Origin of the sequence: Mesorhizobium sp. M0854 (assembly GCF_040319815.1) — a bacterium.
Classification (GTDB): Bacteria; Pseudomonadota; Alphaproteobacteria; order Rhizobiales; family Rhizobiaceae; genus Mesorhizobium.
Genome location: NZ_JAMYOL010000005.1, coordinates 221102 through 276659 on the forward strand (window position 1 = coordinate 221102; position 55558 = coordinate 276659).

A 55558-nucleotide genomic window follows, 5' to 3' on the forward strand; every position below is an offset into this window, starting at 1 on the left:
GTGCTGCTTGTCGGCGGATCGGCCTTTGCCGCGGACGAAAATCCGGTGCCGCCGCAGAATGCCAAGAAGCTGTCGGAAATCATCGCCAAGGTCGAGCAGCGCGACGACTTCCGCTACATCAAGGAAATCGATTGGGACAGCGATGGCTACACCGTCATTTATTACACGAGCGACAAGGCCAAAGTTGAAATCACCTATGATCCGGTGACAGCCGCGCCGAAATGAAGCTGGCCGCCAACGGTCCAGATTCTAAAAAATGGCGCGCCTCGAAGGCCCCCGGCCTTCGGCACACGCTTGCGTAGACATGACTTTGATGGCTGACTGGGTGCTATCATTGCGCGCGGGGGTGGGCATGGCGACGGTAAAGCACGTATTGAAACGCTTTCTGATGATGCTCGCGGGTTATTTCATAGCGGTACTGGTTGGGCTGATCGCGGTGGCGGCGATCTATGGCGGGCTGAGTTCGCTGCCAAATGCGCCGAATTATTTCGACGTCATGGGTGTCACCCCCATTGCGGTGCTGCTGTTGCCGCCGCTCGGCATGTTCATCTATTTTCTGACGATCGTGCTGACCGGCCTGCAGACGCTGATCTTCGCACTGATTGCCGAGTTTTTCTCGCTGCGCAGTTTTTGGCTGCACATGGTCTTCGGCGCGGCGGCCGCTGTTGGCGGCTTCGCCTTGATCTGGCCCAGTGTACCGGATGACACGAACCCGGAGCGCTGGGCCGATATCGGCATCATTGCCGCCGCAGGCATTGTCGCGGGCCTGGTCTATTGGCTCATCGCCGGACGCGATGCCGGTTTCCGGCGCCCACTGTTTCAGCGCTAGAACCGCATTCGTCAGCTTGCCGGCGAACGCACCGCTTCCGTGCTGTCGAGCGCCTGCTGCAGCCTTGTATCGCGGCCGTAGACGTCGTTGAAATATTCGACCTTGCCGGACAGGTCCGGCCACGCGGTGAAATAGGCGACATAGACCGGGATCTTGCGTGTCACGTCCTCGGTCGAATGTCCGTGTTTCAGTTTGTCCTCGATGTAGTCGATCGAGGTGCCGAGCACGGCAGCGGCCATGCCGCGCGGATCCTGCAAGCGAACGCAGCCATGGCTGAGCGCACGCATGTCGCGCTGGAAAAACGACTTCTGCGGCGTATCGTGCATGTAGATTGCATGCTTGTTGGGGAACAGTATCTTCAGCTCGCCCAGCGCATTGGCCTCGCTTGGCAGCTGGCGCACGCCGTAGGGTATCTTTGCGCCGTAGGCGCCCCAATTGACCGAGGACGAGGGAATGCGCTTGCCGCGGGCATCGACCACCTCGTAGCCGGCGCGGTCGAGATAGCCAGGATCCCGGCGCAGCCGCGGCAGCATCTCGTTGACCAGGATCGACTGCGGCACGCCCCAATAGGGATGGAAGTCGACCTGCTCTATCTGGTCATAGAAGAAAGCAGTCTGGTTGGTGGGCCTGCCAACCACGGCGCGGGTCTTCAGCTTCTCCTCGCCATCATCGATATAGCTCGCGGTGAAAGCCGGCTGGTTGATGAAGACGCGCGGGCTGCCAAGGTCGGAAGGCAACCATCGCAACTCTTCGAGCGCAACCCGAACCTTCTGAACTTTGTCGGCCTTGGACGTTCCGGCCAACGATGCAACGGTACGCGGGCCGATGACGCCGTCGCCTTTCATGCCGGCCCGTTTCTGCACCGCCTTGATCACCGGCACCAGCTCCGGATCGTAGACCTCGCTGGTAGCGAGCCTCGCCAGGACCTCGCCATAGGCGCCGCCCATCTCGTCATCGAGATTGCGCGCGATCTTTGTCAAAAGCTTCGGCAGCTCGGGGCTGGTCTGCCCCGGCTTCAACAGCAGATCGGGATCGATGGTGATTTCGTCTTCGGCGCTGGCCTGGAGCGCTTCCAGTTCGACGCGCAGCGCCTGATACTCGGAATTCTGTGGATGCCGTGACTCGAGATAAGTGCGCACTTGCTGGGTATGGGCCAGCGTCTTCAGCACCCCTTCCATGTCGAGCGGCTTCGGCGGAAAATCGTAGTAGCCGGTCATGCGGTTGGGATCGACGCGGCCGCTTTGTGCGTCACGAGCGTAGCGCAGGACACGCGCCGACAGCGCCATCTCGAAGCGGACCAGCTCTTTCAGGCGTTCATCGACATTGCCCGCCGATGTGCCTGCTGCCGGAACTTCGACGGTGTAGTCGGCGGGCGTCAGGCCGTAGCTCGCGGCCTCGCCCAGCACCCGCACGGCATCCTGGGCACGGCTGCTGGGACTGGTTCCCGCCACCCAGATGAAATCCGGATTGGCCGAGTAATAGGCGATCAGCGCCTTGGCGATGTCCTTCTCGGCGTAGAGGTCATAGCCGTCGAGGCCGGCAATGGCTTCGCGGAATGCAGCCCCGGTGGCCGCCGGCTCGAAAGCAGCGTCCTGAGGCGTTGCTGGTTCAGGCGCTGCCGACAGTGCCGAAAAATCGACGCGCACCAGCGGATCGCTCTTGTAGGTATAATAGGACGGGCTGCTGATTTGCGCACCACCACCGGAAGCGGCCGGCGCCTTGGGCTTCGGCTTGTATTTTGACGGTGGCGGCGGAAAGTCACTTTTCGGCGGTGCGTGTTTGACGCCGCCGCCGAAAAGCATGTCGAAGAACCCTTGCGCTTCAGCCTTCGGCGCCCCGAAGGCCAGCATTGCCGCGGCCACCGCAAACGGCAGCACGGTTGCTTTGTTTCCAAGGACTTTCATGGATCACCCGCTCCGGTTGAACCGGATCCCGTTCCGCACCGCTTTCACGGTCTCGCCCACCCCATGGCGGATGTAAGGCGTGACTACACTGATTCATACTGATTTCGTTAAGCTTTCATAAATTTCGGAACGTCTGTTGCAGAACGGTTTCACAACGTCGTGACGGGGGGAGCGAATCCGCCGTCGCTCCCGACCAATGGTAGTGCCCGTGAGCCAAACCTCAAGCGTTGGCGCCGCCGTCGATGGTCAATGCAGCGCCTGTCACGAAGCGCCCTTCGGGGCCGGCAAGCCAGGCGACCATGCCGGCGATCTCGTCGGCCGTGCCGAAGCGAGGCATCGCCATCTTCTGACGCTGATGCTCGGCGTGCGGGCCGGCTGCCGGATTCATGTCGGTATCCGTCGACCCCGGATGGACGACATTGGCGGTGATGCCGCGCGGACCGAGATCGCGTGCAAAGGCCTTGGTCAGGCCAACCAAGGCAGCCTTGCTGGCCGAATAGGCGCTCAGGCCGGCGTCCGTGGCACGCTCGGCCAGATTGCTGCCGATCGAGATGATCCGGCCACCCTCGCCCATATGCGCTGCTGCCGCCTTGGCGGCGACGAACGGGGCTCTGAGGTTGACCTCCATCGTCTCGTCGAAATCGGCAAGCGACAGGGCATCGATCGGCGCAGCGCGCCAGATGCCGGCGCTGTTGACCAGGATGTCGAGCCGTCCGAAGGCTGTTGCTGCCTCATCGACTGCCGCCTCGATCGCCCCAGCATCGCGATTGTCGGCCTTGATGGCAAAGGCCCGGCCGCCGGCCGCCTCGATTTCCCTGACCACCGCACACGCCCCTTCCTCGCCATTCACATAGGTGATCGCCACGCCTGCCCCGTCGGCCGCGAGCCTTCTTGCGATCGCCGCACCAATGCCGCGGCTGCCGCCGGTGACGAGGGCGGCCTTGCCGTTCAAGCTTCTGGATGACATCTGCTTCTCCATTTTGTAGTGATTGATACATAAATATCTGCCAGCCTTGCTGAACCACGTCAACGGAATTATGTATCGATCAATACAGAAAGAATGCCATGCCGGAACGAGGCCGCCCCCGCACCTTCGATCGAGCCGCCGCCTTGCGGCGCGCAATGGAAGTGTTTTGGGCCAAGGGTTATGAGGCTGCGTCGATAAGTGACCTGACCGCTGCAATGGGCATCAACTCACCCAGCCTCTATGCCGCCTTCGCCAGCAAGGAAGCGCTGTTTCTCGAGGCAACCGAGCTTTACACGCGGGTCGAGGGAACCGAGATCTGGTCCGCGCTGGAAAAGGCGCCGACCGCGCGCGAGGCCGTCGAGCGGTTCCTGCGGCAGACTGCCAGGGCCTATTCACAGACCGGTCGTCCGCAAGGCTGCCTTATCACGCTCGGCGCATTGCACCAGGATTCAAGCCGCGGCGCCATCTGCGATGATCTGCGCCGTCGCCGCGCCGAAAACCGCGAAGCCTTGCTGAGACGCCTCGAGCGTGGCGTCGCCGAGGGAGAGTTGCCGGCCGATTTCGACTGCGGTACGGCCGCGACCTTCTACGCGACCGTGCAGCACGGCATGTCGATCCAGGCGCGCGACGGCGCGTCGCGCTCGGCTCTTCTGGCGACGGTGGCCGGGGCAATGGCGGCTTGGATAGCGATGGCCAGCACCGGGGCAGCGTGACGTCGAACCCGGCTGACAAGAACGATATTCAGGTCACTGCAGAGACGGCTCGAGCCTGCCGGCAACGAAGCCAACGGCACGCTCCGCCACACCCCTGTCGGCGAGAATGCGGCGGTGGCCGAGCCCGTCGGCCCAGTAGAGCCGCACATGGTCGCCGGCGCGCGTGTAGAGCCTTGCATGCTCGGCGGACACTTCGCGGTCGTCCGGCGCGTGGATCACCAGCGTCGGCAGCGGCGTGCTTGCGAGCTGGCGGTCACCGGTGAACTCGTGCAACGGCCGGCCGGCGATGCGCTCGACCCGGTCGGCCATGGCGGCCTGCGAGCGCGAGCCGACATTCAGCATGCGGCTGAAATCAGCGAAGATCGCCGGCAGCGAGCTCGGCGCGGCGATAAGCACCAGCCGCCCGGCCGCCAATCGCGGGATGTTCCTGATCGAACCGGCGACGGCGTTGGCGGCAACGGCACCACCGAAGGAATGGCCGACAATGGCGGCAAACGGCCCGAACCATTCGCCGGCAACCCGTGCCGCATCGACCGCGCTGACCAGGGTAAGCCGGCGGCCCTGCGACTGGCCGTGGCCCGGCAGGTCGAGCGAGACCACCTTGTAGCCGGCATCGCGATAGGCTTCGATCAGCGTGCGCATGTATTCGGTGCGCGAACGCCAACCATGGATGACGAGCACGGTGCCGGCAGCCGCCCTGCCCGGCTCGGGCCGGAACTCATGCACCATGACGCAGCCGGTTCTGGTCTTTAGCCGATGATGGCGTGCCTGGGTCATGAAATCGGCGGCGCGGTCGATTGCGCGGCGCTCGCCTTCGCTCAGGCTTTTCTCGTGCGGCGTGCGGCAGAACAGCTCGAATGCAGCACGCCCGGTGAGTCGCGGTGCCACATGCTCAGCCACGCCGAACGTGCCGCGGATGACCTTCAGTCCAAATGATGCCATAGTGGCGATCCATTCATTGGTTCAAGCATGAACATAATAGTTCAAACATGAACATTAAGCAAGACCTGCCCTGGGACAACCCGCGTTTTCGCAACTGGGTCGCGGTGGCGCGCGCCTGCCATGTGCTGGAACGCACCCTGGCGGTGAAGCTTGCACCGCTCGACCTGAAGCCGGCGCAGCTCGACGTGCTGATGAACCTCTACCGTCATCCCGGCATGTCGCAGCACGACCTCGCTCGCCGGCTGCTGGTCGGCCGCTCCAACATCACCATGCTTTTGCCGCAGCTGGAGACGCGCGGCCTGCTGCGCCGCGAGGGCGATGAGAAGGACAAGCGCGTGCTGCGGCTGACGTTGACCGAGGCCGGCGAGGCACTGCTGATGCAGGCACTGAAGGTCCATATGGCGCTTATCGAGAAGGCGATGAGCCAGTCGACACCGGAACAATGCGACATGATCGGCGAACAGATGCGTAGGGTTGCCGAGGTTTTGAAGACCGCCTGACAGCCCAGTGCTCCACCACCAAATGCTTCACCACATCGATTTTTTCGCGCGCTCGGGCCATTCCTTGTCGTAGACCTCGCCGTCAATGTTCTTGCGGCTGGTGATTTCCAGGATTTGGCCGGGAGTCGGCATCGTTCTCGGGTCGACATGCCTTGCCGGATTCCACAGTTCCGATCGGTGGATGGCGCGGGCGCACTGGAAATAAACCGCATCGATCTCGATGATCGTTACCGAGCGCGCCGGCTTGCCCTCGACCGCGAACGAGGCGCAGAGCGCGGTATCGGTGGTGATGTGGGCGCGGCCATTGACGCGCAGTGTCGTGCCGGAACCCGGCACGAGGAACAGAAGCGCGACGCGCGGATCGCGAAGGATGTTCCTTAGCGAATCGGCCCGGTTGTTGCCGCGCCGGTCCGGCATCATCAGCGTTTTCGGATCGTGGATGCGGACGAAGCCGGCGAGATCGCCGCGCGGCGAGCAGTCCAGCCCTTCTGGCCCGCAGGTTGCGAGCGCGGCAAACGGCGAAGCCTCGATGATAGCTGCGTATTCGCGAATCAGCTGGTCGAGTTCCTTGACCACCGACGCCTCGCCGGGCAGGCCATAGAGCGCTTCAAGCTGTTCGATGCTGGTGATCATGGACATGTTTTCGTCTCCAAAGCTTTGCCGGCGCTACTCCAGATGGATGACGTTTTCACGACAAGTGCCCGTTTGCCGGTCATCAGGAAACGGGTGTCGAGGCAACGCAAACAAGGGCAAACCGCTTTACCTGCATGATCGTGCCAACGGATACGGAGGTCAAAAATGGATAAACCGCTCGACCGGCGACGCACCGCCATGGAACTTATTGAAAACATGTTCAATGTTGAAATGCGTTTCCTGCAATCAGGGTCGGAGAGCCTCGATGTGCTTGCCGGCGCATTTCATGCCGAGATTGTCGTGCATGAGCCGCGCTCCCTGCCCTATGCCGGTGACTGGAACGGCCTCGACGGCGTTGGCGCCCTTTTCCGCAAAATGCGGGAAATCTGGAGCGACATGGCGGTGGAGGACCTTCAGGTCGCCCAAAACGATGACACGGTGTTCATGAGCTGCTCGCTTTCGCTGACGTCGCGGGCCAATGGTGCAACCATCAAACAGCCGTTTGCCGAAGTCTTGCGCTTCAAGGATGACCGGCTGATCGAAGGCACGCCGTTTTATTACGACACCAGCGAGATACTGGCGATCTTGCGTTGACCTGACAGTCCTGCGGGATCCATTTCAGCGGTCGCGGCTCAGCCCCTTCTCTTCCAGCTCGGCGAGATAGGCGGCCCAGCGTGCATGCTTCTCATGACCCAGCGTATGCAGGTAATTCCAGGTGAAGATGCCGGTGTCGTGGAAATCGTCGAAGGTGATGCGCACGGCATAATTGCCGACTGGCTCGATCTTCAGGATCGCCACGTTGCGCTTGCCGGGAACGGTGACGCGCTGTTCGGGCGAATGGCCCTGCACCTCGGCCGATGGCGAGGCGACGCGCAGCAGCTCGGCCGGCAATTCGAACGGCTGATGTCCCGGAAAGGTGACGGAAAGCAGCTTGCGGTCCTTCGAGACCCTGAGTTCCTTTGGCGCTGTCATGGTGGTGGATCCTGCGGAGAACCGCCCTTCCCTACGCCGCTTCGCGTCGAGGGAAAAGGCCGCATGGAAAGTTCCGACATGATCTGTCGGCGTCGGAATGTTACCGATGATCGCGAGCTTCTATCTTGAATGGCAAGTTGGCTCGTATCACATAGCCATATATAACGAAGCCGTTCACGGCCACGGAAAGCGCATACGCATGGATATGATCGATCCTTTCGGTCGCACGATTACCTACCTGCGCGTGTCGGTTACCGACCGCTGCGATTTCCGCTGCACCTATTGCATGGCCGAGGACATGACGTTCCTGCCCAAGAAGGACCTGCTGTCGCTGGAAGAGCTCGACCGGCTCTGCACGGTCTTCATCGAAAAGGGTGTGCGCAAGCTCCGCCTCACCGGCGGTGAGCCGCTTGTGCGCAAGAACATCATGCACCTGGTGCGCCAGCTTTCGCGGCATCTCGAGAGTGGTGCACTGGAAGAGCTGACGCTGACCACCAACGGATCGCAGCTTTCCCGCTTTGCCGCCGAGCTCGCCGACTGCGGCGTCAAGCGCATTAACGTCTCGCTCGATACCCTCGATGCCGACAAATTCCGCCAGATCACCCGCTGGGGCAATCTGGACAAGGTCATGGACGGCATCGACGCCGCGCAGGCGGCCGGGCTAAAGGTAAAGCTCAATGCCGTGGCGTTGAAGGACTTCAATGACGCCGAATTGCCTGAAATGCTGCGCTGGGCGCATGGCCGCGGCATGGATCTGACGGTCATCGAAACCATGCCGATGGGCGAGATCGATGCCGACCGCACCGACCAGTATTTGCCGCTGTCGCTGCTGCGCGCGGCTCTCGAACGCCAGTTCACGCTAAGCGACATTCCCTACAAGACCGGTGGCCCGGCCCGCTATGTCCAAGTCGCCGAGACCGGCGGGCGGCTGGGCTTCATCACACCGATGACGCATAATTTCTGCGAAAGCTGCAACCGGGTCCGGCTGACCTGCACCGGCACCCTTTACATGTGCCTCGGCCAGGAAGATGCGGCCGACCTGCGCGCGCCGCTGCGTGCGTCGGAAGGCAACGAGCTGGTCGCCGGTGCCATCGACGAAGCAATCGGCCGCAAGCCCAAAGGCCACGACTTCATCATCGATCGCCGCACCAACCGTCCGTCGGTGTCGCGGCATATGAGCGTCACCGGCGGCTGATTTTTGGCCGATTTCGTGCAAGAATAATCGCCTTGGCACCGGCTTCGAGGCAAGGCGTGCAGCGGTTTTTTGCAATCCCGACGTTTTTCGGAGTGATGGCGGCCACCATGGCATTTGCCGCGCCATTTACCTACACGAACGAGCGCTTCGGCACCGTCTGCACCTTTCCGGATGAAATCTTCACTCTTCGCCAGCCTGAGCCGGACAATGGCGATGGACAACAATGGCTCACTGCCGATGGCGCCAGCCTGATCTGTTCGGGTATCCTCAACATCGATGACGACACACCGACAGCCTTCGTCTCCGCCGAGAGGGCCAGCAAGGAACCTGGCTACAGGATCACCTACAGCAAGACCGGCAAGGACTGGGCGGTGCTGTCGGGCATCAAAGGCGAGAACATCTTCTACGAACGCCGCCTGTTCGGAAAAGACGGTGTCATCCATACGGTCTGGATCGAATATCCGCCTACCCTGAAATCGAAATACGACCCGTTCGTCGGAGCCATCGCCGGCAGCCTCAAAGGACCATGAGCATTCGGTCACATCTGGAGCATTCGCAGCCTGATAATCAAGGCTGGCGCGTGTAGTCATACCGCACGGCAAGCCATTTCTTGCCGCTGCCATTGGCCTGCAGGAAATGCTGCTCGGCCACCTCGTGATTATCGCCATCCCTGGAAATGGTGAAATCGGAGGCCGTGAACCGCCCTTCGACCTCGGGCCCGAAGCCTACGAAACCAAGCGGCTCGAACAGGAGTGAAATCTTGCCGTCCTCCTCGCCACCAAAACTCCAGGCGGGCATGATCCCTGCCGGGAAACGGGTGTCCATGGAGACATACTTCCAGCGGCCCTCCACCCGGTCATAGCTCAAATAGGCTATCCGCTGGAAGTCCGGCATTTTCGACCCGGGCGCCGGGCGCATCACCTCCTGCATGAAGGGACCGATCATCGTGCGCTCGGCCACCAGCCCGGTCATGACGATCGGCTGCGCACCGGGCGTTGGCCAGATCGTGTTGACGACGGACCATTTCCCGACGCGGCGAGCGAGCTCATCCGCTTCGTGACCCGGCGTGGACATCCGTTCGACTGCCGACGCCGAAGCGCCGTTCTCGGCGAACGCAGGCGCTATCGCCATGAGGATGACCGCCAGGGCAGAAGAGAACCGGAAAGCCGACGAAACATGCCGCCTGCTGCCTGTGCCAAGCCAGTCCGCATTGCCTCGTGCATTCATCATGGACCATCTCCCAACACGATCAGAAGCTTACAATGACCAATTTGGTGAATCTTGCCGAGCAAATTTGATCTCGTCGAAAAATTTTCCTCGAGCCGCAGTGTGATAAATTTGCCCTCCGAACCCATCCTTTAGAACGGCACCTTTTTTGGGGTCACACCCAGAAAAGGTCTTGTCCGCAAACGGTCACCGGATTTACCGCAAGCCCATTCGGGCCTAGCCTCTGCTCTGGAGCGGTTCTTCGCCCAGTGGGGGAATACGATATGCGCAAACTCATTCTTTCTCTTGCATTGCTCAGCCTCGCGGCCCTGCCCGCGGCGGCTCAGTCGATCGGCGGCACCTATGCCGTGGCCGGCACCAATTTCGATGGGTCGTCCTATGGTGGCGACGCGACGATCACTCTGACCAGCGGGACGACCTGCACGATCCATTGGGAGACAGGCGGCTCGTCCTCGGACGGTATCTGCATGCGCAATGATGATGCCTTCTCCGCCGGTTATGTCATGGGCAAGGCGGTCGGTCTTGTCGTCTACAAGGTGCAGGACGACGGCTCGCTGCGTGGCCTGTGGACGATTGCCGCCAAGGAAGGCAACGGCACCGAGGTACTGACGCCCAAATAAGCCCTGCCGCTCTTGCGCGACAGACGTTACGGGCCATAGAAAGGCTGTGGCCCAGCCCTTTGACGTTGCTGTTTTGCGGGTGCCTGCTAGACGCTTGCTGCAGGACTCACCCGGTAATCGCCTTGCCTCTTTCGCCAAACCTGCGCGGCGCGTTGTTCATGATGGTGGCCATGGCTGGTTTCACCCTCAACGACGCTATCACCAAATTCTCGTCGGAATCGATGAACATGGCGCAGGTCATGCTGATCCGCGGCGCCTTTGCTTCGCTTTTCGTTGGCCTGCTTGCGTGGCAACGCGGCGCGCTTGCCCGGCCAGGTTCGATGCTGCAGCCGACCGTTGCGCTGCGCGTCGCCGGCGAGGCCGGCGCCACGGTGTCCTTCCTGGTTGCTCTGGCGCATCTTCCGATCGCCAATGTCTCCGCCGTGCTGCAGGCGCTGCCGCTGGCGGTGACGATGGGCGCAGCGCTTGTGTTCAACGAGGGCGTCGGCTGGCGGCGCTGGCTGGCTATTGCCGTCGGTTTTGCCGGCGTGCTGATCATCGTACGGCCGGGCTTCGAAGGGTTCAGCGTCTTTTCTCTGCTGGCGCTGGCCAGCGTGGCATGCTGTGCAGTGCGCGATCTCGCCACGAAGCGGATACCGCAGGCAATTCCGACATTGCTGGTGTCGAGCGCCACCGCCCTTGCCATGACGTTTCTGGGCGCGGCATTGCTTTCACCGATGGGCGGTTGGACACCGATGACAGGACAAAGCACGGCGTTCCTGGCGCTGGCGGCGGTGCTCGTGCTCATCGGCTACCACTTCATCATCACGGCGATGCGGGTGGGCGATATCTCCTTCATCGCGCCGTTCCGCTACACCGCCCTGCTCTGGTCGATCCTGCTTGGCTTCACGATCTTCGGCGATGTCCCGGATCTGCCGATGATCCTCGGTGCCACGATCATCATCGGCTCAGGCCTCTATGCACTCTACCGCGAACGGATCGTCGGCCGGCGAAAAACAGCCGCCGAAAGCACTGGACCGGACATGGCGCCGGACGGCATATAGAGTGACTGTCGACGACTGTCTGATTTGAAAACTGGATTTTGGGTCTGGGCAGCAAACGATGGGCCGACATATCGCAGGGATCATTCTGGCCGGCGGCCGGTCGAGCCGGATGGGCGGCGGCGACAAGACGCTGCTTGCGCTTGGCGACGGTACCCTGCTCGACCGTGTCGTTTCGCGCCTTGGCCCGCAGGTCGGTCCGCTTGCGCTCAACGCCAATGGCGATCCGACACGGTTTGCCGCGACGGGGCTTCCGGTGCTTGCCGACACCGTCAAAGGTTATGCCGGGCCGCTTGCCGGGATACTGACCGGCCTCGAATGGGCTTCCGACACGACTTGTCAGGCGCTGGTCACGGCTGCCGGCGATACGCCTTTCCTGCCCAAGGATATGGTCGAGCGGCTGCTCGCGGCAGCCTATGCGCGCCCGGGCTCTATCGCGGTCTCCTGTTCCGGCGGCAAACGGCATCCGACCTTTGCACTCTGGCCGCCAGGGTTAGATCAGGCCTTGCGACAATTTCTCGTCGAGGAAGACAACCGGCGCGTTGCGGCGTTCATCGACCGGCACGGTTTTGTCGAGGTAGAATTTCCCATCCTGAAATCCGGCGGGGCCGAGATCGATCCGTTCTTCAACATCAACACCCCCGACGACCTTGCCCAGGCCGCGCATCTGTTGCGGAGCATCGAGCCATGAAAAGACGTGTCTTCGGCATCACCGGCTGGAAGAACTCCGGCAAGACGACATTGACCGAAAAGCTGGTGGCCGAGTTCGTCCGGCGCGGCTGGAAAGTGTCGACGGTAAAACACGCCCATCATGATTTCGACATCGACAAACCCGGAGCGGACAGCTTTCGCCACCGGCAGGCGGGAGCAGTGGAGGTCGCGGTCGTGTCGGGCAGGCGCTGGGCGCTGATGCACGAATTGCGCGGCGAGGACGAGCCGACGCTGGACGCGATCCTGTCACGGCTGGCACCCTCCGATATCGTGCTGGTCGAGGGTTACAAGCGCGAGGCGCACAAGAAAATCGAGACGCGACGGCTCGAGGCCAAGGACCGGACACCGCTCTCGGCAGGCGATCCACACATTGTCGCCATCGCGTCCGACTTCCACATTGTCGGCGAAGACCTGCCGGCCTTCGATCTCGACGACACGAATTCGATAGCTGACTTCATCGAGCGCGCCACCGGCCTGACGCGCTGAGATCGCGGCCGCAGGGGGCTTCCGGCCACTTTCTCTCCATTCAGGCGTTTGACCCAGCGTCACCGTTTTCTGAACATGACCTTCCCTCAAGCGACGGTTTTGCAGTTGCTTTTTCTTGGGAAAGAATGGGAGTATCGCGCCAGCGGGCGGTCAAAAGCACCGCCCACAGAGCCGTTCGGGAACGACGGCCGGGACCAACAGAGAGGACCATTATGCGTATTGCACTGCGTATCGCGCTCGCCGCTTCGGCTGCGCTGCTGACGCTTGGCGTTGCCCAGGCGCAGGAAAAAACCTTGAGGATCGGCACCGAGGGAGCGTATCCGCCATTCAACAACCTCACCGCCGACGGCCAACTCGTGGGCTTCGATATCGACATCGCCAAGGCGCTTTGCGACGAGATGAAGGTGAAGTGCACCTTCGTCGCGCAGGACTGGGACGGCATCATTCCAGCCCTTCAGGCAGGCAAGTTCGACGCCATCGTCGCGTCGATGTCGATCACGCCGGAACGCGCCGAGAAGGTCGACTTCACCCACAAATATTACAATACGCCGCCGGCGATCGCCGCGCCCAAGGACACCGACATCAAGGGTGTCACCAAGGAAGATTTGGCCGGCAAGACGATCGGCGTGCAGGCGTCCACCACGCATTTCAACTATTCGACCAAGACTTATACCGACAGCACCGTCAAGCCGTACCCGACCGCACAGGAATACCAGCTCGATCTGGCCAATGGCCGGCTCGATGCCGCCAACGACGACGTCGTCGTGCTGCAGCAATGGCTGGATTCGCCGGACGGCGCCTGCTGCAAGCTGGTCGGCACAATCAAGCCGGTTATCGAAATCCACGGTCCGGGCGCCGGCATTGCCGTGCGCAAGGGCGAGACCGATCTGGTCAACCAGTTCAATGCGGCGATCGACGCCATCCGCGCAAACGGAAAGTACAAGGAAATCAACGACAAATACTTCAAATATGACGTTTATGGCGGCGAGTCCTGATCGACCGACATAGGAGGACGTGAACGGCGGGAGATTCCCGCCGTTCTTATAAGGACGCCGCGCACGAGGAGTGATGCGGTACGGGTCTCGAAGAGCCTCAAGGAGAACAGGCAGGCGGATGCAGAGCGCACTGACGCTTCTCAGTTGGGGACCCGAAGGCTGGCTCGACGACATCGCCGCGGGTGTATTTGTCACGGTATGTCTTGCGCTGGCCACTCTGCCCTTCGGGCTGACGCTCGGCTTTTTCGTGGCGCTGGCCAAACAATCGGAAGAGCCGTCGCTGAGACTGGCCGGGAACATCTACACCACGATTTTTCGCGGAATACCCGAGCTGCTCACCCTATTTCTCATCTTCTTCGGCATCCCATTGATCCTGCAGTACATTGTCCGGCTGGTGAGCCCTGGCACCTCCGCCGACGTCAACAGCTTCGTCGCCGGCATGATCGCGCTGTGCTTCATTTTCTCCTCTTATTCCAGCGAGGTGTTTTTATCCGCGTTCCGCGCCATTCCAAAAGGGCAATATGAGGGAGGCTATTCGGTTGGCCTGTCCAGCGGCCAGACGATGCGGCTGATCGTGTTGCCGCAGTTGATCCGCATCGCGTTGCCCGGACTTGCCAATCTCTGGCTTATCCTGCTCAAGGACACCGCGCTCGTCTCGGCCGTCGGGCTCAACGAGATCCTCCGGCAGAGCGGGGTTGCCGCTCGCGTCACCAAGCATGCCTTCCTGTTTTATGGCTTTGCCGGCCTGATCTATCTCCTGCTGGCGATCGTCTCCTCCTTCGGCATCAATGCGATCGAACGAGCGGTCGGCGGCAGCGAGGTCAAGAGATGAGCCTGGCCACCGACACGCTGAAGGTCGACCGGCCGCCGCCGCCCGCACGCGGCTGGTCGCGCCAACGCATCCTCGGCCATGTCCTGGTCGGCCTGTGGATCGCTCTCGGCATCGGCATGGTCGTCTACCTGGTCGCTGCGTGGAACCCGGAGTTCTTCCAGAAATATGCACCCGGCTACATATCCGGCCTCGGCATCACCCTGTTGCTGGTTGCCATCTCGATTGTGCTTGGCGCGATCCTGTCGGTGCCGATCGCCTATGCACGTATGTCGAAGAACCCGATCCTCTCGGGGTTTGCCTATGCCTATGTCTATTTTTTTCGCGGCACGCCGCTCTTGGCGCAGACCTTCCTGGTCTACTACGGATTGGGCTCCTTCCGGCCGGAACTCGAGATGGTCGGCCTGTGGGGTTTCTTCCGCGAGGCGTTCAACTGCGCGATCTTCGCCTTTTCGCTGAATACGGCCGCGTACCAGGCCGAGATTTTGCGTGGCGCGATCGAGAGCGTGCCGAGAGGCCAGTGGGAAGGTGCCGCCTCGCTCGGCCTGCATAAACTACAGACGATGTGGAAAATCATCCTGCCGCAGGCGCTGATTGTGGCGCTACGCCCCTATGGCAACGAGATCATCCTGATGATCAAGGGCTCGGCAATCGTCGCCATTATCACGGTCTACGATTTGATGGGCATCACCCGGCTCACCTATGCGCGCACCTTCGACTTTCAGTCGTATATCTGGGCGGCGATCATCTATCTGATCATCGTGGAAACATTGCGCCACGGCGTCGAGTGGATCGAACGGCGCATCACCATCCACCTGCACCGCTGACTCCCATCACCTTGCCTGATCCGGTAAGAAGACCGCAAAGCAGGCTTCTAAGGGATTCGAAAACATGGCTTCGGTGGCATTTCTTGGTCTTGGCGTCATGGGTTATCCGATGGCCGGACATCTCAAGAACAAGGGCGGTTACGATGTCACCGTCTACAATCGTACCAGCGCCAAGGCCGAGCAGTGGGTTGCCCAGCACGGCGGCAGCTTCGCTGCGACGCCAGCGGAGGCGGCGGAGGGCAAGGACTTCGTCTTTTCCTGCGTCGGCAATGACGACGATCTGCGCTCGGTGACGACCGGCGCCGGAGGCGCCTTCAATTCCATGAAGAAAGGCGCCATCTTCATCGACAATACCACCGCATCGGCGGAGGTCGCGCGCGAACTGGCGCAGCAGTCGCAAGCGCTCGGGTTTGCGTTCCTCGACGCCCCGGTCTCCGGCGGCCAGGCAGGCGCCGAGAACGGCATGCTGACCGTGATGGTCGGCGGCGAGCCCGACGCCTTCGACAGGGCCAAGCCAGTCATAGATGCTTATGCCCGCATGGTCGGATTGATGGGACCGGCCGGGGCTGGCCAGCTCACCAAGATGATCAACCAGATCTGCATCGCCGGCCTCGTTCAGGGCTTGGCCGAGGGCATCCATTTCGGCAAGACGGCAGGGCTCGACATCGAAAAGGTCATCGAGGTGATTTCCAAGGGTGCGGCCGGTTCCTGGCAGATGGAGAACCGGCACAAGACGATGAATGCCGGCAAATATGATTTCGGCTTCGCCGTCGACTGGATGCGCAAGGATCTTGGCATCTGCCTCGCCGAGGCCGACCGCAACGGCGCCAAACTGCCGGTGACGGCACTTGTCGACCAGTTCTACAAGGACGTGCAGGCGATGGGCGGCAAGCGCTGGGACACGTCCTCGCTGCTGGCGCGGCTGGAGAAATAGGACTTCACCGTGGCCGAGCTTTCGCCTCAATCCAGCGCCGATGAAATCGTTGCTCATCTGCGCTCGATCGCCTCGGAGGAAAATCGGCTTGGCATGCTGCGCTACGGCATCAAGATCGAACGTGCGCTCGGTATCTCGCATGGCGTGCAGCGGCATATTGCCAAGAAAATCAAGCGCAACCATGAGCGTGCCTTCGAGCTTTGGCAGACAGGCATCATGGAGGCGCAGTTCATCGCTTCCGTGACAGCCGATCCGGAGCGGTTCTCCGCCGCGGATGCAAGACGATGGGCGGCGACTTTCGATTCCTGGGATATTGTCGACGGGGTCTCCGATCTCTTTGTCGATACGGATTGCTGGAGGGAATTGATCGCCGAATTCGCGGTCGACGAACGGGAATTCGTTCGACGCACGGCTTTTGCGATGATGGCCTGGTCGGTGGTCCACCGAAAGAAGGAACCCGAGACGACCTTCCTCGAATTTCTGCCGATCATCGAAGCGCATGCGACCGACGCCCGCAATTTTGTGAAGAAGGCCGTGAACTGGGCGCTTCGTTCGATCGGCAAGCGATCGATGAATTTGCACGGCCCTGCCCTTGCCGTGGCGCTAAAACTGGCGGCCTCGACAGACAGGACCGCACGCTGGATCGGCAAGGACGCCGTGAAGGAACTTTCCGATGCCAAGACGCTCGAGCGGCTCGCCGCCAGAAAAGCTTGACCTGAGCGAAGTGCGCTTCACGGAGGTGAAGCAATCGACGCGCGCCGATTTCGAAAACCTGTTCGAGCAACCCGGCGGGCCGAAATACTGCTGGTGTATGGCTTGGCGCAATCTCGACCGCCGCGAGCTTGTCGAGAACGACGAGAAGAAACGCGCGATGATGACGCTGATCGATGCCGGCACGCCGGTCGGCATTGTCGCCCAGATCGATGGCCGGACCGTCGGCTGGTGCTCGATTGCGCCGCGCGAGACCTACCGCAAGCTGTCACGGCAGCAGGACGATAGCGAGATGGGCATCTGGTCGATCGTCTGCTTCTTTGTGCCGAGAGCGTTGCGCGGCGGCGGGCTGGCAAGCGCATTGCTCGACGCGGTCATCGATCACGCCTTTGCCAAAGGCGCCAGGACGATCGAAGCCTATCCCGTCGACCAGGCTTCGCCGAGCTACAGCTTCATGGGTTTTCGCGACGTGTTCGTCGCCCGCGGCTTTCGCGAGATCGGCATGACCGGCTCACGCCGGCATGTGATGCGGCTTGAGCGTTGACCTGTGAGGCAGCGGCAGCTTTACTCGATGTCCGCAGATCAAGGCTCAACGGCGGAGCAGCGATGAGCAACCGTTTTAAATCAGGCACGATCATGGCAACTGCCTTGTTGGCGTCCGCGATCGCGGCAAGCGCTTCCACTGGGACCACGCACATTTTCTGGAAGGATCTGCGCCCGGCTACCCAGGCAGCCGCCGAAAGCGTCGGACTGCCGATGATCGCGGCCAAAATGCCGGATCGTGGCGAGACGCTCTCACTCGACTTGCAGGACAAGACCGTGCAACTCGCAGGCTATGCGCTGCCGGTCGACCGCGATGGTGATCTCGTCTACCAATTCCTGCTGGTGCCGTGGACGGGAGCCTGCAGCCACATGCCGACGCCGCCGCCCAACCAGATCGTCCTCGTCACGCCTGCACAGCCTTACAGGATGTCCGAGGCCTACCAGCCGGTTTCGGTGACCGGCGCATTACGGCCGGGCATGGAGAAGAGCCAGCTTTTCATCCTCGACGGCGTCAGTGTCATCCAGTCGGGCTACACCGTGCGCAAGGCCGAGGTGGTTAACGTCGACGCCGTGCCGGACACGATCACGCTGCCGGTCAACTCGCCCTGGAGTTTCCTCAACAAAAAGAAGAACTAAACAGAAAAATCTCAGGCGGCGTTGGCGCCGGACTCCTTGTCGAGCATCATGTAATCCAGCGGCATCTCGGTCGTGTATTTGATCTGCTCCATGGCGAAGGAAGACGACACGTCGCGGATCTCGATCTTGGCGATCAGCCGCTTGTAGAAGGCGTCGTAGGCGGCGATATCGGGCACCACGACGCGCAAGAGATAGTCGACGTCGCCGCTCATGCGATAGAATTCGACCACTTCCGGGAATTCCTGGATGACCTCCGAAAAGCGCCGCAGCCATTCATGGCTGTGCGAATTGGTGCGGATCGAGACGAACACCGTTACCCGCACGTTGACCTTTTCATGATCGAGGATGGCGACGCGCCGCTTGATGACGCCCTCTTCCTCGAGCTTCTGGATGCGCCGCCAGCACGGCGTCGTCGACAGGCCGACCTTCTTGGCGACGTCGGCGACTGCAAGCGTCGCATCCTCCTGCAGGAGGCGGAGAATTTTTCTATCAAGGCGGTCCATTGGGTGCTCCCCTGATGCAAGTCGTCCAAGTGCGCAGCGGCCTTGGCACAACGACATGCATAAAAACAAGAATTTAACGCGCGTCCCCTCATGCGCGACGCGCTTCGAGGAATGGATTACCATAATCCCTCTTGCTCGAGCCTATTACAAGAAAGAAATTCTGCCGCATAGTGCGAAAGCGAGTGATTTCTTGCTGAATGCCTAGCCGAGGCGATAGCGGATTTCCGATCTCAGAAAGGGCAGCAAATCCATTTCAAACCATGGATTGCGCTTCAGCCAGCCGGTGTTGCGCCAGGACGGGTGCGGCAGCGGCAGGACTTTCGGGTCGGTTGCCGCCGCCCAGATGGCACGCCAATCCATGACCGTTTCCGTCAGCGAGGGACGGCGCGCCGCGCCCATATGCCAGCTTTGCGCGTAGATGCCGATCGTCAGCACCATATCGACTTGCGGCATCAGCGCCATCAGCGATGTGCGCCAGGCCGGCGCACATTCGCGGCGCGGCGGCAGGTCGGCGCCCCTGGCGTCCTGACCGGGAAAGCAAAAGCCCATCGGCACGATGGCGAATTTGTCCGTGTCGTAAAATTCCTCGCTGCCGACGCCCAGCCAGCTTCGCAGCCGGTCGCCGGAGGCGTCGGTGAACGGCATCCCTGTAATGTGAACCTTGGTACCCGGCGCCTGGCTGGCGATCAGGATACGCGCACTCGACGATGGCCTGAGCACCGGACGCGGCTGGTGCGGCAACGGCCTGCCGGCCGGGTTATCGACGCAGATGCGGCAGGCGCGTACCCTCGCCGCCAAGGCTTCCAGCTCTTCGCTCATTCGGAACTCGTTGTCAGGCGGCGGCACTCGGCCGGCTGGAGATGTCCCGATGCCAGCGCAGCACGTTCGTGCACTCTTCGGGTACCTTGATGCGAGCCGGCTTCATGAAGTCGATGGCGACCAGCCCGGTGATGTCGGCGATCGAATAGGCATCGCCGGCGACGAATTCCCTGCCGGCGAGCTCAGTGTCCAGAAATCTCAGGAATTCGATCGCCTTCGGCTTGTTGGCCTCGCCCCATTCGGGGATTTGCGGGATCTCCCATTCCCTCATTGCGGGGTGGATGTGCCGGAACGCCGCAGCGACGCAGCCGAACAGATTGAACTCCACACGTCTTTGCCACATCTCGACGATCGCCTTGCCGAGCGCGCCACGCCCGAACAAAGCCGGCTCGGGGTGCAGTTCCTCGAAGTAACGACAGATTGCGACGGATTCGGTGATGACTGTGCCGTCGTCGAGCTCGAGCACCGGCAGACGCTTCAGCGGATTGCGCGAGCTGACCGGCTGCTCTTTGTGCTCCAGCGCGCCCATGTCGACGGGCACCAGCGGAACCTGAAGTCCCTTTTCGGCCAGAAAAATCCGAACCCGGCGTGGATTGGGCGCGCGCCCGCCGTCGAACAGCTTCATCTCTATCCTCCTCGTCCGTCTCGACGAACTATAGGCACAGCTCACCAGAAGCGAAAAATTTCGCGCAAGGCGTCGCCGATCGACGCCAAGGTACCGTGCTTTCTTTCAACCAGCTCATGGCCGTGGCTCTCGCGCCAGTTCTTCGGCTCGTCGAAAGTTCCGGCCCAGATGCCGGCTTTGCCCGCGCGCGCAGCAGCTTCCTCGGTCTCGAAATCGCCAAAGGCGACCGCCCAGCCGGCCTCGACCTGCGCGCGGTTGAGATCCTTGCCGCCGGCCTTGCAGTCGCCGAGCAGCCTGCCGTAGCGGTCGCGCTGCCAGCCGCTGCAGGAGACGGCTTTGCCGGCGATCAACCGCACCAGGGACTGCCGCGCGAGCTTGCCGCAAGGATAGTCGGCACCGTCCTTGCGGCAGATTTGCGAATATTCCGGCGCGTCGATGCCACGCATGCGGATACGCTCGCCGCCGAGCGTGATGCTATCGCCGTCATTGACAGTGGCCGCGCCCTCCGTCTTGCGCGTCTCGATCCGGTCGAGTCGCGCCGCCAGGAGGATCGCCAGGCCGAGCACGATGAGTGTCAGCCCATAGTCCATCAGTCGGCGCCACAGGCTTCGCGGACGCGGCGCATAGTATCGCTGGCGCGGCCATCGCGACCACGAACGGCTCATATGGCAAACCGTTGGTTAATCATTCGAACGTAGCTTAACGATTTGAAATTGCTGCCCGCGTAAATTGAAGACTTCATGCCCCTGCAACGCTCGACCATGGCAGACAAGTTTATTGTGGACCGCAGAAAACGCCATCGCAACAGCGATGTCGCGCGCGCGGTGCGCAAGACGCGCGACCGTCTTTCGCAGCAAGCCGGAAATCCCGACTTCGATCGCGAGCTGTTGAAGCTCCACGCGCTTTCGATGACCGGCGGCGTGATCGTCATTCCGCTGCTCATCCTGGCAACGGCCGCGGCAGGCTTGTTCGCGGGCGTCGGCAAGGAGATCGGCGTCTGGGCGCTGTTCACATTCATCTGCTATACCATCGTTGCATTCATGGCCAGACGCGTCACTCAAGCGTCCGAGCTCAACCCGCTGGAAACGCATAGGGATTTCCTGATCGGCCATTTTCTGTGCGGGCTTGGCTGGGCCTGGTTCGCATGGCTCGGCTGCGAAGCTTGCCAAATGGATCAGTTCCAGGTCGCCAAGGCGGTGGTGCTGCTGCTCGCCATGTCGGCAACTGCGATCCTGGCCTCGTCCCTGCGCGGTGCGCTGTTGGCGACCTTCGCCCTCCCGGTCGCCATCTATGCTTATGCCAGTGCGAAATTATGGATGCCGGTCGAGGCGATCATGGCAGGCTTGCTGATCGCCTCGTTGCCTTTCTTCGCCTATGTAGCGCGCCAGCTCAACCGTTCCTCGCTGATGCTGCTGTCGTTCCGCTCCGAAAAGGATGCGCTGATTGCCGAACTGGAGACGGCGAAATCGATGTCGGACGAGGCACGGCGGCGGGCGGAAGACGCCAATCTGGCGAAATCGCGTTTCCTGGCCTCGATGAGCCACGAACTGCGCACACCGCTCAACGCCATTCTCGGCTTTTCTGAAGTGATGGCCAACGAGGTGCTCGGCCCGATGAGCAACCCGACCTATCGCGACTATGCCCGTGACGTGCACGACTCCGGACAGCATCTGCTCGACCTGATCAACGAAATCCTCGATTTGTCGCGCATCGAAGCGGGCCGCTACCAGCTCAACGAGGAGCCGATGATGCTGCTCTCAGTCGTCGAGGATTGCTGCCACATGATGGAGCTGAAGGCGCGCAACAAGGACATCCGCATCGTCCAGGATTTCGAAAACGCCTTGCCGCGCTTGTTCGCCGACGAACGCGCGGTGCGGCAGATTGCGCTCAACCTGTTGTCCAATGCCATAAAGTTCACCGCCACCGGCGGCGAAATCCGTGTGCGCGTCGGCTGGACGGCGGGCGGCGGGCAATATCTCTCCGTCAAGGACAATGGGCCGGGCATACCAGAAGACGAGATTCCGATCGTGCTTTCGGCCTTCGGCCAGGGCTCGATCGCCATCAAGAGCGCCGAACAGGGCACCGGGCTTGGCCTGCCGATCGTGCAAGGCTTGCTGGCCATGCATGGCGGCGAATTCCAGCTCCATTCCAGGCTGCGCGAAGGCACCGAGGCGATCGCCATCTTCCCGCTGAGCCGGGTGATGGAGGAACTGCCGGCGCTGCCGACCAAGGCGGTTGCCTCGCGCCGGCGCTGAATGCTTAACCGCGGACCGCCGCTGCCATGCCGGAGCTGGTCAGCGCGGCCGCCTTGACCAGGCCGGCGGCAAGAGCCGCCCCTACCGCCTCGCCTTGACTGACGCCCAGATCGAGCAGCGGGCGAAGGCCGAGGCGCTCGGCGGCCTTGGCGTGACCAGGCTCCGGCGACAGGCTTGCGAGGAGACAATGATCGAGCGCGGCGGGGTTGGCGGCATGTAGGACACCAGCGGCGGCAGTCACCGCAAACCCATCGAGCAGCACCGGAATCTTCTGCATCCGCGCCGCCAGAATGGCGCCGCAGATCGCGGCGAATTCCCGCCCGCCGACCCGGCGCAGCGCTTCCAGCGGGTCCTTGAGGCTCGCGCCGTGAAACGCGACCGCGGCATCGACCACCTCCGCCTTGCGCCTCTGCATCGCCGCGTCTGCCCCTGATCCAGGGCCGATCCAGTCGGCGCCGGTGCCGCCGAACAGTGCCGTGCAAAGGGCCGCGGCGACAGTCGAATTGCCGACGCCGAGGTCGCCAAGGCAAAGCAGGTCGGTGCCGCCGGCAATCGCTTCCATGCCGAAGGCCATGGTAGCGGCACAACCGCGCTCGTCCAGTGCCGCATCCTCGGTAATGTCGGTTGTCGGGATGTGCAGAGCCAGATCGAACACCTTCAAGCCGAGATCGTTGGCGATGCAGATCTGGTTGATTGCTGCACCGCCGGCGGCGCAGAGCTCGACTGCATTTGCCGTGGCGGCGGCGGGGCGCGGCGAAATGCCGTGGCGGGTGACGCCATGATTGCCGGCAAAGATCGCCACCAATGGCCGCGTCACCGCCGGCGGCGCGCGGCCGCTCCACCCGGCGAGCCAGGCGGCAATGTCCTCGATGCGGCCAAGCGAGCCTTCGGGCTTGTCTGCCTTGGCAAACAACTGGCGCACGCGGGCCTTGGCCGCCATATCTCCCGGCGGCAGGCTCACCAGGAGGTCGCGAAAATCGTCGGAAGGCAGCGTGCTGGTCATGTCGATGGCGATCGTCCGTGTGAATTGGTGAGCGGCATAGCCGCCTTGGCCAGCCGGCACAACCTCAAGCCGGCACAAGCTCCAGGCCTGGTACAACTTCGAGGTATTGACGCGAAAGCACCCGTTGGCGGCGCTTCCCGGAGGGCTTGTATTGACTTTGTCGTTGCACCATGTGGAGGCTAGCCAAGGAAATCCTTATGACGGCCATTGAATCCCCGTGCATCCTGGTCTGCTCGATCGATATGAAAACCGGCTTCTGTTTCGGTTGCGGGCGCACGCGCGCGGAAATCGCTGCCTGGATCGACATGACCCCGCAAACCCGCCGCAGCGTCATGGCCGAGCTGCCGGCAAGGCTGGAAACGGTCGAGCGACGCCCCCGCCGGGAAACCCGTCGCAGCCGCATGGCACGCGAACGCGACGCCCTCTCGTGAACCGGCCGCAGAGATGAACCGACTGCTGTGGATTCTGATCGTCGCGATCGGGGCAGGTGTACTCCTGCTCATGCTCAACGATTCCGCCGGCAGTACATTCGGCATTGAGAATTACGATTTCAGCCAGCTGATCTGGCTTAGCGCTTTAGCGGCGCTCGTCGGCGCCGGCCTGCTCAGATCGGGCAGGCCGTTAGGCACCATGGCCCGCAGCCTCGGCGCCTGGGGCGCAATCGTGCTGGCGCTGATCGCCGGCTATCAGTACCGCTATGAGTTGCAGGATTTCGCCAGCCGCGTCACCGCCGGCCTTGTTCCCGGCAGTCCGCTGGCGCTGGGCGTGGAAGAAGGCCATGCCACCGTCACCCTGGACAAGGCCGGCAGCGGCCATTTCGAAGCGCGCGTCACGATCAACGGCACGCCGATCCTGACGGTTGTCGATACCGGCGCGACCAGCACCGTTCTGACCGCCGAGGACGCGCTGGTGGTCGGGTTCAATTCGGCGGCTCTCCGCTTCACCATACCGATCTCTACCGCCAACGGCATGACACGCGCGGCGGCGGTGCGAACCGACGAACTGTCGATCGGCGGCATCGTGCGCAAGGACATGCCCATCATGATCGCCGCACCCGGCACGCTCGGCCAGAGCCTGCTCGGCATGAATTTCATCGGCTCGCTATCGGGCTTCGACGTACGTGGCGATCGCATGATTTTGCGGGATTGAGTTTTTCCTCAGGCCGCCTCTGCGGTCCGGCCGAAATCGACCTCTGCAAAAGCCGCCTTGAGCACCTGCGGTCCGGCACCCGGCCTTGTCGCATCGGTGGACAGGATCTGCCGATAGCGGCGTGCACCGGGCAGGCCGTGAAACAGCCCGACCATGTGCCGGGTGACATGCCCGAGGCGTCCGCCCTGCTCGATATGGCGTGACGCGTAATCCGCCATGGCATCGATCAGTGCGACAAAATCGAACGACTCAGCTGTGCTGCCGTAAAACGCGGCATCGATGCCGGTGAGTATCCCTGGCGTGTGATAGGCGGCGCGGCCGAGCATGGCGCCATCGACATGGTCGAGATGCGTCAGCGCCTCTGCGAGAGATTGAATACCGCCATTGATGCCGATGAATTTGTTTTGTTTTCTGGCTTTCAGCCGATAGACGCGGCCATAGTCGAGCGGCGGGATGTCGCGATTTTCCTTTGGGCTCAGTCCTTCCAGCCAGGCCTTGCGGGCGTGCACCCACAGCGCGTCGGCGCCGGCCGCGAAAACACCATCGGCCAACGCATCGAGTGCCGGTTCCGGATCCTGCTCATCGACGCCGATACGGCACTTGACGGTGACCGGTATTTTCACCGCCGCCTTCATTGCCGCGACGCAATCCGCGACGAGCACGGGCGTCTTCATCAGGCACGCGCCGAAGGTGCCCGACTGGACGCGGTCGGACGGGCAGCCGACATTGAGGTTGATTTCATCATAGCCGAAGGCTTCGCCGATGCGCGCCGCCTCGGCCAGCTTTCCCGGATCGGCGCCGCCGAGTTGCAGCGCCAACGGATGTTCGCTGTCGTCGAAGCCAAGCAGCCGCTCGCGTGCGCCGTGGATGACCGCATCGGCCACCACCATCTCGGTATAGAGCAGCGCCTCGCGCGTCAGCTGGCGATGGAAGAACCGGCAGTGCCGGTCCGTCCAATCCATCATCGGCGCCACCGCAACTTTGTGGCGTAACATGTTCATTTTACTACTTTTCTGTCTCAGTCCGTTCGAATGACAGAGCAATTTGGCAAAAGATGCACACCTAACTGACCCGATATACGATTTTGCCGCCGCAACTGAAAGCAAATTGGCATGTCACACATGTCACTGTACGCACCAGTTAGATGCCTGCCGTGGAACGATGGACCGCCGGCGGCATACCAGTCAGCCAAGGCGAAGCGTGTTGCGGGCGATCTGCCACGCGGATTCGACATGCCGCCGCGCCGCCTCCTCCGCCTCGTCCGGCTTGCGCGAGCGGATTGCATCCATGATTTCGGTCATTTCGGCGATCGCCGGCTCGCGGCGGTTCTCCGACGCGATCGTCATTGAGCGGAGCTGGTTGATGCGGACATTCAGCCCCGTCACGATTTCCCAGGCAATGCGCTTGTCCGCCGCCTCGAACAGCGTTTCGTAGAACTTGGTCGTTGCCCGCATCACCTCGACAGGCGCACCGGACGCCCACGCCTCAAGCAGGTTAGTCAAGGCGGCATCGAGCGAGGCGATCTGCGCGTCCGTGGCTGTCAGGGCGCAAGCCCGCGCCGCGATGCCCTCGAGCAGCGCCCGCAATTCATAGATTTCGTCGGTGCGGCCGAGATCCGGCTTGGCCACGGCGGGTCCGTGGCCCGGTATCATCTGCACCAGGCCTTCCGCCTCCAGCTGCCGCAGCACCTCGCGCACGACGGAACGGCTTACCCCGAGCTGATCGCATAGCGGCCGCTCGACTAGCCTTTCGCCAGGCTGGAAATGGAAGCCCATGATCGCCTCACGCATGCGCTCCAGCGCCAGCGTCCTCAGCGTCTTGGCAGAGCGGTCGATCCGCAGCGTATCGCCTGACATTTTCTCTCCCTACCCCGATCCGGCCACAAAACAGATTCCATAGCCGATTGACAAGGCTTCTGGTGCTCCATAGTATGGTATACCATAAGATAATGTAAAGGTTTCGGCGTTGCACAGCGCCGCGGCGACCGAGGACTTTCATGAAACCAGCCATTCGAAAGATCGTCACCTGCATCGAGAACACGCTAATCGAGGGCGGCAAGGAAGCCCCAAAACCGCTGCGTCTGATCGGTGTCGCCGCTGTGCTGACAAATCCTTGGGCCGGCCGCGGTTTCACCGACGACCTGTCGCCGGAGATCCGCGCCATTGCTCCCGTCCTCGGTGAACTGCTGACCCGCGAGATTATCGCCGTTGCCGGTTCCGGCGAGGCGATAGAGGGCTACGGCAAGGCCGCGGTCTGCGGCACGGCGGGCGAGATCGAGCATGCATCGGCGCTGATCCATACGCTGCATTTCGGCAACCATTACCGTCGCGCGGTCGGCGCCAAGACCTATCTCGCCTTCACCAATCTGCGCGGAGGGCCGAACACCCCGATCGTGATCCCGCTGATGGACAAGAACGACGAAGGCCGCCGCTCCCACTATCTGACCGTACATTTCCAGATCGGCGACGCGCCCGCGCCCGACGAGCTGGTGGTGGCGCTTGGCGCTTCGATTGGCGGCCGCCCGCACCATCGTATCGGCGACCGCTATCAGGACCTCAAGGAGGTCGGAGACCTGCATGGCTGACGTCGCTGCCACCGCATGGGTCCGGGACACGGCTCCGGACGGCACCGGCTTCATCCGCGCCGGCTCCGGCGCGCCGGTTCTGCTCATTCACGGTGTCGGCATGAACGCCGCGATCTGGCACGATCAGATCGCGGCGATGAAACATCATCATGACCTGATCGCCATCGACATGCTCGGCCACGGCGTTTCACCGCTGCCGCCGGAAGAAGCCAGCCTGTCGGATTTCGCCGATCAGGCGGTTCGCCTTCTCGACCATCTCGGCGTGGCGTCGGTATCGATCGTTGGCCATTCGATGGGCGCGCTGGTCGCTCTGGAGATCGCCCTTCGCACCCCATCGCGCGTTCGCTCGATCGTCTGTCTCAATGCGGTATTCCGCCGCCCCGCGGCCTTGGCGCAGGCCGTACGCGAGCGTGCGGCCGCGCTCGGCACCCATGGCAACCCTTCCGCCATTGCGGCTACGCTTGCCCGCTGGTTCGGCGACCCGCTGCCGGCGAATCTTATCGGGGCGGCCTCTACCGCGCGCGCCGCCCTTGAAAGGGTCGACCCCGAAGGCTACGCGCGCACCTATCGCCTCTTTGCCCATGCCGACGCCGAGCATGCCGATGCCCTCCCCGGTCTTGCCGCGGCGGCCCTGTTCATGACCGGGTCGCAGGACAGCAATTCGACCCCGGCCATGTCGGCGGCGATGGCGAGGCTTGCGCCGCACGGTCAATGCCTCGTGCTCAATGGAGAAAGGCACATGATGGCAATGGCTTCACCTGAAAAAGTGACCAAACACATCATGGAATTTCTCGACACGGCAGGAGACGCTGGCGTGAAGCCGGAGACGGATGCAGTCTTTGACAGCGGCGAATTCCGGCGCGCGCTCGGCTCGTTCCTGACCGGTGTCACCATCGTCACAACGATCGGAGCGGAAGGCGAACCGCGCGGCTTCACCGCCAACTCCTTCACCTCGGTCTCGCTTGAGCCGCCGCTGGTGCTTGTCTGCATCGCCAAGAGGGCCCTGGGGCACAGTGCTTTTTCGACATCGAGAGGTTTCGCCATCAACATCCTGTCGGAGGACCAGAAGGCCCATTCCGGCATCTTCGCTTCCAAAGCAGCGGACAAGTTCGCGGCCGTGGCCTGGCAGCCGGGCCGAACCGGCAATCCGCTGATCGACGGCTCCGTTGCGGTGTTCGATTGCGGCATGGAGCAGCTGGTCGATGCTGGCGATCACTCGATCCTCATCGGCCGCGTCCGCGACTTCAGCCACAACGGAGCCCAGCCCCTCGGTTATTGCAGAGGCACCTACGTCACGCCCGGCCTCAGCCAGGAGGCGCTGGCGGCGGCGCCCCCCGATACGGAGGTCGGCGCCATTCTCGAGAACGAGGGCCGTGTGCTGTTCTTCGCAACGGCCGACGGGTTTCACGAATTGCCTGCGGGGCGCGGACTGGGCACGCCCAACGATGCGCGCAGCCTCAAGGGGCGCCTTGCCGCCAGGGCCATAGACGCGCAGCTCGGCTTCCTGTTCGCGGTGTGGGACGATGCCGCCGAACCCTGGCGCACGCATGTTTATTATCGCGGAACGGCCGAGGGGTCCTATTCCGACGATCGCCAGATGCGGCTTGTCGACATCGAGCAGATCGCCGATCTGGAGATCGCCGATCCCGCGGTGCGTTCGATGCTTGCCCGCTATGCGCGCGAACGCACGGAAGATGCATTCGGCGTCTATGTCGGCAACGAGGTCGAAGGCGAAGTCCGGCCGCTCGCCAAGTCCTCGCCTTCTCAAATTTCTCTTTCCGGCCGCGGATGAAGCCGATGAAATTTTCGCTTTTCGTCCACATGGAGCGATCGGATCCGGCCAAGCCGCATTCCGAGCTTGTCGGCGAGCTGGAGGACCTGGTTGTCCAGGCCGAAGAGGCAGGGTTCGAGACTGCCTGGATCGGCGAGCATCACGGGATGGAATTCACCATCTCGCCGAACCCGTTCATCAACATCGCCTGGCTCGCCGCCAAAACCAGGCGCATCCGGCTCGGCACCGGAACCATCGTCGCGCCGTTCTGGCACCCGATCAAGCTTGCCGGCGAAGCAGCGATGGCCGACGTCGTCACCGGCGGCCGTCTCGACATCGGCATTGCGCGCGGCGCCTACGCTTACGAATACCAGCGACTTTTCCCAGGCCTCGAGGCCTGGGGTGCCGGCCAGCGTATGCGCGAGATGGTGCCGGCGCTCCGCGGCCTGTGGGATGGAGATTTCGAACTCGCCGGCGAGTTCTGGTCGTTTCCTTCAACCACCTCGTCGCCCAAGCCGCTGCAAAAGCCTTATCCGCCGATCTGGGTGGCCGCACGCGATCCGAACTCGCACGACTTTGCGGTTTCCAGCAAATGCAACGTCCAGGTGACGCCGCTTGCCTCCGGCGATGGCGAAGTGGCCAGCCTGATGGAGCGTTTCAACGCGGCGTGCAATGCCCACCCCGACGTACCAAGGCCGGAGATTATGCTGCTGATGCATACTTTCGTCGCCGAGGATGCAGCGGAGGCTGACCGGCTCGCGCAGGATCTGTCGCAGTTCTACTGCCAGTTCGGCGCCTGGTTCCAGAACAAGAAGCCGGTGCACCAGGGCATAATGGAAGCGCTGACCGAAGACGAGATCGCGGCCATGCCGCAATATGCGCCTGACAAGATCAGGCAGAACCTGGTCATTGGCGAAGCCGACGAGGTGATCGCCAGGCTGAAGGCCTACGAAGCGCTCGGCTACGATCAGTATTCGATCTGGATCGACAGCGGCCTTTCCCATCGGCGCAAGAAGAAATCGCTGCAGCTCTTCATCGACAGGGTGATGCCGGCCTTTTCCGAACCGAAAGCCGGATTGCGATGAGCACCACTCAATTCAGGAACTATATTGACGGCAGCTTCGTCGAAGTGGCGGCGACCTTCGACAGCATCGATCCCTCGACGGGCGCGCCATGGGCGAAGATGCCCGCTGCATCGTCTGATGACGTCGACCGCGCCGTCGAAGCTGCTCACCGGGCGCTTGGCTCCGGCACGTGGCCGGCAATGACGGCAACGGCACGCGGCAAGCTTCTGGTGCGGCTCGGCGATCTGGTGGTCGCCAATGCCGACCGGCTGGCGGAACTCGAGACGCGCGATACCGGCAAGATCATCCGCGAGACCCGCGCCCAGATCGCCTATGTCGGCGACTATTACCGCTATTATGGCGGGCTGGCCGACAAGAACGAGGGCTCGTTTGTTGCCATCGACAAGGCCGACATGGAAGTGACCATCCGGCCGGAGCCAATCGGCGTCGTAGCCGCCATTGTGCCGTGGAACTCGCAGCTCTTCCTGTCCGCCGTCAAGCTCGGGCCGGCGCTGGCGGCCGGCTGCACCATCGTTCTGAAAGCATCGGAAGACGGCCCTGCCCCGTTGCTGGCCTTCGCTGAACTCGTCCATGAGGCGGGATTTCCCGCCGGGACCGTGAACATCCTGACCGGCTTCGGCCACGATTGCGGTCACCGGCTGACCAGTCATCCGCTCGTCGCCCGCGTCGCCTTCACCGGCGGTCCCTCGACCGCTCGGCAGATCGTCAGGAATACGGCGGAAAACCTCGCCTTCACGACGCTCGAGCTCGGCGGCAAAAGCCCGGTCGTGGTGTTTGCCGATGCCGATCTGGACAGCGCCGCCAACGCGGTCGTTGCCGGCATCTTCGCTGCCACCGGCCAGAGCTGCGTCGCCGGCTCGCGGCTGCTGGTCCAGCGCTCCGTGAAGGACGAATTCCTCGACCGGCTCAAGCGCAAGGCCGAGGCGATCAGGATTGGCGATCCGCAGGATCCCGCGATCGAAATGGGACCGCTCGCCACCTCGCGCCAGCGCGAATGGATAGAGAAGATCATTGCTGAAAGCCTGGCCGCGGGCGGGCAACTGGTCACCGGCGGCATCCGCCCCGCGGGCATGGCGGACGGCTTCTATTACGCGCCGACGATTATCGACGCGCCTGATCAGACGCTTGCCTGCGTGCGCGAAGAGCTCTTCGGCCCGGTGCTCTGTGTGCTAGCCTTCGACAGCGAAGCTGAAGCGCTTTCGCTCGCCAACGACACGAAGTTCGGCCTGGCGTCCGGCGTGTTCACCACCAATCTGGCAAAAGCCCACCGCATGGCGCGCGGCATCCATGCCGGCGTTGTCTGGATCAACACCTATCGGGCGGTCTCGCCGCTGGTTCCGTTTGGCGGCTACGGCCAATCCGGGCTCGGCCGCGAGGGCGGCCTCGATGCGATCCGCGACTACACGCGTTCGAAATCGGTGTGGATACGCACCTCCGACGACCCGATTCCCGATCCTTTTGTCATGCGGTAGCCGCCGCTGGCCGGAGATGCGCGATCAAGGCGAAAACGACCGATCGCGAACAGACACCAACGAAAACAACAGAGGAGAACGACATGAAACTGATCATCACCGGCTTCCTTGCCGGATTTATTGCAACGACAGTTCTGGCAACGACAGCCGCAAAGGCCGAGGACATGGTCTTCACCAGCTGGGGCGGGACGACCCAGGAAGCGCAGACCAAATCCTGGGCCGAGCCGTTCACCGCTGCATCCGGCATCAAGGTCATGCAGGACGGCCCGACCGACTACGGCAAGCTGAAGGCGATGGTCGACAGCGGCAGTGTCAACTGGGACGTCGTCGACGTCGAGATGGATTTCGCCATCAAGGCGGCCAAGGACGGTCTGCTCGAGCCGATCGACTTCAAGGCCGTGCCGAAGGCCGACCTCGATCCGCGCTTCACCACCGATCATGCCGTCGGCAGTTTCTACTATTCCTTCGTGCTCGCCTGGAACAAGGGCGCCGTTTCGGGTGAACCGGCCGGCTGGGCCGACATGTTCGACCTGACGAAGTTCCCGGGCAAGCGGACCTTCTACAAATGGTCGGCGCCCGGTGTCATCGAGATCGCGCTGCTGGCCGATGGTGTTCCGGCGGACAAGCTCTATCCGCTGGATCTCGATCGCGCCTTCAAGAAACTCGACACCATCAAGTCGGACATCGTCTGGTGGGGCGGCGGGGCGGAGTCGCAGCAATTGATCGCATCCGGCGAAGCAACGTTCGGCCAGCTGTGGAACGGCCGCGTCTTCGCACTGGACAAGGAAGGCGCCGATGTCGGCGTCTCCTGGAACCAGAACCTGACCGCAGCCGACGTTCTGGTGGTACCGAAGGGTGCCAAGAACAAGGATACGGCGATGAAATTCCTCGCCGCGGCGAGCAGCCCCGCCGGCCAGGCCAAATTTGCCGAAGCCAGCGGCTATGCGCCGATCAACACCAAGGCCAAGGCAGAGATGCCGGCCGATGCCGTGAAATCGCTGCCGGACGCTCATGTCGACGGACAGATCAATCTCGACATGAACTACTGGGCCGCCAATCGCGACACCATCGCCGCGCGCTGGTATGCCTGGCAGGCGAAATAAGCCCGCCCCTGAACCGCAATGGACGAGACGGTTCGCGCCGTCTCGTCCCGTAGCCGGGTCGCTGTCATGTCGGTCGAAACACGCCGGAACTTTGGAACGGTGCGGGTGCCGGCAGGTCTCAATGGCCTGCTGCCGGCCCTGATTCTGATTATGCTGTTCTTCGTCGTCCCCGTGCTGGCGCTGCTTTTGCGCAGTGTCACGGAGCCCGAGCCAGGCTTGCAGAACTATGCTGCCCTGCTCGGTGACGGCACCTATGCGCGGGTGTTCTTCAACACATTCCTGGTCGCGGCGTTGGTCACCATCGTCACGGTCCTTGTCGCCTTTCCGGTCGCCTGGATGCTGGCGATCATGCCTTCGGGACCGGCCTCGATCATCTTCGGCATCATCATTCTGTCGATGTGGACGAACCTGCTCACCCGCACCTATGCCTGGATGGTGCTCCTGCAGCGTACCGGGGTCATCAACCGGACGCTGATGACCATCGGCGTCATCGACCAGCCGCTGCCGCTCATCAACAATCTCACCGGCGTCACCATCGGCATGGTCTATATCATGCTGCCCTTCATGATCCTGCCGCTGGTCGGCACGTTACGGGCGATCGATCCGATGACGCTGCGTGCGGCGTCGCTGTGCGGCGCAAGCCCTTTCCAGGCGTTCCGCCGCATCCTCGTGCCGCTGTCGTTGCCCGGCGTCGCCGCCGGTGGCCTGATGGTCTTCGTCATGTCGCTCGGCTACTTCGTAACGCCGGCACTGCTCGGCGGCACGTCGAACATGATGCTTGCCGAAATGATCGCGCAGATGGTCCAGTCGCTGCTCAACTGGGGGCTCGGCAGCGCCGCTGCCTTCATCCTGCTTGTCGTCACCATGGCTCTCTACGCGCTGCAACTGCGCCTTGCCGGTGCCAGGCGCATGAGCGGAGGCATCTGAGATGCTGCTCGACTATGACCGCATGGGTGGACTGCGGGTTGCCCTGCTCGGCTTCACCGCGCTGGTCGCCGGCTTTCTTCTGTTGCCGGTGGTCTTCATTGTCCTGCTCTCTTTCGGCTCGTCGCGCTGGCTGGCCTTTCCGCCGCCCGGCTGGACGCTCAAATGGTACCAGGAGCTTTTTGCCGATCCGGCCTGGCTCGGCGCCGCACTGACCAGCGCCCGGATCGCCACCATGACGGCGATCCTGGCAGTGGCGATCGGCCTGCTCGCCTCCTTTGCCCTGGTTCGCGGACGGTTTGCCGGACGTGAGATCGTGCGTGGCCTGCTGCTGACGCCGATGGTGCTGCCCGTCGTTGTCTTCGCCATCGCCATCTACGCGTTCTTCCTTCGCCTTGGCCTCGGCGGCACCACCATCGGCTTCGTCATCGCCCACACCGTGCTGGCGCTGCCCTTCGCCATCATTCCGATCGCCACCGCGCTCGAAGGGTTCGACAAGTCGATCGAGGACGCGGCAATCGTCTGCGGGGCAAGCCCGCTCGAGGCCAGGCTCAGGATCACCTTGCCGTCAATCCGGATCGGCATCTTCTCCGCCGCGATCTTTTCCTTCCTCGCGTCGTGGGACGAAGTCGTGGTGGCGATCTTCATGGCCAGCCCGAGCTTGCAAACCTTGCCCGTCAAGATCTGGGGCAGTCTGCGGTCGGACCTCAGTCCGGTGATCGCCGCTGCCTCCAGCCTGCTGGTCGGGCTGACGCTTGCCCTGATGGTGATGACGGCGCTGCTGCAGCGAAAGTTCCGGACATGACCCACCCTTTCCTCTCCATCCGCAATCTGCGCAAGGCGTTCGGGGCGATCGTCGCCGTGCACGACGTCACGCTGGACATTCCCAGGGGCGAGTTCCTGACCTTCCTCGGGCCCTCCGGTTCGGGAAAATCGACGACGCTCTACGCGATCGCCGGCTTTCAGGACCCGACTTCCGGCGATGTCTTGCTGGAAGGAAAGTCGCTGCTTGCGGTGCCCCCGCACAAGCGCAACATCGGCATGGTCTTCCAGCGCTACACGCTGTTTCCGCATCTGACGGTGGCCGAAAACGTCGCTTTTCCGCTGCGGGTTCGCCGCCGGCCGGACGCCGAGGTGAAGAAAAAGGTCGCCGACATGCTGGCCCTGGTGCGGCTCGAAAGCTTTGCCGGACGCTTACCCGGTGCGCTGTCGGGCGGCCAGCAACAGCGCGTCGCGCTGGCCCGGGCGCTGGCCTACGATCCTCCGATCCTTTTGATGGACGAGCCATTGTCGGCGCTCGACAAGAAGCTGCGCGAGGAAATCCAGGGCGAAATCCGCCGCATCCATCGCCAGACCGGCGTCACCATTCTCTACGTTACCCACGATCAGGAAGAGGCGCTGCATCTGTCGGACCGAATCGCCCTGTTCAAGGATGGCCGCATCGAGCAGACCGGCACCGGCGAGGATCTCTATCTCAGGCCGGCGACCGATTTCGTCGCCGGCTTCATCGGCAATTCGAATTTCCTCGCCGCCGAACATCTCGGCACCACCAACGGCACGACAACGATCCGCATGACAGACGGTTCGGTCATATCCGGAGTCAGGGCCAACGGCACGTTCGGCAAAGGCCAGAAGACCAGGCTGATGATCCGGCCCGAAGCCTTTAGCATGGAGCGGAGCCCGGCGAGCGCGGAACTGAATGTCGAGATCGTCGACATCGCATTTTACGGCGAGCGCCGGCGGATCGTCGCGCGCATCGCCGCTGGACAGGAGGTTGACATCAGGCCGACCTCCGCCGCCATGCAATCGCAGGATGTGTGGCCCTGCAGCCGGCAGGTCTTTTTCGATCCCGCTGCTGCATTCCTGTTTCCGGCCTGACCAAGCCGCGGTGGATCGCCGCCCTTCAACGCTTCGCAGCTGATTGGATGGCGGGCGCAACTCCTGTATCCATTGACAGTCGTCATGCTCGGTTGGAAGATGAAGAAGGTCAGCGGCGATAGCCATACGGGAAGGCAATGGTCCAACCGCCAGATACCGGACACCATCCTGGCAGCGTCGTCGCGGTCATCGTCATTTGTTTGATCATCGTTGCTTTGTTCTTCATAGGCTTCAGATACTCAAGGCCAGGCCAGGGTACCCTCGTTATTCCCGGCGGTACGCTGCAGCAACCGTGAATCCGACCCATTGGCGCTGACGCGAAGCCGTTCTCAGGCTGCCAAACGTGCCCGGCGGGACTGGGGGACGCCGCAGAATGGGCCGACGGTTCGCAGCCGGTCTTTTGCTTCCCGCCGCGGCATTCCTTTCCCGCCTAAACTAAACAACCAAGCCTGACCGGTGTGAGGTCGACCATACCAGGAGACGACGAGCGCTCAGCCACCAGGCACTAGACGGCCCTGATCAGCCGGAGCAGAGAAAGCGCTTCGAAAAAGGTCCCCTTGCGAAAGGCAAGATAGGTCGGCTCTTCGACACCATGGAACCGGCGCTTGAAGGCCGCCTGCCCCTGCAGATTGAAGCGGGTGCGATTGACCCAGGGGGAGTCATAGGCACGCTGGAAGGCGTGCCGCCAGAAATCGCTTTCGGCAAACCCGCTAGGTCCGATTTCGACAAGCGGCGACAGGCCTAGGGTGACGACGGAAACACCTTCATCGCGAAAGCGGTCGACCGCGAATTTGGTCAGGCCGATCTCGGCATGCGCCGAGGCATCGATGTGCTTGCGCTTGAACGAGGTGGTGTAGCCGATGACCTTGCCGTCGCTGAACAGCGGATCGAAATCCAGCAAGGCCACGAGTTCCCCATCCGGACCGTGCAGGACGAAACGGCGCATATCGACGCCAAGGTGATCGGCAAAGGGCCTGTTGAGAAATCTCATCTCCCAGCGCTTGACAATGCGGTCGGCCCGCCAATTCTGGGAGAGCCTGGCAATCTCGTCGAGGAAGACAGTCCCGTTGTCCTCTGCGAAGGAAAAACCCTTCTTCAAGAGCCAGCGTTCGGAATAGCGCACTGTCTCATTGCGCTTTCCGGAAAAGTCGTGTCCGGGCAGGACAAGCCTGGTATCGACGCCGAGGCGGTTGACCTGATAGCCAAGCCCGGCAAGCACGCGCGCCGTCTGGTCGCCGATCTGCACAAACCACGGGCTGCCGGCAACCTCGATGAAACGTCTGATATAGTCGCGCCGATCGGCCGGGGCAGCCACTGGATCACCGAGCGCGAAATGATGTCGCGTTTTGCTGCCGTAAGCGATGTAGCCCTGGGCATCGCCGAAGTAGTGAAGCCCCCTCTGCACGGCGGTCGAATAGGCAAGGGAAAAATCACCATGGCGACGGACCAGCGCCAGGCGCTCGACATGGTTCAGCTGCAGCCGCGGTATTTTAGGCCCGCGGTTCTCCAGGAAACGATCGAGGCGTCTTCGCAGTGACGGCATGGTCGACTTTCGCGTGCCGGCTAGGCCGATGAAAGAGCTGACGGACTCCAAACCGATCATATTGGCGCGAGCTGAACCTTATCTCAGCGCGGCATGGTTACCCGGCCGGAGCCGCCAGGTGCAATCTGCCCGGTCCCGCCCCCCGGCGGCAACACGTTGTCGACGCCCAGCGCCTGACGGCTGGTTGCTGCGCCCTTGGCGACATGAAAATCAATGCCACTTTCGGAAGCGCCCAGGTCACCTGCCAAACACGATGTTCTTATCGAACGGCGCTCTGAGAAGATTCCGCTTGATCGGAAGCCAGGAACTCGTCGCGTTCTGCTATCCACAAATCGGCGTAGTCGACATTCTGCCATTCGGCAAACCACGGGCCGCCGCTGGTATAGTGGACCGCCTTAGGTGTGCCGACCGCAGGCTTTTCATTCCAACCTTCGAGCCAATTCCACTCTACCGGCAATGAGCCCAAATCTTTGTCGGCAACCCACTGCATTCGGTGAAGATAGGCGCCACTTTCCTGATTCACGACCTCTGGCGTGAGCGATCTGACCGAAGGATGCGCGCAATTGAACAGCATCAGCGACGACCAGTTTTTCCGAGGATAGGACGTCTGGACCACACCATCCATCTTGGTTGTGGCCTTCGGCGTATAGTCATGCTGGACGCAATAAACCGCCTTGTCCGAGTCCGTATATTTCAGCAGGCCTGCGACGTCACCAAGCCACAGGAAATCGCAATCGCAAAACAGGGCCCAACCCGTGTAGTCGGCGAGAAAGGGCGTGAGGAAGCGCGTGTAGGTGAACTCCGTTGAGGCGAGCGGATCTTTTTCCCGCCAATATAGCCCGCGGGCACGCATCTCGTCCTGTTTGATCGGAATGACGGAGACAGGCGCCGACGCATGTTTGAGCAGCGAGTGTCGCGCGACGTCGTACGCGATCGGCTCACGGCTGTCCCATCCGATAAATACCCTAAACGCATCAGTCATATTCACTACCCTGGCTTTCGATTTTTACGGTCGTACACTAACTAGTTGGCGATGGCTCGGCAACAATTGCGGTCAACCAAGCCGGTTTCTCACAGATTTGTCCTGGCCTCAGCCTTGCGTTTTTGGGTGGACCGGGCCTCGCATTCCCAATGCGACACGGGCCCATTTCTGATAGGTGTAGCTGGCCGAATACGCGGCCACCATCGCACCAATGGAACCGTCCAGAAATCCCAGCCGGAAAATATAGCTGCGCACATAGGCCCAGACCGAGCGCAAAACCGCCTTGCCTATCGAGCTTTTTTTGCCCTCGGCAAGCAGTTGCACGGCGGACGCTTCTGCGTACCGGCCGATCTTGTCGTGGGCATCTGCCAAGTCGGTAATGGAATCGTGCTCGATCGGCTGGGACAATCGGCTGACCTTCCCGTTCACCAATACCTTCTCGTGCACGGTGTCGTCGCTGAACCGCCCGGAGCGGCGACGGAAGAGCCTGAGCACCAGATCGGGCGACCAGCCGCTATGGCGGACAATGTGCCCGCAAAAGCGCGATCTTCTTGGTATTTCGAAGCCGTCATTGGCTTTTGGGTCGGCGATTGCGGCCCTTATTTCCGCGCCGAGCGGCGCCTCCACCCACTCATCGGCATCCAGCGAGAGGATCCAATCCCCCGTTGCCGCGGCCAGCGCACGGTTTTTTTGCGCGCCGAAACCGGGCCAATCAACGGTCATCAGGACCTTGGCCCCCAGAGCACCGGCAATCTCCCTGGTCCTGTCGCTGCTGTTGTTGTCGAGAACGACGATCTCATCGGCAAAATGGACCGACCGAAGGCATTGCGCGATGGATGCCTCCTCGTTGCGGGTGATGATAATGACCGAGAGCGCCGGCACGGTCAGAATGCTCCGGCATCAAAGCTGCCACTGTCATTCGAATGCATCTGCAGCATCGGCTCCCGGCCCGTTAGCACACTGAGGGTACTAACCTAATTCAACAAAGTCGAAAATCATTTCAGATCAAGGCTTTCATAAAGCGCCATCATTCGCTTGATCATGACATTGAAATCATAGTGTTCGGCCGCCGCTCTCACCCGGGCCGCGGTGTCAGGTCGTGACGACAACCGCAGCGCGTGCGCGAGCGCTGCAGCGAGGTCGCTTTCGCTGGCCGCATCGCAAACGAGCGTCGGCTCGAACCGCTCGACAAGCTCGCGCGCTCCACAGCCGGTGCTTACCACGGCGGGCAAGCCGCTGGCCATCGCTTCGATGACCACTGTGCCGAAAGGATCATAGATGGAAGGCAGCACGGCAATATCGGCCGCGCCGTACCACGGCAGCATGTCTTTCTGCGGCCCTAGCATCTTGAGCCGTGCGCCGAGACCGAGCCTGTCACCGGCCTGCCTGAAAGCGTTGGCGCGCGAATCATGGCCGATGACCCACAATTCAGGCTCGCCATCGCGCCTGGCGGCCGCCTTCATCAGTGCAAGCAGTCCTTTTCGCGCAAAGCCCGAGCCGACAAACAGGACGACCGGCCTGTTTTCGTCGACGTCGAGCCGCGCGCGGATTGTCGCCCGATGCTGTTGGCGCAGCTGCAGGTTGAAACGGTCGAGATCCACCCCGTTGGGAATATGGTGCACATTTTCCGCCGGATAATCGTAGTGACGGACAATGTCCTCGGCGACCATCTTCGAAATCGCTATGACAGCTTTGAGCCGTGGGCTGGCATAGGTTGCGCGCTCGAGGCGCAGCGTCTGGCGGTGAAAGGGGCTCAGCGCCATTGCCGCCCTGCCAAGCCGCGTCTCGAAACGCCGCCGCTCGGCAAGATAGGCGGCATGAACGCCCTCCCCGGCCCGGAAGACATCGCAGCACGGGAGGCGATCGTTGCTCTGCACCAGCGCCGGCGGCATTTCGGCGATCTTGCGGCAGGCGGCTTGAGCAAAGGACGTCGCCCGCAGCGAACGCGGAAACCGGCGTCCGGCACAATGGATGAACTCGATGCCTTCATAACGCGGCCAGTCGCCGGACAGCACGGCCACCCGCCGCTGACGCGCGGCGAATGCGGCCATGATGTTTTCCAACATGATCTCGCCGCCACCGAAGGGCGCATAACGCTGGCGCACGAACAGGATCGGCCTGTCGAATTGAATTTCGGTGCCACGGATGCCGGCGTGCATGGGGTCTGGGCTCCGGCCTTGTTGCCATCTGACGATGTCTATAGAGGCCAGCTCGCATCGGCAACACTTGGAAAGCTCCCCCGCCGGAACTCAGAACAGGCCTGTGTCCATTGTCCGCAACTGCTTGCGATTTGCCTAACGGTGCTGCATGTAGAAATTAACTGCAAACAGCGGATCAGCGCCAGCTCCAGCCGGTGACCGCCATGAGGGGAATCGATGGCTTGAGCAAAGCAACCTGGCCCGCCATTGTCCGCCGGACGATTACCGACACCGCCATATATCGGCTGAGACACACCTTCGGAAGACGGGCAGAAGTGTCATCGCTGCGGCCGATAACGCCCCTTAACGCGAATGACCTGCCTTTGATCCTCGTCATCCGCAACGAGGCGGACAGGCTACCCCCGTTCCTGAAGCACTATCGCGAACTCGGCGTCACCAGATTCGCCGTCCTCGATGATCGCTCGACCGACGGCACAGCTGAGCTTCTGGCCGAGCAGCCAGATGTCGATCTATTCAGCTCGCCGGTCACCTATTCGCAGTCGGACCTGGGAAACCTTTGGCGGCAGCGGATTGTGCAGATCTATGGTCAGCCTCGCTGGTATCTGACCGTGGATGCGGACGAATATCTTGTCTATGACGGCATGGATCAGCATCCGCTCGGTGCGATGGCCGACTGGCTGAAGCGGCGCGGAATGACACGCCTGCTGGCGCCGATGATCGACATGTATCCGAGCGGAAACATCTGGGACGTACCCTTCGATCCCATCGTGCCGCCATGGCAACTTGCAGACCATTTCGACGGCAGCGGCTATGAGGTGACGAGGAGCCCCCGGCATCTCAAGATCACAGGCGGCCCGAGAACCCGGCTTTTCGCCAGGCAGCACAAGTTGACCAAGTTTCCTCTGATATATGTTGATCGCCAGACGATTTTTACGTCGATTCACTCACCGCTGCCCTACTGGCGAAACTATATAAAGGGATTGGCTGGCCTGCTTCATTTCAAGTTCTTCGCCGATTTCAACGACAAGGCGCAGGTCGCGGTGGCGGAAGGTCAGTATTGGAACGGCGCTTCCAAATATCGCCAGTATCATGAGGTATCGAGCGGTAAAGCCGCTCTCAGCGCGATGAGCGAACAGTCAATGCTGTACGAAGGCGCTCACAGCCTGTTCAAAACGGGTTTGATCGACAAAATTGATTGGTAGACGGCATTTCAAGCAGATGCCGAACCGACATCATGCATAACCGAATGCTTTCATAAGCTGGGCACCTCGTCCTTGTACCAGGTCCTGTAGCTCGGCGTTTCCAAGTTCGGAGCGCCATCTTCCGCTCCCGTCATAGATCGGCTGATTGACCTGTTGGTTCCGGAGCACCGCATGTGGCGTCTCGCCGCTGGCGTCGGTCGGCTTGAACCACTGCTGCGGGTTCTTGTGATAGTCGAGGAGATCCGGGCTGAAGGTTACATCGAGAAAGCCGCATATCTGCTCGACGACTTTGGCCGGATTCTCGACCAGGTCCTCATAGCGATAGATCAGCACATCCGGCTTTCCCCGTTCCGCAAGAACCAGCGCATTGTCGCTGATCCAGCGGTCGAGAGCCTCCGTTGGGTCGCCAAGTCGTTTGATCAGGGACGCTACGACGTCGCGTCCATCTCGCACCGGCATGACGAAACGCGCGCCGGGCACGAGCCGGCGAATGCGGGCGACACGGCGGATATGCCGCGGTGTCTTTTCAAGCAGCACGTTCTTTCCAGCATCGAGCGCCGCCCGCTTCAGTTTCCAGAAGCGGAACATGGCCAGTGGCGTCCACTTGAAGAAAATGTTGGTTTCCTGGAGCGGCAGGTAGACGTCGGGATGCGACGCAAGGATCGTCGCAATCAACGTCGTCCCGCTATGGCCGCAGCCGCAAATGAATCCGGTCCGCATCACCATGTCGGCAATGCTCCCTAACCCAAGGCGACCCGGGCGCGGTTATCGACGCGAGCGTAGCACAAGCCGTTCGTGCTAAAAACCTTGTCCAGCTTCTCCCAATATTCGAACTTAGCCAACTGCTCGTCACAATAGGCCACATCGTCCTCGGAAAGATATTCGCCGTAACCGCCTATCTTGCCCCTGCGCACCTTGAAGCTTTCGGGATCATTCGCATCGCGCGGCTGTAATATCTTGCCGTATCGATCGGACAGATCACCGGTCGATTCACTCACTTTCATCTTGTCGAACGTTCGGTTGTTCGCCACCTCGACAAGCGTCCGATCGTCAGCCTGCTGGTTCAGGAATCCAAGGATCGCGCGAAGGACACCAGCGGTATCCCGATGCATATCTTCATATTGAAGATACCGGATTTCGCGCATCCGGGGCATGGCCGCGAACCAATGCAGATTGAATCTGATGATCTTTTCAATCCCATGATTGTCGCTTCTGATAAAATCACTGAACGATCCCGCTGGAAGCATGTGGCGCTTCTGAACCTGAAAGTACCCTGAGACCACCGTATCTCTTGGATCGCGAACAAGCATTATTGTTCTTCTCTTCTTGTATCGAGATTTATTCTCCTTGAGGCTCGATTTCGGTCGAAGTAACTTGTGGTCGGTTCCGTCGTGAATGTATTGAACTTCAACTCCGAGATCGTCCAGCATGACACGTAGCCACGTGCGCCCCGATTTTGGAAAGGATACGATAAGAGGAAGAGGCGGCGCTTTGGCCTGGAAAAATTTTAGAAAGGACATGGGAGAGACCTCCATTAGATTATCAGAGCTGGCGCCCGAACCGCTGCCGGCCAGACCAACCCCATTACTGGGCGCCTAAGCCTACGGCTAATTCGAACACAAGGCAGAAATGCCAGCAAGAATTGCGATCCTCTGCGGGGCGAATTGGCCTTTACTATATCCCGGTTCGGAATGCCTTATGTTTTTTGGCCTGTTGCGACGACTGTTCGACGCGGGCGCTCCATTCCACGATCCGTCGGCCGAACCCTTAATGCGGATCGCGTCGAAGCGTCTTCAGTGACGCCCTTTCGGACGACATGCATTAGCCACTCACTTTTGTGAGCCATGGCGCCAGGATGGCCTCGGCCTCGCCCATCACCACGGACCAGGGGCGTTCCCGTTTCGAGACCAGCACGGCCGATGGATAGTAGGGCGTGCGGTCGCCCTCGACCGGCCAGGAGCGCTTGAAGCCGTCGCCCAGAATGAAAATCGAGGGGATGCCGAGCGCGCCCGCCAGATGCGCTCCGGTATTGCTGATGGTCACCACGGCGTCCATCGCGGCAACCTGCGCGGCGAAAAGGTCCATGTCGACGAGCTGATCGACCGATCTGTCATGAAGAATGCGCTCCGGCTCACCGTCGGTCAGGAACTTCAGATCGGTCTCGATCTGGCCGTACTGCAGCGAGACGAACCGGAGGTCCGGTCGGCCTATCAGGTTTCGCCAGGCGGCAAGCGGCGGCAGGTCTTTGCCAGGATTCGAGCTGCCCCATGCGATACCGACCAACGGCCGTCCTTCATGCCGGTAGCGGGCGCGAAGTTCAGCGACCCGGGCCGGATCCGGCTTAAGGGGCACGAAATGCTCGCGGATCGTCGCCTCGTCGGTCTCGAAAACGGCAGTCAGATGCTGGACGCCGGCGAAGGCCTGCGCCTCGCCATAGGCAGCCTTGCCGTCAGCGCCGACCGGCCGCACATCGGCGGTCGGAAAAGTGCGCTGAAAGAGCGGTACCAGGCGGCGCTCGACCAGGACGATCGAACGGGCGGCGCGCGCCAGGGCACAGCCGACGGAACTCGCATGATGGATCGCGGTGGCCAGACCCTGCTTTTCGGTTTCCATCAGATCGATCAGCAGTGTCTGGCCAGAAATATCCTGGCCCAGCCACTCGCCATCGACGCGGCCGTTGACGATGTGGCGTCGGGCGATCCTGAGTTCGGCGGCTGCGCCATAGGCGCCCATCCGCATCAGCGCCTTGCTGAGCTCGTCGATCAGGTGGACCTCGCCCCTCGACTTCGCAATGGATCCAAGAGCCAGGGCTTTCGGCAGTGCCGCCGGCCAATCGCGGGACTCGACGCTTCGCCGATAATCCGCCATCTGATCGGCAATGTCGCCGTCGCGCCAGCGAAGGAAGAGCTGCCGGCGGTGACGTCGGAACCAGACCTTGTATTTGTAGCCTGCAAGCGCGACAGCGCGGCGCAACCGGCCGAGAAGTAGGCTACCTTCCATCGCCAACTCCGCTGATGATTTGCATGACCCGTCCGCCTGCTTCCTGCACTGCCGACGCCCAGGCTCGGCCGCCTTTTCGGACCAGTCGAACGCTCGGATATGCGGCGACGGTCTCACCGAAGGCAGGCCAGGACAGTCGAAACCCGTCGTCGAGCATGACAATCGTCGGCACGCCGAGCGCTCCGGCCAGGTTGGCGCCGGTATTGCTGATCGTCACCACCGCGTCGAGCGCCGCAATTTGGGCGGCAAAGCGGTCCATGTCCGTCAACTGGTCGACGGTAGCGTCATGGATGATGCGCCCCGGCGCGTGGCGCTCGAACTCGGAGAGGGCCGGCCCGACATCGCCATATTGCAAGCTGACGAGGCGCCCCGGCAGGCTGCTGAACAGCGTCCGCCAATCGTCCAGGGCCGGCAGATCCTTGCTCTTGTTGAGGCTTCCCCAGGCAAATCCGATCAGGGGACCTGGGCCGCCATCGAGATAGGTGCCGCGCAGCTCGGCAACCAGTCGGCGGTCCGGCTCCAGCGGAACGAAGGGCGCGCGTGCCGCCGGGTCGTCCGGCCAGAAATGCTTTGCGAGTGTCTCGAAACCGGCAACGACATCGGCGTCCACTGCCGCCATGTCCTCTTCCCCTTCAATCCTGACATCAAGCGCAGGATATGTTCTGCGATAAAGCGGTGCCAGTCGCGGCTCGACGAAGACGATGCATCGACCGGCAGCCGCGACAACTGGACCAAGCAGCGACGCGAACTGGAAAAAGATCGCCAGGTCGCCTTCGCGACGATCGACGAGAAGCGTGCGACCCGCAAGATCACTGCCATCCCAATCGGGTCTGCCGCGCTGCTTGCTCGCCGCCATCAACTGCCAGATGCGATTTCCTCCGTCGAGACGCCTCAGTCCGCGCCCCGCTTTCTTGATCAGGCCGAGATCGCCAAGCTGCTCACCAAGCGCGCCAAGCGCCAGTGCATGGTCGCGAGCAGTTTGCCAATCACCACGCTGCACGCTTTCCTCCATCAGCCTCATATGCCGTTCGGCGCTTTCGTCGGCGTGGCGCGAGGGACGTCTAAGAAGTTCCTTTGCCCGCTCGAGGACCTTCTGCAGCCGCTTGCCGACGGCGCCCTGCGGGCGCAGATCGGCGGTTTTTGCCTTCTGAAGGATGGTTCGTCTGTTCTGCACGGCGATGTTCTATCGTCCCCGGGGAGCGTCGGAAAGCGTCGTCAGGATCGACGAGAGCCGCCGGCCAGCCTCGTCGAGCACCAGCGACCAAGGGCGCCCCTCCTTGCGAATGACAATGCCCTTCGGATACCAGGGTGTCCGGTCGCCGGTCACTGGCCATGCCGTCTGAAAATTGTCGTCGATGAGGAAAACAGTCGGCACGCCAAGGGCTCCCGCAAGATGGGCCGCCGTATTGCTGATCGTCACGACAGCATCGAGTGCAGCGACCTGTGCGGCGAAACGGTCCATGTCGACCATCTGGTCGACGCTATTGTCAAAGATCAGACGCGCGTCGTTGCCGTTGCGAAGGCGCCGCAACGCCGGCTTGATCTGTCCGTACTGGAGCGAAACGAATGTCGCTTGTGTCTGGGCGATGAACCGTGCCCATTCAGAAAAATCAGGCACGTCCTTGGCATGGGACTTGCTGCCCCAGGAGAGACCGACCAGCGGCAGATCCGTCATCGAGCGATAGCGCTTGCGGAATGTCTCGACGAGTTCAGGATCTGCCCGCAGCGGCACGAAGTCGGCAGCAAGTTTTTCGGCATCGCGTCCGAACACCCAGGCGAGATCTTCGAAAGTCGCGTGTTTGTCGCCGACCACATCCCGCTGCGCCGGGACCACGGTCGCCTTCGGGAACGTTCGCTGCAGAATTGATACCAGGCGCGGCTCGACCCGGATTGTTGCGCTTTGCGCATAGGCAGCGGCAGCGCCGGCCAGTCGCGCGTGGCGGATAACCCGGCCAAGGCTGCGCGGGTCATCCTCCACAAGATCGATCAGCAGTGTATCCGATCCGAGATTCTCGCCGGTCCACTCGTTGGCGCCTTCCCCTTTCCGCAGCCGGCGAGCGGAAAGCCGAAGCTCAGCTGCCCGCGCAAAGTTGCCAAGGCGTTCGAACGCCTGGCCCGCCTTCTGCATCAGCTCGGGGTCGCGATTATGATCGGCCGTGACAGCCATCTCATTGGTACCGGCTTCAAGGCCTTTCCAGTCCCTGCGCACAATCAGGGCCGCAACCTTGGCCTGCAACTCAAGAATGGAACGAGGCTGCTTGCGACCGGAAAACAACCCGCGCACCGCCTTTTTGTACCGGCGCACCTGAAGGCCCAGTCCACCAATCACATACCGGACATAGGAACCGTGATAAAAGCTGGTCATCGGCCTTCAGCGCAATACGCTCTGCCGCAGCTTTTTGCCGCTTTCGACCATCGGATCGGCCGTCTCCAGGTGGAATATCGAACGATATATCTCGCTGTGCTTGGAAAGCTGGTCATGCGTTCCAGCATCGACAAGCTGTCCGGCGTCAAACACGAGAATACGATCGGCCGCCTTGATTGTAGACAGCCTGTGCGCAATGCAGATCACTGTGCGCTGAAATGTGTTGTCGAAGGCTGCCTCCATGACTGCCCGTTCGTTTTCACCGTCAAGCGCCGATGTCGCTTCATCATAGACGATTACCGCAGCATTCTTGAGCAGGGCGCGTGCGATGGCAACGCGTTGTTTCTGCCCGCCGGACAGGTTGGTGCCGCTTGGCCCGACAAGCGTGTCGAGCCCGTTTTCGAGCGCCGAAGCAAAGCTGGTGACCCGGGCGAGATTCGCAGCGGACTCGATTTCCTGATCCGTGGCATTCGGGCGGCCGTCGCGAATGTTGTCGCGGATCGAGCCTTCAAACAGGAAGACGTCCTGTGACACAAGTGCGATGTTATCGCGGACGTCGGCCAGGCTGATCTTCGAAATGTCCTTTCCGTCGATCAGGATCCTGCCCTTGTCCGGCTCCATCAGACGCAGGATCAGATTGACGATGGTGGTCTTGCCGGCGCCGGAGCGGCCGACGATCGCCAGCTTCTCACGAGGTCGCACATCGAAGGAAACACCCTCGAGCGCGGGGCTGTTGCCGTCATAGGAAAAGGCCACATCTTCAAAGCGGATACCACCATCGACGTCGGTCAGACGCTCGCCCGCAATCGCGAGTCGCCGCTGCTCGGGCGTGTCGATCAAGTCATACATCTGCTCGACGGCGACCATTTGCTTCTGAATGTCGACATTGACCCGGGCCAACCGCTTGGCAGGCTCATAGGCAAGCAGGAACGCGGTAATGAAGGCCATGAATTCGCCGGGCGTCTTGCCGTTGCCGAGGGTCTGCCAGCTGGCGTACATAACGAAAAGCCCGATGATCACGCCGCCGCCGGTCTCCATCAATGGGCTCATCAATGCTGACGTCCGGTTGATCTGGATGCCACGTCTTTCCATCTTGCGGACGGCCTTTGCAAAGCTGGCGACGGCCTTGTCCTCGAGCTGGAAGGACTTGATGGTGCGGATGCCTTCGACGGCTTCCGTGCCGATCGACTGGACCTGCGCGGCCAATTCCGTCTCGCCCCTCGCCAGCGCCTTGAGCTTCCTTGTTATCGCGCCGACTGACAGGAACAGCATCGGCAGAACCGCCACGGATATCAGCGACATCACCGGGTCCTGCTTGACCATGACGCTGGCCAAGGCAATCAGGGTCAGCAGATCAGAGACGGCGCTGCTCGTGAGGGTGAGAATAACGGTCGCCCCGGCGCGCGCGTTGAACATGATTTTGGAGATGAATTTTGCCGGATGCTGGTTCGCGAAACGGCTGATGTCGAAACGCACCATTCGAGAAAATTGCCGGTTTTGCAGGTCCGAAACGATAGCCCGGCGAATCTTTCCCGTTGTGACGGTCTGGCAGTAGGCAGCTATGCCCTTGACCAGGAAAATGCCGATGATGACGACGCTGATACCCGATACAGCGGCAGCATCTCGCTCGACATAGATGGTGTTGATCATGACTTTCATGATCCAGGCCGTCGCGCCGACCGCGGCAGCAGCAGCGATCGAGCACAGCAAACCTGTCACATACAGCATCTTGTGCGGCGGCAGATTTTCGCCAATCAGACGCTTGATCAGCGGATATGCCGGGACCGTTGACACTCGTTTCTTTGCAATCATCTTGTCGCCGCCCGTTGCGATCCCGTCCGGTCTTCGTGTTGTCTTGAAGCACGAGACGGTTTCGATCACCTGTCTGTGGCTTCGTTCCCGACCGCAGTCAATGCCGAACCGGATCCTTGCACGTCATCGGCTTATGACTGTCGGTTCCTCGCGTCCGAGCATAGCGGATCCCAGCCACGCGGCTCTTGCGCCATTCGCCGTCGGCCGCGCTATGCCCGGTCAGTGTTTCGCGAGGACCATGAGATGGCTTCCAAGAGGCGATGTGTGATTGCTTTTGATTGAAAAGCCCACATCCGAAAGCACCGCGATCATCTCCTTATCCTTGCCAGGAGGGACGCGGGCAACGATCGTTTGAGCACGCCCGGCGATATCGCACAGCACGCGTCGCGCCTTATCCGCGCCGAGGCTCCACTGCATGTGATGGTAGACCGCCAGCAGCATGACGATGTCGTACTGCGGTTTGAGAACATTTTGCAGCTTCCGGCTGCCAAGATCGAGACAATCGAACTGGCTTTGGACCGGACAACCCAGGAAGATCATCCTGGCCGTCTCGATATGCGGCTTGAGAATGTCGATCCCATGGATCGAACTCGGTCCTAGCTTGGATATCTCATAGGCGACAATACCCATGTTGCAGCCAACATCGAGAATGGATTTCCCGGCGTAGTCGACCTCTGCTGAGAATAGGCCGTCCAGTCGGTCGTCCCACGTTCCCTTGAATCTCTTTTGCTTATTTGACCACCACAAATCATTGTTCTCCAAAAACGGCGCCGGACTGGTTTCCTTGACGGAGGGGACTGTGCGCCCGGCCTAACTCGGTCTAGTAGCTGGCGCGCAAACGACACTGTCCTGAGCGTCCTGTAAACGCAACCGCGGGAGAAAGGAACTCCTGATCACAGCATCCTGCGAAGACGTTTCGGTAAGTTGACGAATACCCGGCCCGACAAATCGACATACTGGTTGGAAATGGCAACGTCGCTTGGCGCCCCCTACCCGTGCCTGCCCTCGAGTTCCTGAAACGCACGATAGCCCGGGCCGGCACACGCAGGGACATAAGTAATGCCCCGTAGGCAAGGCAAGCCATATTTGTTCTTGCTTTGTGCCGGCAGCTATGCTACTAATTTGGCTACGGTGCTGATTTGCACTAACGACCGTCTTGCCGCGACATGCGGTTTTTCAGCCGGGCTCGATCAAAGCTCGCCCGCATCGCGGGGCTTTTGGCCAATCACGGCCGAGTGCCGGCCTTTTCGGCAGCTTCCGAGAATGGAAATCGGAAAAGCAGCTTCCGGTTCTCGTCGCAGATTTCGAAGGAAAGACCTGTCAGGACCGGGCTGCCGCTGAGCAGGCCCTCGGCCAGGATTTCCTTGGCCGAGGCCATTGCGTTATCCTGAGCCGCGGACAAACCGTCCAACTCCTGACCCTCGAAATCTTCCGTCAAGCGGCCCTCATTGTTTCGGAAATGGAAAAAATATCTCGGCATGGCTGCTCCGGTCGGTCGGTTTCTCTAATGCATGTCGCGCAAAACTGTGCAGCGGTTTTGCGGCAACGACATGCACAAAAACAGGCACTTACAGCGCATCGCATGAGGCCGATCGACGCGATGCGCTTTAGTGGCGAGCGCCTCAGGAACAGCGTCGGATTTGTGCACGACAGCACCGTGCGATTTTGGAGTTGGGATTCATGGCGTTTAGGCCTTCATGCGTCAGGTCGATCGAACAGCACCCCCAGCCCGTGTTCGAACGCACATGCCGCAATCATGTCGTCCAGGACTTTTCCGGAGGCCGGGCAATTCGGCATGACAGCCCTGATCGCGATCTCAGCCGCTGCGGTGGAAACCGCATCGTGGCGCCTCTTCCTGGTCTCCATGTATTGCTCGAGCAGAATTTTCAGGCGCCGCGCGGCAATCTCGTCAACGACCATCGTTCTCCCTCGATTCGGCACAATCCGTCTTCCGGGTCTGTCCTCCGGATGAAGGTCCGCTGCCATTGGGTAGCAGCGGACCACTCGGCTGGGTGAGCCAATGACCCGAGGCGGGGGTGTCTCGGACCGACACCACAATAGCTTCGGCAGGCCACTCGTTCCACAGACCGCTGTCGTTGGTAATTTTCGTACACTGAGCATTGCCGCAGACAGTCTGCGACGGTGGGATTTTTGCGTTATGCCCGTAGCCTGATAACCGGATCAGCTTCGGCTTCGATCGACATAGCTGTAGATGCCCGCGCCGATCGCGACCGCTCCTACAGTGATCAGAATCGATGGCACACCCATTAACGTGGCGATGATCCCCCAGACAATGGCGACGGCAATTGCGCCGGCCGTTCCCAGCACCAGTCTAAGCCGTTTCGACATTTTCCGTTTCCCCCAAAGTGCATCTTCCTTTTTCCGGTCGAAATACCGCAATGCGGCAGCATTGTCTGCGCTTTGTTCAACTTTTTCGCCGCCCCTGAGCCCGACCGCTGAGGCGTAAGCGATCCGTATGCGGCCTTGTTGCAAATACCCGCTCGACAATCAGGAAGCTTGGGCGCGAGCCCGAGAAGCGAGGCGTCAGAAAGCGAGGTATCTATGCAAAATTTTCGGAATTTACTCCGGTTCTCGATCATGGCCATGGCGGCCACGACAACCGCAATAGTGATCACCGGCCTTACCCCCGAGACAACCGAAGCGAATTTGATTTGCCATAGGTTGGTCTGCAAGAAGGCAAGCAATGAACACAGTGCTTTCGGCACCAAATATCAGCGCAAATGCACCTGCGAAAATACAAACGAGGGCGCCAACAACCATCGCTCCCCACACAACCTCAACAACAGGCCCATCGGCGGCTCAAGCAGCAGCAGTGGTTCGAGCGGCACCAGCAGTTCGAGCGGCAGCAGCGGTTCGAGCGGTAGCAGCGGTTCGAGCGGCAGCAGCGGCTCGAGCGGCAGCAGCGGTTCCAGCGGCAGCAGCAGTTCAAGCGGCAGCAGCGGATCCAGCGGCAGCAGCGGCTCGAGCGGCAGCAGCGGTTCCAGCGGTAGCAGCGGTTCGAGTGGCACCAGCAGTTCAAGCGGCAGCAGCGGTTCGAGCGGTAGCAGCGGTTCGAGTGGCACCAGCAGTTCAAGCGGCGGCAATGACGGAACAAGCAGCGGCGGCTCAAGCGGATCGAGCAGTAGCAGCGGATCCAGCGGCGGCAACGACGGGACAAGCAGCAGCGGATCCAACGGCAGCGGTGGAGTGTAGCCGCTGCTCAAGTGGCACCAGCGGCGGCGGGTGGGCACACTACGTGACCCGTGGCGGCCGCCGACGACGATCAACCCTCATGACAACGGGAGTAGCAGCTTGACGCTCCAACCGAAATCCGCGACCGCGCCCCTAACCGGCCTTGCAGGACTGTTTGGTCTTGCGCTGGCCGTCGGAGTGCTCGTCAACAGAAGCTGGCCTGTGCATTTGCAGGCCATGACTGTCATTGCAGCTACCGCGGCAGCGATGATCGCGGTCGACACGGCCTATTTCCAGACGTTCCGGAGGCGTTCGACGGGATTGCAGGCGAAGCCGATGCGAGCGCTTGAAGTCGAGCGCGTCGTGCGCAAGCTCATCGGCTTCATCGTCACGCTCACGACCATTGCTGCAGTCTACTGGATAGTGCCGGAATACCGGCGTGGGTTTTACGCCCCCTACTGGGCAGCGCTTTACGACACCTTGCCGGCGCTGCTCGTCGCCGCGCCGTTTTATGTTGCCTATGTCGACCACCGGCAGACCGATCCGGAAGATTCATATGCCGAAATCGGTGCATTCGTCCTCAGCGGCGCCGTGCCGCAAAGGACCGAGCAGATACGCCAGCACGTGCGGGGCTGGATTGTCAAAGGCTTCTTCCTGCCGCTGATGTTCGTCTATCTGTGCTCCACACTGGGTTCGATCCTTGCCGGGCTGGAACAACCGTATCGATTCGACATCATGCGCTGGCACGCTTTTGCAATCGATCTCCTGTTCATGGTGGATGTTCTTGTCGCGGTCGTCGGCTACGTCTTCACGCTGCGCGTCCTCGACAATCATATCCGCACCGTCGAGCCCACCGTATTCGGCTGGCTGGTCTGTCTTGCCTGTTATGAACCCATCAACGCCGCCACCCGTGCCTACCTGAACTACGAAACGGGCGCCAACTGGACGGCGGTGATGCCCTCACCGGCGCTCCAGGTTTTCTGGGGATCGGCGATCCTCTTCTGCATCTTGATTTTTGTCTGGTCCACCGTGAGCTTTGGCCTGAGATTTTCCAATCTCACCAATCGCGGAATCATCACCTGCGGACCGTATCGCTGGATCAAGCATCCGGCCTATGTTTCGAAAAACCTGTCGTGGTGGCTGGTCTCCCTACCTTTCCTCACCGCCGCAGGACCCGCTGAAGCGCTGCGGCACTCCGCCATCCTGCTCGCGCTCAATGCCATCTACGCACTCCGCGCCATCACCGAGGAATGCCATCTGTCACGCGACCCCGATTACGTCGCCTATCGCGATTACATCAGCGAAAACGGCGCCGTTGCTCAGCTCAAACGACTGTTCGCGAAAGCGAGTCGGTCGCCGATCAGGCGCTCAGGCTGAATGCCCTTGCTCGGACCATCTGCGGCAGCTGGCCTATCGCCTCAAGGCGTGATCGCGATGCCGATCCTCGCCGCTCATCGGCAACGGCCGATCGCCCTCGAGCAGGCGGGTGATCCGGGCGAAGCCGGCAAAAGCCTTTCTCGCTTCCTCGGCCGACATCCGGCCGGCCATGGCCGCAGCGCAGCAATTCACGGCGCACTGGTAAACCGGCCCGCGCCGCCCGGCCGGCCATTTTCGCAAGAATGCCATCGCTTCGGCAACGCTGTCGATCTCCTCCACGGGCTGTCCCTGTCCGCGCAAAATCCGCACGGGCGAAAAGAATTGCAAGCGGTCCATCATTTCCTCCCCGTCGACCGGATGCGTGCGATCGAACCCCACTAAACTCGCGAACCCGACTTTGGTTCCCGGCAAAACATGGCTTGGCCTGAAAAATGTTTGCTGGACGAGACGAGCAGCGGTGGACGCGCCCGGCAGCTCCAATTGGGTGACATCTTGCCCCAATTGGGTGACATCTTGCCATTGTACGGGAACGTTAGGGCGGCTGATGCATTTCGATGCCACGAGCAGTCTTTTTGAGGGAAATGCCAAAACATGAGAATAGCCCATGTGGCGCCGCTCCATGAATCCGTGCCACCCCGGTTCTATGGAGGGACGGAGCGCATCGTCTCCTATCTGACCGAAGGATTGGTCGAGCTTGGCCATGACGTGACCCTGTTCGCCAGCGGCGATACCAAGACATCGGCGAAATTGGTGGCGTGTCGCGAGCGCGCGCTCCGTCTCGATCCGCGCCCGCACAAATCCGAAACCGCGGCGCATCTCTCGATGCTCGCCGAGGTGAGGAGCCGTGCGCAACAGTTCGACATCATCCATTTCCATCTCAGCCACTTCCTGCATTTTCCTTTCTTCGAACACATGCCCGACCGGACGGTGACGACACCGCATGGCAGGCTCGACTATGTCGACCTGGCCCCGGCCTACGAACATTTTCCGCGCTTTCCGATGATCTCGATTTCGCGCAGCCAGAGAACGGGGCTACCCAGGGCAAATTGGCTGGCGACCATCCATCACGGGCTACCGATCAATATGTACGAGCCGACTTTCGAGACGGAGGTGGACGAGCCGTATCTGGCCTTTCTGGGCCGGCTGTCGCGCGACAAGCGCCCGGATCGTGCCATTGAGATCGCCTTGCGCTCCGGGCTGAAACTGAAGCTTGCGGCAAAGATCGGCGACGACGACCGCCCTTTTTTCCACGACACGGTCGAGCCGCTGATCGACGGCGACCGTGTCGACTATATCGGCGAGATCGAAGAGGACAGAAAAGTGGAATTCCTCGGCAAGGCGGCCGGCCTGCTGTTTCCGATCGATTGGCCGGAGCCGTTCGGTCTTGCCGCGATAGAGGCTATGGCCTGTGGCACGCCGGTAATCGCCTGGAAATGCGGTGCCCTGCCGGAGATCATCGACCACGGCGTGACCGGTTTCCTTGTCGATACGGTCGATGCTGCGGTCGCCTCGATACCGGAATTGCTGCGCCTCGACAGGCAACAGGTGAGAGCCGTGTTCGAAAACCGTTTTTCTGCCACGAGAATGGCCCACGACTATGTGGCTGCCTATGCGCGCCTGATCGGTACTCCCGGTGAAGCGAGAGCGTCCTGATCGGCGTCATTGTGGACGTTGGAAACGAAACGACAGAGCTTGTGACGTATGAATCAACTCGACGAGCGTAAGCTTGATCCCGCCGTAGCCCTTGCCTCCCTCGACGAGGTTGCGCCCCGGGAGCCGCACCGGCTGTTCGCCCTCAAGCAAGCCGACTGCTTCGCGGTGGCCGACGCCTATGGCGACATCCGCGGCGCCGGCGATGGCTTTTTCCGAGACGACACGCGTGTGCTTTCGGAATTCCGGCTGACGGTCGGTGGCCGGCAAATGTCGTTGCTCGGCGCCTCGCTCAGCCAGGACAATGTGCTTTTCACCTCGAACCTGACCAATCTGCCGATCCAGAGTGTCGGTGGTCGCGACATTCCGCAGGGCGCGATCCACATAGAACGCGTCAGGCTGCTTTGGCAGGACCGGCTGTTCGAGCGCATCACCCTTTCCAACTACAGCCAGGAATCGTCGGCCATTCGGGTTTCCTTGCATTTCGCAGCAGATTTCCGCGACATGTTCGAGGTGCGCGGTTCGACCCGGCTCAAGCGCGGAATAGCCCACGCCGCCGAGACCAGTCCGACATCCGTGGTGCTTCGATATGACGGGCTGGACCAACTCGTGCGCCTGTCGGCGATCTCGTTCTCGCAGGCGCCGGACAATTTGACCGCCAGCCGCGCGGATTTCCTGGTTGCGGTGACGAAGCGCAGCAGCGAGGTCCTCTATATCGAGGTCGGCCCGGAAGTGGCGGAGACACCCGACCGCGACCGTTTTCGGGCTGCCGCCGCCCGCGCTCGCTTCGGCATGCGCGCCAAACGCCGCCACGGCGCGACGGTGCACAGCTCCGGCCGCGTCTTCAACGACTGGATCGAACGCGCGCGCGCGGACGTGGCGCTGCTGACC

60 protein-coding genes and 2 pseudogenes (2 of these 62 cut by a window edge) are annotated in these 55558 nt (G+C 61.6%); 33 read left to right on the top strand and 29 right to left on the bottom strand.

Translation table 11 applies throughout. From position 1 onward, the window contains the following. Positions 1-225 carry the 3' portion of a PepSY domain-containing protein gene (locus NKH99_RS11680; protein ID WP_023675031.1) on the top strand. 27 nt of this gene lie to the left of the window's left edge, so only the last 225 of its 252 coding nucleotides appear in the window; the start codon falls outside the window, past its left edge; the stop codon is at positions 223-225. 127 nt (positions 226-352) lie between these two features. Continuing rightward, on the top strand, positions 353-829 hold the full coding sequence (locus NKH99_RS11685; protein WP_352774143.1) for a hypothetical protein: 477 nt from the start codon (positions 353-355) through the stop codon (positions 827-829). 11 nt (positions 830-840) lie between these two features. Here NKH99_RS11685 and NKH99_RS11690 read toward each other — a convergent pair whose 3' ends face one another. Together NKH99_RS11690 and NKH99_RS11695 are read right to left on the bottom strand one after the other, a co-directional pair. Further along, the gene (locus NKH99_RS11690; protein ID WP_353014121.1) at positions 841-2733 is read right to left on the bottom strand and encodes a L,D-transpeptidase family protein; all 1893 of its coding nucleotides are present in this window, start codon (positions 2731-2733) and stop codon (positions 841-843) included. A 220-nt stretch (positions 2734-2953) separates the two neighbouring features. Beyond that, the gene (locus NKH99_RS11695) at positions 2954-3700 is read right to left on the bottom strand and encodes a 3-oxoacyl-ACP reductase family protein (RefSeq protein WP_352815580.1); all 747 of its coding nucleotides are present in this window, start codon (positions 3698-3700) and stop codon (positions 2954-2956) included. 98 nt (positions 3701-3798) lie between these two features. On the opposite strand from NKH99_RS11695, the gene NKH99_RS11700 reads away from it, so the two are divergent. Continuing rightward, positions 3799-4413: a TetR/AcrR family transcriptional regulator gene (locus tag NKH99_RS11700; protein WP_353014123.1), complete on the top strand. Its 615-nt coding sequence runs from the start codon at positions 3799-3801 to the stop codon at positions 4411-4413. Between the two features lie 33 nt (positions 4414-4446). Here the strand turns inward: NKH99_RS11700 and NKH99_RS11705 are convergent, their stop codons facing one another. Beyond that, positions 4447-5355 carry an alpha/beta hydrolase gene (locus tag NKH99_RS11705; protein WP_352682765.1) on the bottom strand — a complete coding sequence of 303 codons (909 nt, stop codon included), beginning with the start codon at positions 5353-5355 and terminating at the stop codon, positions 4447-4449. Between the two features lie 47 nt (positions 5356-5402). Between NKH99_RS11705 and NKH99_RS11710 the strand changes: the two genes are divergently transcribed. Continuing rightward, positions 5403-5855, top strand: coding sequence for a MarR family winged helix-turn-helix transcriptional regulator (locus NKH99_RS11710; RefSeq protein ID WP_254817243.1), 453 nt, complete (start codon positions 5403-5405; stop codon positions 5853-5855). A 27-nt stretch (positions 5856-5882) separates the two neighbouring features. Here the strand turns inward: NKH99_RS11710 and NKH99_RS11715 are convergent, their stop codons facing one another. Beyond that, positions 5883-6494, bottom strand: coding sequence for a pyridoxamine 5'-phosphate oxidase family protein (locus NKH99_RS11715; protein ID WP_352774107.1), 612 nt, complete (start codon positions 6492-6494; stop codon positions 5883-5885). A 159-nt stretch (positions 6495-6653) separates the two neighbouring features. Between NKH99_RS11715 and NKH99_RS11720 the strand changes: the two genes are divergently transcribed. After that, the gene (locus NKH99_RS11720) at positions 6654-7082 is read left to right on the top strand and encodes a nuclear transport factor 2 family protein (RefSeq protein ID WP_352774109.1); all 429 of its coding nucleotides are present in this window, start codon (positions 6654-6656) and stop codon (positions 7080-7082) included. Between the two features lie 24 nt (positions 7083-7106). Here the strand turns inward: NKH99_RS11720 and NKH99_RS11725 are convergent, their stop codons facing one another. Continuing rightward, the gene (locus NKH99_RS11725; RefSeq protein WP_353014126.1) at positions 7107-7460 is read right to left on the bottom strand and encodes a gamma-butyrobetaine hydroxylase family protein; all 354 of its coding nucleotides are present in this window, start codon (positions 7458-7460) and stop codon (positions 7107-7109) included. A 199-nt stretch (positions 7461-7659) separates the two neighbouring features. Between NKH99_RS11725 and moaA the strand changes: the two genes are divergently transcribed. Together moaA and NKH99_RS11735 are read left to right on the top strand one after the other, a co-directional pair. Continuing rightward, on the top strand, positions 7660-8655 hold the full coding sequence (gene moaA / locus NKH99_RS11730; protein ID WP_352502428.1) for a GTP 3',8-cyclase MoaA: 996 nt from the start codon (positions 7660-7662) through the stop codon (positions 8653-8655). Positions 8656-8750: 95 nt separating this feature from the next. Beyond that, complete coding sequence (locus NKH99_RS11735) at positions 8751-9185, top strand: hypothetical protein (RefSeq protein ID WP_353014128.1); 435 nt, start codon at positions 8751-8753, stop codon at positions 9183-9185. A 37-nt stretch (positions 9186-9222) separates the two neighbouring features. Here the strand turns inward: NKH99_RS11735 and NKH99_RS11740 are convergent, their stop codons facing one another. Continuing rightward, complete coding sequence (locus tag NKH99_RS11740) at positions 9223-9885, bottom strand: hypothetical protein (RefSeq protein WP_352540517.1); 663 nt, start codon at positions 9883-9885, stop codon at positions 9223-9225. 260 nt (positions 9886-10145) lie between these two features. Here NKH99_RS11740 and NKH99_RS11745 point away from each other — a divergent pair, with 260 nt between their 5' ends. From NKH99_RS11745 to NKH99_RS11795, 11 genes and pseudogenes are all read left to right on the top strand, one after another. Then, complete coding sequence (locus tag NKH99_RS11745; protein WP_353014130.1) at positions 10146-10502, top strand: hypothetical protein; 357 nt, start codon at positions 10146-10148, stop codon at positions 10500-10502. 122 nt (positions 10503-10624) lie between these two features. Further along, positions 10625-11545: a DMT family transporter gene (locus NKH99_RS11750; RefSeq protein WP_352613655.1), complete on the top strand. Its 921-nt coding sequence runs from the start codon at positions 10625-10627 to the stop codon at positions 11543-11545. A gap of 58 nt (positions 11546-11603) precedes the next feature. Beyond that, entirely contained in the window at positions 11604-12233 is a 630-nt protein-coding gene (mobA, locus tag NKH99_RS11755) for a molybdenum cofactor guanylyltransferase MobA (RefSeq protein ID WP_352834916.1), read from the top strand. Continuing rightward, a complete protein-coding gene (gene mobB / locus NKH99_RS11760) occupies positions 12230-12739 on the top strand; it encodes a molybdopterin-guanine dinucleotide biosynthesis protein B (protein ID WP_352471893.1) in 510 nt (169 codons plus the stop codon). The genes mobA and mobB overlap by 4 nt, the downstream gene beginning before the upstream one ends. A 212-nt stretch (positions 12740-12951) precedes the next feature. Further along, positions 12952-13734, top strand: coding sequence for an ABC transporter substrate-binding protein (locus NKH99_RS11765; RefSeq protein ID WP_352471894.1), 783 nt, complete (start codon positions 12952-12954; stop codon positions 13732-13734). A 118-nt stretch (positions 13735-13852) separates the two neighbouring features. Beyond that, the gene (locus NKH99_RS11770) at positions 13853-14566 is read left to right on the top strand and encodes an ABC transporter permease (protein WP_023675013.1); all 714 of its coding nucleotides are present in this window, start codon (positions 13853-13855) and stop codon (positions 14564-14566) included. Continuing rightward, complete coding sequence (locus tag NKH99_RS11775; protein ID WP_352502421.1) at positions 14563-15390, top strand: ABC transporter permease; 828 nt, start codon at positions 14563-14565, stop codon at positions 15388-15390. The genes NKH99_RS11770 and NKH99_RS11775 overlap by 4 nt, the downstream gene beginning before the upstream one ends. Positions 15391-15448: 58 nt before the next feature. Then, positions 15449-16324: pseudogene (locus NKH99_RS11780) on the top strand (NAD(P)-dependent oxidoreductase); the annotation flags it as partial. Between the two features lie 9 nt (positions 16325-16333). Continuing rightward, on the top strand, positions 16334-17038 hold the full coding sequence (locus NKH99_RS11785) for a DNA alkylation repair protein (protein WP_352502420.1): 705 nt from the start codon (positions 16334-16336) through the stop codon (positions 17036-17038). Continuing rightward, positions 16998-17579 (top strand): GNAT family N-acetyltransferase, encoded by a 582-nt coding sequence (locus tag NKH99_RS11790; protein ID WP_353014133.1) that lies wholly within the window; start codon positions 16998-17000, stop codon positions 17577-17579. The genes NKH99_RS11785 and NKH99_RS11790 overlap by 41 nt, the downstream gene beginning before the upstream one ends. A 62-nt stretch (positions 17580-17641) precedes the next feature. Beyond that, positions 17642-18214, top strand: coding sequence for a DUF3299 domain-containing protein (locus NKH99_RS11795; RefSeq protein ID WP_352471902.1), 573 nt, complete (start codon positions 17642-17644; stop codon positions 18212-18214). A gap of 11 nt (positions 18215-18225) precedes the next feature. On the opposite strand, the gene NKH99_RS11800 is transcribed toward NKH99_RS11795, so the two are convergent. The 4 genes and pseudogenes from NKH99_RS11800 to NKH99_RS11815 form a co-directional block, all read right to left on the bottom strand. Next, entirely contained in the window at positions 18226-18717 is a 492-nt protein-coding gene (locus NKH99_RS11800) for an Lrp/AsnC family transcriptional regulator (RefSeq protein ID WP_023675006.1), read from the bottom strand. Between the two features lie 201 nt (positions 18718-18918). After that, a pseudogene (locus NKH99_RS11805) lies at positions 18919-19536 on the bottom strand (uracil-DNA glycosylase family protein); the annotation flags it as partial. Positions 19537-19549: 13 nt separating this feature from the next. Further along, a complete protein-coding gene (locus NKH99_RS11810; protein ID WP_352471903.1) occupies positions 19550-20161 on the bottom strand; it encodes a glutathione S-transferase in 612 nt (203 codons plus the stop codon). A gap of 41 nt (positions 20162-20202) precedes the next feature. Further along, positions 20203-20826 (bottom strand): thermonuclease family protein, encoded by a 624-nt coding sequence (locus NKH99_RS11815; RefSeq protein WP_352471904.1) that lies wholly within the window; start codon positions 20824-20826, stop codon positions 20203-20205. A 75-nt stretch (positions 20827-20901) separates the two neighbouring features. On the opposite strand from NKH99_RS11815, the gene NKH99_RS11820 reads away from it, so the two are divergent. After that, the gene (locus NKH99_RS11820) at positions 20902-22416 is read left to right on the top strand and encodes a sensor histidine kinase (RefSeq protein ID WP_352471905.1); all 1515 of its coding nucleotides are present in this window, start codon (positions 20902-20904) and stop codon (positions 22414-22416) included. Positions 22417-22420: 4 nt separating this feature from the next. Here NKH99_RS11820 and NKH99_RS11825 read toward each other — a convergent pair whose 3' ends face one another. Beyond that, positions 22421-23419, bottom strand: coding sequence for a nicotinate-nucleotide--dimethylbenzimidazole phosphoribosyltransferase (locus NKH99_RS11825; RefSeq protein WP_353014194.1), 999 nt, complete (start codon positions 23417-23419; stop codon positions 22421-22423). A gap of 197 nt (positions 23420-23616) precedes the next feature. On the opposite strand from NKH99_RS11825, the gene NKH99_RS11830 reads away from it, so the two are divergent. Both NKH99_RS11830 and NKH99_RS11835 read left to right on the top strand, forming a co-directional pair. After that, positions 23617-23850 (top strand): DUF1289 domain-containing protein, encoded by a 234-nt coding sequence (locus NKH99_RS11830; protein ID WP_352471906.1) that lies wholly within the window; start codon positions 23617-23619, stop codon positions 23848-23850. A 13-nt stretch (positions 23851-23863) separates the two neighbouring features. Next, entirely contained in the window at positions 23864-24568 is a 705-nt protein-coding gene (locus tag NKH99_RS11835; RefSeq protein ID WP_352471907.1) for a TIGR02281 family clan AA aspartic protease, read from the top strand. A gap of 8 nt (positions 24569-24576) precedes the next feature. Here the strand turns inward: NKH99_RS11835 and dusA are convergent, their stop codons facing one another. Together dusA and NKH99_RS11845 are read right to left on the bottom strand one after the other, a co-directional pair. Further along, positions 24577-25569, bottom strand: coding sequence for a tRNA dihydrouridine(20/20a) synthase DusA (gene dusA / locus NKH99_RS11840; protein ID WP_352471908.1), 993 nt, complete (start codon positions 25567-25569; stop codon positions 24577-24579). 183 nt (positions 25570-25752) lie between these two features. Further along, positions 25753-26424 carry a GntR family transcriptional regulator gene (locus NKH99_RS11845; RefSeq protein WP_023674997.1) on the bottom strand — a complete coding sequence of 224 codons (672 nt, stop codon included), beginning with the start codon at positions 26422-26424 and terminating at the stop codon, positions 25753-25755. Positions 26425-26564: 140 nt separating this feature from the next. Between NKH99_RS11845 and NKH99_RS11850 the strand changes: the two genes are divergently transcribed. From NKH99_RS11850 to NKH99_RS11885, 8 genes are all read left to right on the top strand, one after another. Then, positions 26565-27152, top strand: coding sequence for an amino acid synthesis family protein (locus tag NKH99_RS11850; RefSeq protein ID WP_352471909.1), 588 nt, complete (start codon positions 26565-26567; stop codon positions 27150-27152). Continuing rightward, on the top strand, positions 27145-28944 hold the full coding sequence (locus NKH99_RS11855; RefSeq protein WP_352471910.1) for an alpha/beta fold hydrolase: 1800 nt from the start codon (positions 27145-27147) through the stop codon (positions 28942-28944). The genes NKH99_RS11850 and NKH99_RS11855 overlap by 8 nt, the downstream gene beginning before the upstream one ends. A gap of 5 nt (positions 28945-28949) precedes the next feature. After that, positions 28950-30008, top strand: a complete 1059-nt coding sequence (locus NKH99_RS11860) for an LLM class flavin-dependent oxidoreductase (protein WP_352471911.1) — start codon at positions 28950-28952, stop codon at positions 30006-30008. Continuing rightward, the gene (locus NKH99_RS11865; protein WP_352471912.1) at positions 30005-31480 is read left to right on the top strand and encodes an aldehyde dehydrogenase; all 1476 of its coding nucleotides are present in this window, start codon (positions 30005-30007) and stop codon (positions 31478-31480) included. Before NKH99_RS11860 ends, NKH99_RS11865 begins: the two co-directional genes overlap by 4 nt. 83 nt (positions 31481-31563) lie before the next feature. After that, positions 31564-32583 carry an ABC transporter substrate-binding protein gene (locus NKH99_RS11870; RefSeq protein ID WP_352471913.1) on the top strand — a complete coding sequence of 340 codons (1020 nt, stop codon included), beginning with the start codon at positions 31564-31566 and terminating at the stop codon, positions 32581-32583. Positions 32584-32649: 66 nt separating this feature from the next. Next, entirely contained in the window at positions 32650-33510 is an 861-nt protein-coding gene (locus NKH99_RS11875) for an ABC transporter permease (protein ID WP_502893793.1), read from the top strand. A 1-nt stretch (position 33511) separates the two neighbouring features. Continuing rightward, on the top strand, positions 33512-34312 hold the full coding sequence (locus NKH99_RS11880) for an ABC transporter permease (protein ID WP_352471915.1): 801 nt from the start codon (positions 33512-33514) through the stop codon (positions 34310-34312). Continuing rightward, positions 34309-35385 carry an ABC transporter ATP-binding protein gene (locus NKH99_RS11885; RefSeq protein WP_352471916.1) on the top strand — a complete coding sequence of 359 codons (1077 nt, stop codon included), beginning with the start codon at positions 34309-34311 and terminating at the stop codon, positions 35383-35385. The genes NKH99_RS11880 and NKH99_RS11885 overlap by 4 nt, the downstream gene beginning before the upstream one ends. Before the next feature lie 505 nt (positions 35386-35890). Here NKH99_RS11885 and NKH99_RS11890 read toward each other — a convergent pair. The 4 genes from NKH99_RS11890 to NKH99_RS11905 all read right to left on the bottom strand — a co-directional run bounded on the left by NKH99_RS11890 (position 35891) and on the right by NKH99_RS11905 (position 40069). Next, on the bottom strand, positions 35891-36928 hold the full coding sequence (locus NKH99_RS11890) for a phosphatidylglycerol lysyltransferase domain-containing protein (RefSeq protein WP_352471917.1): 1038 nt from the start codon (positions 36926-36928) through the stop codon (positions 35891-35893). A 259-nt stretch (positions 36929-37187) separates the two neighbouring features. Beyond that, complete coding sequence (locus tag NKH99_RS11895) at positions 37188-37910, bottom strand: glycosyltransferase (RefSeq protein ID WP_352448862.1); 723 nt, start codon at positions 37908-37910, stop codon at positions 37188-37190. Positions 37911-38018: 108 nt separating this feature from the next. Beyond that, positions 38019-38792: a glycosyltransferase family 2 protein gene (locus NKH99_RS11900; protein WP_353014138.1), complete on the bottom strand. Its 774-nt coding sequence runs from the start codon at positions 38790-38792 to the stop codon at positions 38019-38021. A gap of 113 nt (positions 38793-38905) precedes the next feature. Beyond that, positions 38906-40069: a glycosyltransferase family 4 protein gene (locus NKH99_RS11905; protein ID WP_352997009.1), complete on the bottom strand. Its 1164-nt coding sequence runs from the start codon at positions 40067-40069 to the stop codon at positions 38906-38908. Positions 40070-40290: 221 nt separating this feature from the next. Between NKH99_RS11905 and NKH99_RS11910 the strand changes: the two genes are divergently transcribed. Further along, positions 40291-41271, top strand: a complete 981-nt coding sequence (locus NKH99_RS11910) for a glycosyltransferase family 2 protein (protein WP_353014141.1) — start codon at positions 40291-40293, stop codon at positions 41269-41271. Between the two features lie 30 nt (positions 41272-41301). On the opposite strand, the gene NKH99_RS11915 is transcribed toward NKH99_RS11910, so the two are convergent. From NKH99_RS11915 to NKH99_RS11965, 11 genes are all read right to left on the bottom strand, one after another. Further along, positions 41302-41991 carry a sulfotransferase family protein gene (locus tag NKH99_RS11915; protein ID WP_353014143.1) on the bottom strand — a complete coding sequence of 230 codons (690 nt, stop codon included), beginning with the start codon at positions 41989-41991 and terminating at the stop codon, positions 41302-41304. Positions 41992-42011: 20 nt separating this feature from the next. Continuing rightward, positions 42012-42701, bottom strand: a complete 690-nt coding sequence (locus NKH99_RS11920; protein WP_353014145.1) for a sulfotransferase domain-containing protein — start codon at positions 42699-42701, stop codon at positions 42012-42014. Positions 42702-43092: 391 nt separating this feature from the next. Next, complete coding sequence (locus tag NKH99_RS11925) at positions 43093-44271, bottom strand: glycosyltransferase family 9 protein (RefSeq protein ID WP_353014147.1); 1179 nt, start codon at positions 44269-44271, stop codon at positions 43093-43095. Next, the gene (locus NKH99_RS11930; RefSeq protein ID WP_353014149.1) at positions 44261-45445 is read right to left on the bottom strand and encodes a glycosyltransferase family 9 protein; all 1185 of its coding nucleotides are present in this window, start codon (positions 45443-45445) and stop codon (positions 44261-44263) included. Before NKH99_RS11930 ends, NKH99_RS11925 begins: the two co-directional genes overlap by 11 nt. 9 nt (positions 45446-45454) lie before the next feature. Further along, positions 45455-46636 (bottom strand): glycosyltransferase family 9 protein, encoded by a 1182-nt coding sequence (locus NKH99_RS11935; RefSeq protein WP_353014151.1) that lies wholly within the window; start codon positions 46634-46636, stop codon positions 45455-45457. A gap of 6 nt (positions 46637-46642) precedes the next feature. After that, entirely contained in the window at positions 46643-48355 is a 1713-nt protein-coding gene (locus tag NKH99_RS11940; RefSeq protein ID WP_353014153.1) for an ABC transporter ATP-binding protein, read from the bottom strand. A 312-nt stretch (positions 48356-48667) separates the two neighbouring features. Further along, the gene (locus tag NKH99_RS11945) at positions 48668-49210 is read right to left on the bottom strand and encodes a class I SAM-dependent methyltransferase (RefSeq protein WP_352502411.1); all 543 of its coding nucleotides are present in this window, start codon (positions 49208-49210) and stop codon (positions 48668-48670) included. Positions 49211-49673: 463 nt separating this feature from the next. Beyond that, positions 49674-49928 (bottom strand): DUF6894 family protein, encoded by a 255-nt coding sequence (locus NKH99_RS32720; protein WP_352977186.1) that lies wholly within the window; start codon positions 49926-49928, stop codon positions 49674-49676. A gap of 215 nt (positions 49929-50143) precedes the next feature. Beyond that, a complete protein-coding gene (locus NKH99_RS11955; protein WP_353014155.1) occupies positions 50144-50434 on the bottom strand; it encodes a hypothetical protein in 291 nt (96 codons plus the stop codon). 195 nt (positions 50435-50629) lie between these two features. Then, complete coding sequence (locus NKH99_RS11960; RefSeq protein WP_352540545.1) at positions 50630-50797, bottom strand: hypothetical protein; 168 nt, start codon at positions 50795-50797, stop codon at positions 50630-50632. Between the two features lie 383 nt (positions 50798-51180). Beyond that, entirely contained in the window at positions 51181-51672 is a 492-nt protein-coding gene (locus NKH99_RS11965) for a hypothetical protein (RefSeq protein ID WP_353014157.1), read from the bottom strand. Between the two features lie 88 nt (positions 51673-51760). On the opposite strand from NKH99_RS11965, the gene NKH99_RS11970 reads away from it, so the two are divergent. Further along, a complete protein-coding gene (locus NKH99_RS11970; RefSeq protein WP_353014159.1) occupies positions 51761-53017 on the top strand; it encodes a methyltransferase family protein in 1257 nt (418 codons plus the stop codon). A gap of 33 nt (positions 53018-53050) precedes the next feature. Here the strand turns inward: NKH99_RS11970 and NKH99_RS32725 are convergent, their stop codons facing one another. Beyond that, positions 53051-53623, bottom strand: a complete 573-nt coding sequence (locus NKH99_RS32725) for a DUF982 domain-containing protein (RefSeq protein ID WP_502900031.1) — start codon at positions 53621-53623, stop codon at positions 53051-53053. Here NKH99_RS32725 and NKH99_RS11980 point away from each other — a divergent pair. Both NKH99_RS11980 and NKH99_RS11985 read left to right on the top strand, forming a co-directional pair. Continuing rightward, positions 53609-54670, top strand: coding sequence for a glycosyltransferase family 4 protein (locus NKH99_RS11980; protein ID WP_353014161.1), 1062 nt, complete (start codon positions 53609-53611; stop codon positions 54668-54670). The genes NKH99_RS32725 and NKH99_RS11980 overlap by 15 nt on opposite strands. A 48-nt stretch (positions 54671-54718) precedes the next feature. After that, a protein-coding gene (locus NKH99_RS11985) for an amylo-alpha-1,6-glucosidase (protein ID WP_352540550.1) crosses the window boundary here: on the top strand, positions 54719-55558 show its 5' portion. Its footprint extends 1323 nt past the window's final position; 840 of the gene's 2163 nt are visible here — the first part of the coding sequence; the start codon lies at positions 54719-54721; its stop codon lies off the right edge, out of view.

Coding starts and splice junctions, on each gene's coding strand:
- NKH99_RS11920 (WP_353014145.1), bottom strand. CDS start 42,701: ATGCTGGACGATCTCGGAGTTGAAGTTCAATACATTCACGACGGAACC.
- NKH99_RS11735 (WP_353014128.1), top strand. CDS start 8,751: ATGGCGGCCACCATGGCATTTGCCGCGCCATTTACCTACACGAACGAG.
- NKH99_RS11830 (WP_352471906.1), top strand. CDS start 23,617: ATGACGGCCATTGAATCCCCGTGCATCCTGGTCTGCTCGATCGATATG.
- NKH99_RS11905 (WP_352997009.1), bottom strand. CDS start 40,069: ATGCACGCCGGCATCCGTGGCACCGAAATTCAATTCGACAGGCCGATC.
- NKH99_RS11790 (WP_353014133.1), top strand. CDS start 16,998: ATGCCAAGACGCTCGAGCGGCTCGCCGCCAGAAAAGCTTGACCTGAGC.
- NKH99_RS11695 (WP_352815580.1), bottom strand. CDS start 3,700: ATGTCATCCAGAAGCTTGAACGGCAAGGCCGCCCTCGTCACCGGCGGC.
- NKH99_RS11725 (WP_353014126.1), bottom strand. CDS start 7,460: ATGACAGCGCCAAAGGAACTCAGGGTCTCGAAGGACCGCAAGCTGCTT.
- NKH99_RS11715 (WP_352774107.1), bottom strand. CDS start 6,494: ATGTCCATGATCACCAGCATCGAACAGCTTGAAGCGCTCTATGGCCTG.
- NKH99_RS11810 (WP_352471903.1), bottom strand. CDS start 20,161: ATGAAGCTGTTCGACGGCGGGCGCGCGCCCAATCCACGCCGGGTTCGG.
- NKH99_RS11845 (WP_023674997.1), bottom strand. CDS start 26,424: ATGTCAGGCGATACGCTGCGGATCGACCGCTCTGCCAAGACGCTGAGG.
- dusA (WP_352471908.1), bottom strand. CDS start 25,569: ATGAACATGTTACGCCACAAAGTTGCGGTGGCGCCGATGATGGATTGG.
- mobB (WP_352471893.1), top strand. CDS start 12,230: ATGAAAAGACGTGTCTTCGGCATCACCGGCTGGAAGAACTCCGGCAAG.
- NKH99_RS11980 (WP_353014161.1), top strand. CDS start 53,609: ATGAGAATAGCCCATGTGGCGCCGCTCCATGAATCCGTGCCACCCCGG.
- NKH99_RS11690 (WP_353014121.1), bottom strand. CDS start 2,733: ATGAAAGTCCTTGGAAACAAAGCAACCGTGCTGCCGTTTGCGGTGGCC.
- NKH99_RS32725 (WP_502900031.1), bottom strand. CDS start 53,623: ATGGGCTATTCTCATGTTTTGGCATTTCCCTCAAAAAGACTGCTCGTG.
- NKH99_RS11890 (WP_352471917.1), bottom strand. CDS start 36,928: ATGCCGTCACTGCGAAGACGCCTCGATCGTTTCCTGGAGAACCGCGGG.
- NKH99_RS11800 (WP_023675006.1), bottom strand. CDS start 18,717: ATGGACCGCCTTGATAGAAAAATTCTCCGCCTCCTGCAGGAGGATGCG.
- NKH99_RS11815 (WP_352471904.1), bottom strand. CDS start 20,826: ATGAGCCGTTCGTGGTCGCGATGGCCGCGCCAGCGATACTATGCGCCG.
- NKH99_RS11860 (WP_352471911.1), top strand. CDS start 28,950: ATGAAATTTTCGCTTTTCGTCCACATGGAGCGATCGGATCCGGCCAAG.
- NKH99_RS11705 (WP_352682765.1), bottom strand. CDS start 5,355: ATGGCATCATTTGGACTGAAGGTCATCCGCGGCACGTTCGGCGTGGCT.
- NKH99_RS11855 (WP_352471910.1), top strand. CDS start 27,145: ATGGCTGACGTCGCTGCCACCGCATGGGTCCGGGACACGGCTCCGGAC.
- moaA (WP_352502428.1), top strand. CDS start 7,660: ATGGATATGATCGATCCTTTCGGTCGCACGATTACCTACCTGCGCGTG.
- NKH99_RS32720 (WP_352977186.1), bottom strand. CDS start 49,928: ATGCCGAGATATTTTTTCCATTTCCGAAACAATGAGGGCCGCTTGACG.
- NKH99_RS11895 (WP_352448862.1), bottom strand. CDS start 37,910: ATGACTGATGCGTTTAGGGTATTTATCGGATGGGACAGCCGTGAGCCG.
- NKH99_RS11710 (WP_254817243.1), top strand. CDS start 5,403: ATGAACATTAAGCAAGACCTGCCCTGGGACAACCCGCGTTTTCGCAAC.
- NKH99_RS11850 (WP_352471909.1), top strand. CDS start 26,565: ATGAAACCAGCCATTCGAAAGATCGTCACCTGCATCGAGAACACGCTA.
- NKH99_RS11960 (WP_352540545.1), bottom strand. CDS start 50,797: ATGTCGAAACGGCTTAGACTGGTGCTGGGAACGGCCGGCGCAATTGCC.
- NKH99_RS11720 (WP_352774109.1), top strand. CDS start 6,654: ATGGATAAACCGCTCGACCGGCGACGCACCGCCATGGAACTTATTGAA.
- NKH99_RS11770 (WP_023675013.1), top strand. CDS start 13,853: ATGCAGAGCGCACTGACGCTTCTCAGTTGGGGACCCGAAGGCTGGCTC.
- NKH99_RS11835 (WP_352471907.1), top strand. CDS start 23,864: ATGAACCGACTGCTGTGGATTCTGATCGTCGCGATCGGGGCAGGTGTA.
- NKH99_RS11925 (WP_353014147.1), bottom strand. CDS start 44,271: ATGGAAGGTAGCCTACTTCTCGGCCGGTTGCGCCGCGCTGTCGCGCTT.
- NKH99_RS11885 (WP_352471916.1), top strand. CDS start 34,309: ATGACCCACCCTTTCCTCTCCATCCGCAATCTGCGCAAGGCGTTCGGG.
- NKH99_RS11775 (WP_352502421.1), top strand. CDS start 14,563: ATGAGCCTGGCCACCGACACGCTGAAGGTCGACCGGCCGCCGCCGCCC.
- NKH99_RS11765 (WP_352471894.1), top strand. CDS start 12,952: ATGCGTATTGCACTGCGTATCGCGCTCGCCGCTTCGGCTGCGCTGCTG.
- NKH99_RS11795 (WP_352471902.1), top strand. CDS start 17,642: ATGAGCAACCGTTTTAAATCAGGCACGATCATGGCAACTGCCTTGTTG.
- NKH99_RS11825 (WP_353014194.1), bottom strand. CDS start 23,419: ATGACCAGCACGCTGCCTTCCGACGATTTTCGCGACCTCCTGGTGAGC.
- NKH99_RS11870 (WP_352471913.1), top strand. CDS start 31,564: ATGAAACTGATCATCACCGGCTTCCTTGCCGGATTTATTGCAACGACA.
- NKH99_RS11865 (WP_352471912.1), top strand. CDS start 30,005: ATGAGCACCACTCAATTCAGGAACTATATTGACGGCAGCTTCGTCGAA.
- NKH99_RS11915 (WP_353014143.1), bottom strand. CDS start 41,991: ATGCGGACCGGATTCATTTGCGGCTGCGGCCATAGCGGGACGACGTTG.
- NKH99_RS11935 (WP_353014151.1), bottom strand. CDS start 46,636: ATGACCAGCTTTTATCACGGTTCCTATGTCCGGTATGTGATTGGTGGA.
- NKH99_RS11955 (WP_353014155.1), bottom strand. CDS start 50,434: ATGGCAGCGGACCTTCATCCGGAGGACAGACCCGGAAGACGGATTGTG.
- NKH99_RS11700 (WP_353014123.1), top strand. CDS start 3,799: ATGCCGGAACGAGGCCGCCCCCGCACCTTCGATCGAGCCGCCGCCTTG.
- NKH99_RS11880 (WP_352471915.1), top strand. CDS start 33,512: ATGCTGCTCGACTATGACCGCATGGGTGGACTGCGGGTTGCCCTGCTC.
- NKH99_RS11685 (WP_352774143.1), top strand. CDS start 353: ATGGCGACGGTAAAGCACGTATTGAAACGCTTTCTGATGATGCTCGCG.
- NKH99_RS11820 (WP_352471905.1), top strand. CDS start 20,902: ATGCCCCTGCAACGCTCGACCATGGCAGACAAGTTTATTGTGGACCGC.
- mobA (WP_352834916.1), top strand. CDS start 11,604: ATGGGCCGACATATCGCAGGGATCATTCTGGCCGGCGGCCGGTCGAGC.
- NKH99_RS11875 (WP_502893793.1), top strand. CDS start 32,650: ATGTCGGTCGAAACACGCCGGAACTTTGGAACGGTGCGGGTGCCGGCA.
- NKH99_RS11745 (WP_353014130.1), top strand. CDS start 10,146: ATGCGCAAACTCATTCTTTCTCTTGCATTGCTCAGCCTCGCGGCCCTG.
- NKH99_RS11740 (WP_352540517.1), bottom strand. CDS start 9,885: ATGATGAATGCACGAGGCAATGCGGACTGGCTTGGCACAGGCAGCAGG.